Annotated in this window: 52 protein-coding genes and 4 pseudogenes (1 of these 56 running past the window's edge); 26 read left to right on the forward strand and 30 right to left on the reverse strand. The window is 69.9% G+C overall.

Annotated features, from left to right (window positions below):
- Nucleotides 1-99 precede the first annotated feature (99 nt).
- Nucleotides 100-999, forward strand: coding sequence for a bifunctional helix-turn-helix transcriptional regulator/GNAT family N-acetyltransferase (locus ACSHXC_RS36740; RefSeq protein ID WP_438295661.1), 900 nt, complete (start codon nucleotides 100-102; stop codon nucleotides 997-999).
- Nucleotides 1000-1500: 501 nt separating this feature from the next.
- Here ACSHXC_RS36740 and ACSHXC_RS36745 read toward each other — a convergent pair.
- Entirely contained in the window at nucleotides 1501-2190 is a 690-nt protein-coding gene (locus tag ACSHXC_RS36745; RefSeq protein WP_438295662.1) for a FadR/GntR family transcriptional regulator, read from the reverse strand.
- Between the two features lie 182 nt (nucleotides 2191-2372).
- On the opposite strand from ACSHXC_RS36745, the gene leuA reads away from it, so the two are divergent.
- The 3 genes from leuA to ACSHXC_RS36760 all read left to right on the forward strand — a co-directional run bounded on the left by leuA (nucleotide 2373) and on the right by ACSHXC_RS36760 (nucleotide 5975).
- On the forward strand, nucleotides 2373-4175 hold the full coding sequence (leuA, locus tag ACSHXC_RS36750) for a 2-isopropylmalate synthase (protein ID WP_438295663.1): 1803 nt from the start codon (nucleotides 2373-2375) through the stop codon (nucleotides 4173-4175).
- A 2-nt stretch (nucleotides 4176-4177) separates the two neighbouring features.
- Nucleotides 4178-4987, forward strand: a complete 810-nt coding sequence (locus tag ACSHXC_RS36755) for an ABC transporter ATP-binding protein (RefSeq protein ID WP_438295664.1) — start codon at nucleotides 4178-4180, stop codon at nucleotides 4985-4987.
- A 91-nt stretch (nucleotides 4988-5078) separates the two neighbouring features.
- Nucleotides 5079-5975 (forward strand): aminoglycoside phosphotransferase family protein, encoded by an 897-nt coding sequence (locus tag ACSHXC_RS36760; RefSeq protein ID WP_438295665.1) that lies wholly within the window; start codon nucleotides 5079-5081, stop codon nucleotides 5973-5975.
- Nucleotides 5976-6068: 93 nt separating this feature from the next.
- Here ACSHXC_RS36760 and ACSHXC_RS36765 read toward each other — a convergent pair whose 3' ends face one another.
- Together ACSHXC_RS36765 and ACSHXC_RS36770 are read right to left on the reverse strand one after the other, a co-directional pair.
- Complete coding sequence (locus tag ACSHXC_RS36765; protein WP_438295666.1) at nucleotides 6069-7391, reverse strand: aldehyde dehydrogenase family protein; 1323 nt, start codon at nucleotides 7389-7391, stop codon at nucleotides 6069-6071.
- Between the two features lie 177 nt (nucleotides 7392-7568).
- Entirely contained in the window at nucleotides 7569-7919 is a 351-nt protein-coding gene (locus tag ACSHXC_RS36770) for a PRC-barrel domain-containing protein (RefSeq protein WP_438297048.1), read from the reverse strand.
- Between the two features lie 255 nt (nucleotides 7920-8174).
- On the opposite strand from ACSHXC_RS36770, the gene ACSHXC_RS36775 reads away from it, so the two are divergent.
- Nucleotides 8175-8423, forward strand: a complete 249-nt coding sequence (locus ACSHXC_RS36775) for a DUF5133 domain-containing protein (protein WP_438295667.1) — start codon at nucleotides 8175-8177, stop codon at nucleotides 8421-8423.
- A 10-nt stretch (nucleotides 8424-8433) separates the two neighbouring features.
- Here the strand turns inward: ACSHXC_RS36775 and ACSHXC_RS36780 are convergent, their stop codons facing one another.
- Complete coding sequence (locus ACSHXC_RS36780; protein WP_438295669.1) at nucleotides 8434-9219, reverse strand: Lrp/AsnC family transcriptional regulator; 786 nt, start codon at nucleotides 9217-9219, stop codon at nucleotides 8434-8436.
- Nucleotides 9220-9356: 137 nt separating this feature from the next.
- On the opposite strand from ACSHXC_RS36780, the gene ACSHXC_RS36785 reads away from it, so the two are divergent.
- Together ACSHXC_RS36785 and ACSHXC_RS36790 are read left to right on the forward strand one after the other, a co-directional pair.
- Entirely contained in the window at nucleotides 9357-9719 is a 363-nt protein-coding gene (locus ACSHXC_RS36785) for a VOC family protein (protein WP_386157532.1), read from the forward strand.
- Between the two features lie 199 nt (nucleotides 9720-9918).
- Nucleotides 9919-12342: an ATP-binding cassette domain-containing protein gene (locus tag ACSHXC_RS36790; protein WP_438297050.1), complete on the forward strand. Its 2424-nt coding sequence runs from the start codon at nucleotides 9919-9921 to the stop codon at nucleotides 12340-12342.
- Between the two features lie 11 nt (nucleotides 12343-12353).
- On the opposite strand, the gene ACSHXC_RS36795 is transcribed toward ACSHXC_RS36790, so the two are convergent.
- Both ACSHXC_RS36795 and ACSHXC_RS36800 read right to left on the reverse strand, forming a co-directional pair.
- Nucleotides 12354-12518 carry a hypothetical protein gene (locus ACSHXC_RS36795; protein ID WP_189959797.1) on the reverse strand — a complete coding sequence of 55 codons (165 nt, stop codon included), beginning with the start codon at nucleotides 12516-12518 and terminating at the stop codon, nucleotides 12354-12356.
- 24 nt (nucleotides 12519-12542) lie between these two features.
- Nucleotides 12543-13562, reverse strand: coding sequence for an SDR family NAD(P)-dependent oxidoreductase (locus ACSHXC_RS36800; RefSeq protein WP_438295670.1), 1020 nt, complete (start codon nucleotides 13560-13562; stop codon nucleotides 12543-12545).
- Nucleotides 13563-13824: 262 nt separating this feature from the next.
- Between ACSHXC_RS36800 and ACSHXC_RS36805 the strand changes: the two genes are divergently transcribed.
- Nucleotides 13825-15072 (forward strand): serine hydrolase domain-containing protein, encoded by a 1248-nt coding sequence (locus ACSHXC_RS36805; protein WP_438295671.1) that lies wholly within the window; start codon nucleotides 13825-13827, stop codon nucleotides 15070-15072.
- 25 nt (nucleotides 15073-15097) lie between these two features.
- Here the strand turns inward: ACSHXC_RS36805 and ACSHXC_RS36810 are convergent, their stop codons facing one another.
- From ACSHXC_RS36810 to ACSHXC_RS36820, 3 genes are all read right to left on the reverse strand, one after another.
- On the reverse strand, nucleotides 15098-16084 hold the full coding sequence (locus ACSHXC_RS36810) for an SMP-30/gluconolactonase/LRE family protein (protein WP_438295672.1): 987 nt from the start codon (nucleotides 16082-16084) through the stop codon (nucleotides 15098-15100).
- 171 nt (nucleotides 16085-16255) lie between these two features.
- Nucleotides 16256-16525, reverse strand: a complete 270-nt coding sequence (locus ACSHXC_RS36815; protein WP_438295673.1) for a GlsB/YeaQ/YmgE family stress response membrane protein — start codon at nucleotides 16523-16525, stop codon at nucleotides 16256-16258.
- A gap of 265 nt (nucleotides 16526-16790) precedes the next feature.
- The gene (locus tag ACSHXC_RS36820; protein ID WP_438295674.1) at nucleotides 16791-17615 is read right to left on the reverse strand and encodes a polysaccharide lyase family 7 protein; all 825 of its coding nucleotides are present in this window, start codon (nucleotides 17613-17615) and stop codon (nucleotides 16791-16793) included.
- Nucleotides 17616-17819: 204 nt separating this feature from the next.
- Here ACSHXC_RS36820 and ACSHXC_RS36825 point away from each other — a divergent pair, with 204 nt between their 5' ends.
- Complete coding sequence (locus tag ACSHXC_RS36825; protein ID WP_438295675.1) at nucleotides 17820-18419, forward strand: VanZ family protein; 600 nt, start codon at nucleotides 17820-17822, stop codon at nucleotides 18417-18419.
- Between the two features lie 72 nt (nucleotides 18420-18491).
- Here the strand turns inward: ACSHXC_RS36825 and ACSHXC_RS36830 are convergent, their stop codons facing one another.
- The 3 genes and pseudogenes from ACSHXC_RS36830 to ACSHXC_RS36840 form a co-directional block, all read right to left on the reverse strand.
- Entirely contained in the window at nucleotides 18492-18809 is a 318-nt protein-coding gene (locus ACSHXC_RS36830; RefSeq protein WP_438295676.1) for a hypothetical protein, read from the reverse strand.
- A gap of 84 nt (nucleotides 18810-18893) precedes the next feature.
- Complete coding sequence (locus ACSHXC_RS36835) at nucleotides 18894-20981, reverse strand: SpoIIE family protein phosphatase (protein WP_438295677.1); 2088 nt, start codon at nucleotides 20979-20981, stop codon at nucleotides 18894-18896.
- Between the two features lie 166 nt (nucleotides 20982-21147).
- Nucleotides 21148-21530 (reverse strand): annotated as a pseudogene (locus ACSHXC_RS36840) (helix-turn-helix transcriptional regulator).
- Between the two features lie 249 nt (nucleotides 21531-21779).
- Here ACSHXC_RS36840 and ACSHXC_RS36845 point away from each other — a divergent pair.
- A complete protein-coding gene (locus ACSHXC_RS36845; protein WP_438295678.1) occupies nucleotides 21780-22664 on the forward strand; it encodes an RNA polymerase sigma-70 factor in 885 nt (294 codons plus the stop codon).
- Between the two features lie 2 nt (nucleotides 22665-22666).
- Nucleotides 22667-23107 carry an SRPBCC family protein gene (locus ACSHXC_RS36850; protein ID WP_438295679.1) on the forward strand — a complete coding sequence of 147 codons (441 nt, stop codon included), beginning with the start codon at nucleotides 22667-22669 and terminating at the stop codon, nucleotides 23105-23107.
- A gap of 49 nt (nucleotides 23108-23156) precedes the next feature.
- On the opposite strand, the gene ACSHXC_RS36855 is transcribed toward ACSHXC_RS36850, so the two are convergent.
- Nucleotides 23157-23747: a hypothetical protein gene (locus ACSHXC_RS36855; RefSeq protein ID WP_438295680.1), complete on the reverse strand. Its 591-nt coding sequence runs from the start codon at nucleotides 23745-23747 to the stop codon at nucleotides 23157-23159.
- A gap of 31 nt (nucleotides 23748-23778) precedes the next feature.
- Nucleotides 23779-23904, reverse strand: a complete 126-nt coding sequence (locus ACSHXC_RS36860) for a hypothetical protein (RefSeq protein WP_438295681.1) — start codon at nucleotides 23902-23904, stop codon at nucleotides 23779-23781.
- Nucleotides 23905-23927: 23 nt separating this feature from the next.
- On the opposite strand from ACSHXC_RS36860, the gene ACSHXC_RS36865 reads away from it, so the two are divergent.
- Both ACSHXC_RS36865 and ACSHXC_RS36870 read left to right on the forward strand, forming a co-directional pair.
- On the forward strand, nucleotides 23928-24440 hold the full coding sequence (locus tag ACSHXC_RS36865; protein WP_438295682.1) for a MauE/DoxX family redox-associated membrane protein: 513 nt from the start codon (nucleotides 23928-23930) through the stop codon (nucleotides 24438-24440).
- Nucleotides 24441-24566: 126 nt separating this feature from the next.
- Nucleotides 24567-25106: a TlpA family protein disulfide reductase gene (locus ACSHXC_RS36870; RefSeq protein WP_438295683.1), complete on the forward strand. Its 540-nt coding sequence runs from the start codon at nucleotides 24567-24569 to the stop codon at nucleotides 25104-25106.
- A gap of 157 nt (nucleotides 25107-25263) precedes the next feature.
- Here the strand turns inward: ACSHXC_RS36870 and ACSHXC_RS36875 are convergent, their stop codons facing one another.
- Nucleotides 25264-27114 (reverse strand): M1 family aminopeptidase, encoded by a 1851-nt coding sequence (locus ACSHXC_RS36875; RefSeq protein ID WP_438295684.1) that lies wholly within the window; start codon nucleotides 27112-27114, stop codon nucleotides 25264-25266.
- 287 nt (nucleotides 27115-27401) lie between these two features.
- Entirely contained in the window at nucleotides 27402-29084 is a 1683-nt protein-coding gene (locus ACSHXC_RS36880; protein ID WP_438295685.1) for an MFS transporter, read from the reverse strand.
- Nucleotides 29085-29111: 27 nt separating this feature from the next.
- Between ACSHXC_RS36880 and ACSHXC_RS36885 the strand changes: the two genes are divergently transcribed.
- Complete coding sequence (locus ACSHXC_RS36885) at nucleotides 29112-29531, forward strand: winged helix-turn-helix transcriptional regulator (RefSeq protein WP_438295686.1); 420 nt, start codon at nucleotides 29112-29114, stop codon at nucleotides 29529-29531.
- A gap of 46 nt (nucleotides 29532-29577) precedes the next feature.
- On the opposite strand, the gene ACSHXC_RS36890 is transcribed toward ACSHXC_RS36885, so the two are convergent.
- The 5 genes from ACSHXC_RS36890 to ACSHXC_RS36910 form a co-directional block, all read right to left on the reverse strand.
- Nucleotides 29578-30918: an NtaA/DmoA family FMN-dependent monooxygenase gene (locus ACSHXC_RS36890; RefSeq protein WP_438295687.1), complete on the reverse strand. Its 1341-nt coding sequence runs from the start codon at nucleotides 30916-30918 to the stop codon at nucleotides 29578-29580.
- The gene (locus tag ACSHXC_RS36895; protein ID WP_438295688.1) at nucleotides 30915-31757 is read right to left on the reverse strand and encodes a creatininase family protein; all 843 of its coding nucleotides are present in this window, start codon (nucleotides 31755-31757) and stop codon (nucleotides 30915-30917) included. Before ACSHXC_RS36895 ends, ACSHXC_RS36890 begins: the two co-directional genes overlap by 4 nt.
- Nucleotides 31754-32632: a dihydroorotate dehydrogenase gene (locus tag ACSHXC_RS36900; protein ID WP_438295689.1), complete on the reverse strand. Its 879-nt coding sequence runs from the start codon at nucleotides 32630-32632 to the stop codon at nucleotides 31754-31756. Before ACSHXC_RS36900 ends, ACSHXC_RS36895 begins: the two co-directional genes overlap by 4 nt.
- 90 nt (nucleotides 32633-32722) lie before the next feature.
- Nucleotides 32723-33274: a nucleoside 2-deoxyribosyltransferase gene (locus ACSHXC_RS36905; protein WP_438295690.1), complete on the reverse strand. Its 552-nt coding sequence runs from the start codon at nucleotides 33272-33274 to the stop codon at nucleotides 32723-32725.
- A 217-nt stretch (nucleotides 33275-33491) separates the two neighbouring features.
- Entirely contained in the window at nucleotides 33492-34019 is a 528-nt protein-coding gene (locus tag ACSHXC_RS36910; protein ID WP_438295691.1) for a flavin reductase family protein, read from the reverse strand.
- 392 nt (nucleotides 34020-34411) lie between these two features.
- Between ACSHXC_RS36910 and ACSHXC_RS36915 the strand changes: the two genes are divergently transcribed.
- Genes ACSHXC_RS36915 through ACSHXC_RS36925 form a run of 3 tightly spaced genes read left to right on the forward strand, consistent with a single transcriptional unit; the run spans nucleotide 34412 to nucleotide 36780 of the window.
- Nucleotides 34412-35356, forward strand: coding sequence for an ABC transporter ATP-binding protein (locus ACSHXC_RS36915; protein WP_438295693.1), 945 nt, complete (start codon nucleotides 34412-34414; stop codon nucleotides 35354-35356).
- Nucleotides 35353-36339 carry an ABC transporter permease gene (locus ACSHXC_RS36920; protein WP_438295694.1) on the forward strand — a complete coding sequence of 329 codons (987 nt, stop codon included), beginning with the start codon at nucleotides 35353-35355 and terminating at the stop codon, nucleotides 36337-36339. Before ACSHXC_RS36915 ends, ACSHXC_RS36920 begins: the two co-directional genes overlap by 4 nt.
- A 33-nt stretch (nucleotides 36340-36372) precedes the next feature.
- Nucleotides 36373-36780 carry a GntR family transcriptional regulator gene (locus tag ACSHXC_RS36925; RefSeq protein ID WP_438295695.1) on the forward strand — a complete coding sequence of 136 codons (408 nt, stop codon included), beginning with the start codon at nucleotides 36373-36375 and terminating at the stop codon, nucleotides 36778-36780.
- Nucleotides 36781-36905: 125 nt separating this feature from the next.
- Here the strand turns inward: ACSHXC_RS36925 and ACSHXC_RS36930 are convergent.
- Nucleotides 36906-37232 (reverse strand): annotated as a pseudogene (locus ACSHXC_RS36930) (ANTAR domain-containing protein); the annotation flags it as partial.
- Between the two features lie 151 nt (nucleotides 37233-37383).
- On the opposite strand from ACSHXC_RS36930, the gene ACSHXC_RS36935 reads away from it, so the two are divergent.
- Complete coding sequence (locus ACSHXC_RS36935; protein WP_438295696.1) at nucleotides 37384-38730, forward strand: neocarzinostatin apoprotein domain-containing protein; 1347 nt, start codon at nucleotides 37384-37386, stop codon at nucleotides 38728-38730.
- 96 nt (nucleotides 38731-38826) lie between these two features.
- On the opposite strand, the gene ACSHXC_RS36940 is transcribed toward ACSHXC_RS36935, so the two are convergent.
- Genes ACSHXC_RS36940 through ACSHXC_RS36950 form a run of 3 tightly spaced genes read right to left on the reverse strand, consistent with a single transcriptional unit; the run spans nucleotide 38827 to nucleotide 41924 of the window.
- Nucleotides 38827-40392: an MFS transporter gene (locus tag ACSHXC_RS36940; RefSeq protein ID WP_438295697.1), complete on the reverse strand. Its 1566-nt coding sequence runs from the start codon at nucleotides 40390-40392 to the stop codon at nucleotides 38827-38829.
- Nucleotides 40393-40439: 47 nt separating this feature from the next.
- Complete coding sequence (locus ACSHXC_RS36945) at nucleotides 40440-41132, reverse strand: tRNA-dependent cyclodipeptide synthase (RefSeq protein ID WP_438295698.1); 693 nt, start codon at nucleotides 41130-41132, stop codon at nucleotides 40440-40442.
- A gap of 9 nt (nucleotides 41133-41141) precedes the next feature.
- Nucleotides 41142-41924, reverse strand: a complete 783-nt coding sequence (locus ACSHXC_RS36950) for a 2OG-Fe(II)-dependent halogenase WelO5 family protein (RefSeq protein WP_438295699.1) — start codon at nucleotides 41922-41924, stop codon at nucleotides 41142-41144.
- 205 nt (nucleotides 41925-42129) lie between these two features.
- Between ACSHXC_RS36950 and ACSHXC_RS36955 the strand changes: the two genes are divergently transcribed.
- Genes ACSHXC_RS36955 through ACSHXC_RS36965 form a run of 3 tightly spaced genes read left to right on the forward strand, consistent with a single transcriptional unit; the run spans nucleotide 42130 to nucleotide 44278 of the window.
- Nucleotides 42130-42621, forward strand: a complete 492-nt coding sequence (locus tag ACSHXC_RS36955) for a hypothetical protein (protein ID WP_438295700.1) — start codon at nucleotides 42130-42132, stop codon at nucleotides 42619-42621.
- Nucleotides 42622-42642: 21 nt separating this feature from the next.
- Entirely contained in the window at nucleotides 42643-43185 is a 543-nt protein-coding gene (locus ACSHXC_RS36960) for a hypothetical protein (protein ID WP_438295701.1), read from the forward strand.
- Entirely contained in the window at nucleotides 43175-44278 is a 1104-nt protein-coding gene (locus tag ACSHXC_RS36965; RefSeq protein WP_438295702.1) for an MAB_1171c family putative transporter, read from the forward strand. The genes ACSHXC_RS36960 and ACSHXC_RS36965 overlap by 11 nt, the downstream gene beginning before the upstream one ends.
- 27 nt (nucleotides 44279-44305) lie before the next feature.
- Here ACSHXC_RS36965 and ispG read toward each other — a convergent pair whose 3' ends face one another.
- The 3 genes from ispG to ACSHXC_RS36980 form a co-directional block, all read right to left on the reverse strand.
- Nucleotides 44306-45439 carry a flavodoxin-dependent (E)-4-hydroxy-3-methylbut-2-enyl-diphosphate synthase gene (gene ispG / locus ACSHXC_RS36970; RefSeq protein ID WP_438295704.1) on the reverse strand — a complete coding sequence of 378 codons (1134 nt, stop codon included), beginning with the start codon at nucleotides 45437-45439 and terminating at the stop codon, nucleotides 44306-44308.
- Nucleotides 45440-45724: 285 nt separating this feature from the next.
- On the reverse strand, nucleotides 45725-46900 hold the full coding sequence (locus tag ACSHXC_RS36975) for an epoxide hydrolase family protein (protein ID WP_438295705.1): 1176 nt from the start codon (nucleotides 46898-46900) through the stop codon (nucleotides 45725-45727).
- Nucleotides 46901-46986: 86 nt separating this feature from the next.
- Entirely contained in the window at nucleotides 46987-47673 is a 687-nt protein-coding gene (locus ACSHXC_RS36980) for a VC0807 family protein (RefSeq protein ID WP_438295706.1), read from the reverse strand.
- Nucleotides 47674-48231: 558 nt separating this feature from the next.
- On the opposite strand from ACSHXC_RS36980, the gene rph reads away from it, so the two are divergent.
- The 3 genes and pseudogenes from rph to ACSHXC_RS36995 form a co-directional block, all read left to right on the forward strand.
- Entirely contained in the window at nucleotides 48232-50844 is a 2613-nt protein-coding gene (gene rph / locus ACSHXC_RS36985) for a rifamycin-inactivating phosphotransferase (protein WP_438297052.1), read from the forward strand.
- A gap of 572 nt (nucleotides 50845-51416) precedes the next feature.
- Nucleotides 51417-51737, forward strand: coding sequence for an ATP-binding protein (locus ACSHXC_RS36990; protein WP_438295707.1), 321 nt, complete (start codon nucleotides 51417-51419; stop codon nucleotides 51735-51737).
- Nucleotides 51728-51991 (forward strand): annotated as a pseudogene (locus ACSHXC_RS36995) (response regulator); the annotation flags it as partial. The gene ACSHXC_RS36990 and the pseudogene ACSHXC_RS36995, both read left to right, overlap by 10 nt.
- A gap of 16 nt (nucleotides 51992-52007) precedes the next feature.
- On the opposite strand, the gene ACSHXC_RS37000 reads toward ACSHXC_RS36995, so the two are convergent.
- Nucleotides 52008-53705, reverse strand: coding sequence for an ISAzo13 family transposase (locus ACSHXC_RS37000; RefSeq protein WP_438295708.1), 1698 nt, complete (start codon nucleotides 53703-53705; stop codon nucleotides 52008-52010).
- Between the two features lie 55 nt (nucleotides 53706-53760).
- Here ACSHXC_RS37000 and ACSHXC_RS37005 point away from each other — a divergent pair.
- Nucleotides 53761-54138: pseudogene (locus tag ACSHXC_RS37005) on the forward strand (response regulator transcription factor); the annotation flags it as partial.
- 106 nt (nucleotides 54139-54244) lie between these two features.
- On the opposite strand, the gene ACSHXC_RS37010 reads toward ACSHXC_RS37005, so the two are convergent.
- Nucleotides 54245-54637, reverse strand: a complete 393-nt coding sequence (locus ACSHXC_RS37010; RefSeq protein WP_438295709.1) for a MerR family transcriptional regulator — start codon at nucleotides 54635-54637, stop codon at nucleotides 54245-54247.
- Between the two features lie 118 nt (nucleotides 54638-54755).
- Here ACSHXC_RS37010 and ACSHXC_RS37015 point away from each other — a divergent pair, with 118 nt between their 5' ends.
- A protein-coding gene (locus tag ACSHXC_RS37015; protein WP_438295710.1) for a class II aldolase/adducin family protein crosses the window boundary here: on the forward strand, nucleotides 54756-55303 show its 5' portion. The gene runs 127 nt beyond the window's last position; 548 of the gene's 675 nt are visible here — the first part of the coding sequence; it begins with the start codon at nucleotides 54756-54758; the stop codon falls past the right edge of the window.

Consider the following 55303-nt stretch of genomic DNA (forward strand, 5'->3'; position numbering starts at 1 on the left):
TCATCGAGCGGCGGGGGCTTTGTGCTGCGGGTGCCGCGGGTGCCCCTGCTTCGCCGCCCATCGCTGGCACTCCCGCCATTCTCTGACTATGGTCAGAGAATGGACGCAGGGCAGATCGAGCAGGTACGCCGCTTCAACCGCACCGTCACCGAACGCGTGGGGGTGCTCCACGACCGCTACCTCGGCCGCGACCGTCCCATCGGCGAGGCCCGGCTCCTCTGGGAGATCGGCGAGCAGGGTCAGGACGTACGGGGACTGCGTGAGCGCCTCGGGCTCGACTCCGGGTACGTCAGCCGGCTGCTGCGCTCCCTGGAGAGCGACGGCCTGGTGACGGTCGAGCCGCAGCGCCAGGACCGGCGGGTGCGCACCGTCAAGCTCACCGACGCGGGCCGCGCGGAGCGCGCCGTGCTCGACCGGCGCAGCGACGAGCTGGCGGGCTCCCTCCTTGAGCCGCTCAACACCGCTCAGCGCGCCCGACTGGTGGCAGCCATGGCCGAGGTCGACCGGTTGCTGACCGCCGCGACGGTCATGGTGGACGCCGTCGACCCGGACAGCCGCGACGCCAAGGACTGTCTGCGCGCGTACTTCACCGAGTTGCAGGAGCGCTTCGACACGGGCTTCGACCCCGCCCTGAGCCTGCTGCCCGACGCCGGCGAACTCCGGTCTCCGCACGGCCTGTTCCTCGTGGCCCGGATGCACGGCGAGCCGATCGGATGTGCCGGTCTGAAGCTGCCGGCCGGCGCCCCGGCCGAGATCAAGCGCATGTGGGTGGCGCCCGCCGCGCGGGGCCTCGGCCTCGGCCGCCGGTTCCTGGCCGAGCTGGAGGCCCGGGCTGTCGAGTACGGCAGTGACGTACTGCGCCTGGACACGAACAAGGCGCTCAGCGCCGCGATCGGCCTGTACCACTCGTGCGGCTTCGAGGAGGTTCCCGCGTTCAACGACGAGCCCTACGCTCACCATTGGTTCGAGAAGCACATCTCCGGGCCCGCGTCGCGCTGAGGTCGCGTTCTTCGGACAGCCCCTGAACTGCCGCTCCTCCTGGCCGGCGGAGGCCTGCTCTTCCTGCTCGGCCAGCAGGCGGGGGTGCAGGGCCGACGCCGGCGCGCGGCTCCCGTCCGCCCTGCCGAACTGGCGGCGGGGTCGTTCGTCCTCTACGACACGTTTCGCGTCCGGGCCCGCGCGACGATGCCCAGGCGGCCGGATGGGACCCCGTACCTCGAACTCCCCGACTGGCCGCCGGAGCGCACCGGCAAACCCGTCCGGGAGACCGTGTTCAAGGGGGCGATCTGGTACGGGACAGGGGGTGAACCCCACTTCGTGAGACTGGCCGCATCAGGCCGGCGCCCACCCCTGCGATCCCGGGTCCGGGCTCATCTCGAAGGGGGCCTGCGTCCCGTCGTCGACCGCGCTCGCCCTGGTCGGCACCAGTAGCCCGGCTCGCTGTACGTCTGCTTCGACTCTCGGCCGAATGCGGCTGGTTGGGATGATCCACCCAGGCGATCAGGCTGCCTGCAGCTGGGCCAGTGTCTGGCGCAGTTCCTCGCGCAGGGTGCGCCCCGCCGCCTCGTCGTCGCCCTCGGCGATGGCGTCCACCAGGGCGGCATGCCCGGCGTCCGAGTGGTCCGGCTCTTTGGTCCGCAGGTCGAGGAGCTCCACCAGGTCGATCAGGCCCTGACGCAGCGCGGGGACGAATTCGGTGAACAGGGCGGTGAGGACGGGGTTGTGCGCCGAGGCGACCACGGCGGCGTGCAGGGCGATGTCGGCGTCGACGAACTCCGCGTTGCTGCCGCTCACGGCGCTGCGGCGCCCGGCCAGCGCCGATTTCATGGCGGCGAGGTCTTCATCGGTACGGCGCAGGGCGGCCAGCTGGGCCGCCTCGACCTCCATGACCATACGGACCTCGTAGACATCGGCCACGGCCGCCCGGCGGAGCTGGGTGGACCAGTCCTCCTTGGGCTTGGTGGCGATGACGAAGACGCCGGAGCCTTGGCGCGCCTGGACAAGACCCGCCCCGGCCAGTGCGCGCAGTGCTTCGCGCACCGTCGAGCGTCCCACGCCGAGCATCTGCGCGAGGGAGGTCTCGCCCGGGAGCTTCGTCCCGACGGGCCACTCCTCCCCGACGATCTGTTCGCGCAGCCGGTCGGTCGCCTGCTCGACCAAGGGAGTTGGCCGCAGAGCACCCAACGGCATCCGGGGTCACCTTCTTTCAGTTCTCAGGTTGTCTGAGGAGTTCAACTGTGGTTACTGTACCGGCATGTTGCTGCGCGAGCTTCTTCTCGGCTGCCGCTGCGGGGTCTGACACGACCGGCACCCCGCAGCGGGTGTCGGGCTGCGCCGGTCACCGCCTGGCCGACTGAAAGAAGCTCCGTCTCATGACCCCGTCTCATGGCTTCGTCCAGCACGAGGATGTTTCCCGCGCTCCGCGCCCGTCCACCGCCGTACCGCAGGACGCTCCCGCCTGGAATCCGCAGCGCCCGAGCGCGATGCCGCACCACCGGTACCGGCCCGCGCACGAGCGGGTCGCGCTGCCGCTCACCGACCGGACCTGGCCGTCGCGGCAGCTGAAGCAGGCCCCGCTGTGGGTGCCGGTCGACCTGCGCGACGGCAACCAGGCGCTCGCCGAACCCATGGACACCGAGCGCAAGCGCCGGATGTTCGACCTCCTGGTCACCATGGGGTTCAAGGAGATCGAGGTCGGCTACCCCTCGGCGAGCCGGACCGACTTCGACTTCGTACGCCATCTCGCGACGAGCGGCGCCGTGCCCGAGGACGTCACCATCTCCGTCTTCACCCCGGCCCGTCCCGACCTCATCGACCGGACCATCGACTCGATCGAGGGGCTGCCGCACACCCTGGTGCACCTCTACACCGCCACCGCGCCGGTGTGGCGGGATGTGGTTCTGGGGCGCTCCCGGGCCGAGGTGCACCAACTGATCCTGGACGCCGGGACCCATCTGATGCGGCGCGCCGGGCAACTGCGGGGCGCGGACGTCCGGTTCGAGTTCTCTCCCGAGGTCTTCAACCTCACCGAGCCGGACTTCGTCCTGGAGGTCTGCGACAGCATGACCGAGCTGTGGGAGGCGAGCCCGGACCGGCCGGTGGTGCACAATCTGCCGGCCACGGTGGAGATCGCCACCCCCAACGTGTATGCGGACCAGATCGAGTACATGCACCGCCACCTGGCCCGGCGCGACTCGGTCATCCTGTCCGTGCACCCGCACAACGACCGGGGGACCGGCGTCGCCTGCGCCGAACTCGCGGTCCTGGCCGGGGCTCAGCGCGTGGAGGGCTGCCTGTTCGGCAACGGCGAGCGGACGGGGAACGTGGACCTGGTCACGCTGGCCCTGAACCTGTACGCGCAGGGTGTGAACCCGATGCTCGACTTCTCCGACATCGACGCGGTACGCGCGGTGGTGGAGCACTGCAACCGGCTGCCGGTCCACCCGCGCCACCCCTATGCCGGCGACCTCGTCCACACGGCCTTCTCCGGCACGCACCAGGACGCCATCTCCAAGGGCATGGCCCATCACTTGACGCGGGCGGCGGAGCTGGGCGTCCCGGTGGAGCAGGCACCCTGGGAGGTGCCGTACCTGCCCATCGACCCGGGCGACATCGGGCGCACGTATGAGGAAGTCATCCGCATCAACTCCCAGTCCGGCAAGGGCGGTATCGCCCACCTGCTGCACACCCACCACGGCCTGGACCTGCCCAAGGCCATGCGTCCGGACTTCTCCCGCACGGTGCAGCGGGCCACCGACACCAGCGGCCGGGAGCTCTCCCACAAGGACTTGTGGGAACTGTTCCGCACCACCTACATCACACCCGGTGTCGACGGCCACCTCACCCTGGCGTCCTGGGAAACGGGTGAAGTACGCGCGGGCACGCACGGGTTCACATGTGTCCTGCGTACGGAGCGGGAGGAACGCACACTGCACGGAACCGGCAACGGGCCGCTGTCGGCCTTCACCGATGCGCTCGCGACGGCCGGGATCGCGGTCGACATCCTCACCTACAACGAGCACTCCACAGGGACCGGACCGGGCAGCCCCGCCATCACCTACGCCGAATGCCGGGTGGGCGACGACATCTGCTGGGGCGCGGGCTGGGACACCTCCATCCTTTCCGCGTCGGTCCACGCGGTCATGGCCGCTGTCAACCGTGCCGGGCGGGGCTGACCATGGGCGCGACCCCGGTGATCCGGGTGAAGAACGTCGACGTCGTCCGCGACGGCAATCCGATTCTGCGCGACGTGTCGCTGACCGTACGGCCCGGAGAGCACTGGGCGCTGCTCGGCGCCAACGGCGCGGGCAAGAGCACACTGCTCAGCCTGCTGGGGGCGCTCGTGCATCCCACCCGGGGCACGGTCGAGGTCCTGGGGCACGCACTGGGCCGAGTCGACATGCGCCAACTGCGCACGTACATCGGCCATGTCGACCCACGGCATGCGCTGCGCTCTCCTCTCAGGGTCCGTGACGTCGTACTGACCGGGCTGACGAATACGAGCGAGTGGGTGCCGCGCTGGACGCCCACGGCGGAGCAGGCCGCACGGGCCGAGGAACTCATCGCCCTGCTCGGCCTCGGCGAACGCCAGGAAGCGCGGTGGCCGACCCTGTCCCAGGGCGAAAGAGGACGGGCGCTGATCGCCCGGTCTCTCATGCCCAGACCCCGGCTGCTCCTGCTCGACGAACCGGCGACCGGCCTCGACGTCGCCGGACGGGAACAGCTCATCGAGCGCGTCGACGCGCTCCAACTCGCGGACCAGGAGCTGTCGTCGGTCCTGGTCACCCACCACCTGGAGGAACTCCCACCGGGCACGACCCACGTGCTGCTCCTGCGCGAGGGCCGCGCACTGGCCTCCGGCCCGGCGCAGCACGTCCTGACCAGCGACCGGGTGAGCACGTGCTTCGCCCACCCGATCCACCTCACCCGAGCGGACGGCCGCTGGAGCGTACGAGCGGGACGGGCGGCCAGGGAGCGGGTGGGTTGATGGGGCGAGCCGGGGGGTGCAGGGTGGTCGCCCCCCAGCGGTCGCAAAACGGTTTGACCGTCGGCCGCACCCGGCGGTGGGATGGCGGCCCATGAGCGCAGAGCAGATGCACCCCGGTCAGCACCCTCTGGACGACGATCTCGTACGGCGGCTGATCGCCGGGCAGTTGCCGCAGTGGGCCGGGCTTGCGGTGGAGCGGTTTCCGTCCGGCGGGACCGTCAACGCCATGTACCGGCTGGGCGACGACATGGTCGTACGGCTGCCGCTGGTCGAGGGCGGGGCCCCGGACGTATCGCTGGAGCAGGAGTGGCTGCCTCGTCTCGCGCCCCTGCTGCCCACCGCCATTCCCGAGGCGGTCGGCTTCGGGCGGCCCGCCGAGGGGTATCCGTGGCCGTGGTCGGTGTATCGCTGGCTGGGTGGGAGGAACCCCGAGGCCGGAGCGCTCGCCGAGCCCTCGCTCCTTGCCGAGGATCTTGCCGGGTTCGTGACGGCGATGCGGAGCATCGATCTGCCGGGGGCGTCAACCGCCCATCGCGGAGGGCCGCTTGGCTTGCTCGACACCGAGACCCGCGCCGCGATCGAGCAACTGCGCGCCATCCCTCAGGAGGGCATCGACTGCGATGCCGTGACGGCCGTGTGGGAGGACGCCGTGCGGGCCCCGGACTGGGACGGCCCGCCGGTGTGGCTGCACGCCGATCTCATGCCGGGCAATCTCCTGGTGGACGCGGGCAGGCTCACCGGGGTGATCGACTTCGGGTGCCTGGGGACGGGCGACCCGGCGTGCGATCTGTTCCCCGCCTGGAACCTGCTCCCGGCCGGTGCGAGGGACGTCTTCCGTGAGGCCGTCGACGTGGATGACGCGACCTGGAGCCGCGGCCGGGCGCGAACGCTCTCCCAGGCGCTGATCGCGCTGCCCTACTACCGCACGACGAACCCGGCGATGGCCCACAACGCCCGCCATGTGATTCGCGCGGTGATGGGTGGGTGACTGGCAGGGCGAGTAGGGGAATTGAGGGTGCGCGGCCGTGCCCTGGGCGGTCGTCGACCTGTCCAGGGCACGGCACGGCAGGGCACGTGCGGCTCAGGCGAGCGGCTTGTCCAGTACGGACTTGCGGTGGCTGAACGTCTCGATCGAGTAGCGGCCGTGGTAGCTGCCCATGCCGCTCTCGCCGACCCCGCCGAACGGCAGGTCGGAGACGGTCAGATGGGCGAGCGGCAGACCGAACCCGAGGCCTCCCGACGACGTCGCGGCGGCCAGGCGCTCGCGCGTGGTGTCCGAGTCGGTGAAGGCGTACAGGGCCAGCGGCTTGTCGCGGTCGTTGATGAACTCGATGGCCTCGTCGAGGCCCGGCACGGTGACGATCGGCAGGATCGGGCCGAAGATCTCCTCCTGCATGACCGGGGACTTGGGGTCGACGTCGGCCAGAACGGTGGGTGCGATGTACTTGGTGGCCCGGTCGGTGGCGCCGCCGGTCACGGCACGGCCCGAGCCGAGCAGCGAGCGGAGCCGGTCGAAGTGCCGCTCGTTGACGATCCGGCCGTACTCCTCGGAGCTCTGCGGATCGGCGCCGAAGAGTGCCTCGACGGCGCGGGCGAACAGGGGCTCCAGGGCGCGCGCGGTCTCCGGGTCGGTCAGGACGTAGTCGGGCGCGACGCAGGTCTGGCCGGCGTTGAGGAACTTGCCCCGAGCCAGCCGGTCGGCGACCACGGACAGGTCGGCGCCGCGGTCGACGAACGCCGGGGACTTGCCGCCCAGTTCGAGGGTGACCGGGGTGAGGTGTTCGGCGGCGGCCCGCATCACGATGCGTCCGACCGCGCCGTTGCCGGTGTAGAAGATGTGGTCGAAGCGCTCGGCGAGCAGCGCGGTGGTCTCGGGCACGGCGCCTTCGACGACGGCGACCGCGGCGGTGTCGAGATACTGCGGCAGCAGGCGGGCGATGGCCGTGGAGGCGGCGGGGGCGAGCTCGCTGGGCTTGACGACCACCGCGTTGCCGGACGCCAGCGCGCCGAGCATCGGCGTGAGGAGGAGCTGGACCGGATAGTTCCAGGGGGCGATGACGAGGACCACACCCAGCGGGTCGTACTGCGTCCAGGCCGTCGCGTCAGCGCCGAGGTGTGCGGGAACCGGAGCGGACTCCGGCCGCAGCCACTCGGCGAGGTGCTCCAGGGTGTGGTCGATCTCGCGAATGGTGAAGTCGATCTCGGTACGGAAGGCTTCGGTCGAGCTCTTGCCCAGGTCGGCGTGGAGGGCTTCCGCGATATCGGCACCGTGGGTCGTGAGCATCTCGCGCAGTCGGCGCAGCTGGGTGGTGCGCCACTCGACGGGCTTGGTGCGGCCGGAGCGGAAGGTGGCGCGCAGCCGGGCGACGGTCTCGGCGGGCTGTTCGGGGGTGTGGTCGTTCACGGTGCCTCGCTGATCAGTGCCGACCTGACCGCCGGGAGGGTGGCCAGATCGATCCGATTGGTTCGATGCATATGCCAACCATTGAGGTTCGTCAATAAATTCCGGATCGGTGAACATCGGCGGAAAATACTGTGCGTGACTGCCTGGGTGCGGGGCGGCGGCTCGCGCGAGGCGAGGCTACATGTGGGGCTGCCCGTAGTAGCGCGCGAACTGCTCCAGGTGGGAGGGCTCACCGGCGTGTTTGGCCGCGTCGTACTCGGGAGCGCGTTTGATCTGGTCCTTGGTCCGGTTCACATAGACCGTCTCCGTGGTGGCATCGATGCGCTCGATGGTCCCGACCGGCAGGAGTACGTGTTTGCCGAGGATCCACGCTCCGGTGTCCACCACGAGGTGCGCGGCGTCGGCCGCCTCGGAGTGTTTGTCGATCTTTCCGATGTGGCCGTCGGTGGCTTCCACCCGATAGCCGACGAGGTCAACTCCCGCTCGGTACCCAGCAGTTGGCTGAAACTTCCAGATCTCGTCGCTCACCATCGTGCCTCTCCGGTGCAGGTGGACCGGCCGTCGCCGATTGCCGTGAACGTACGTCGGTGGCACGAGTGCTGCATGTCGGCCGCCTCTCGCCCGGTTACTCGGTGTGACGCTCCCGGGTGCGGACCGTGCGGATATGGGGTCACGATGGGAGGCGCTCCAGGGCCGGCCATCGTCCGACGGTGACACCGGCGCCCGGAGGGGCGTCGACGCCGCCACACCTCCCTCGTCCTTCGTCCGATCCCGGAGCAGATGATGCTGTCGCCCCATTGGTACGTCGTCCATGAACTCCTGGCTCTTCTGCGCAGCCGGGAACGCAGGGCCGCCCAGTCTCCGTGGGACGCCCGCGCGCTACAGGCACGGGACGACGCGGCGTACACGCTGTGCGTCCTGATGGGGGAGCGGACCAGGCCCGCCGCCGTGGAAGCAGCCGAGCGCTACCTCGCCCGCAGCCGCGGTGTGGTGCTGCCGAACGTCGCCCTGGCCCCGGACCGGGCACTCTGATGCGGGCGGGCTATGCCCTTGTCGGGAGGTAGGGGCCGGGGCCTTTCAGAGTGCGGTGGATGGGGACGGTCGCCGTGTGGCGCAGGCCGGGCAGGGTGGCCACCGACTCGGTGAGGTAGCGGTAGAAGAGCTGTGCCCCCGCGACATCGATGCTGGCGTACAGGTTGGCCGTGCCGGTCACGGCGGCGGCGAAGGACACCTCCGGGTGCGCGGCGATCGCCGCGCCGGCCTCCGCCAGGCGGGACGGGTCGATCTCCAGCCACAGGGCCGCGCGGAAGTTCTGCTGCAGGACGTCCGGGTGGTACTCGACGTCGAAGTAGAGGACGCCGGCCGTTCTGAGTTCCGCGATGCAGCGGCGCACCGTCGAGAGGGACAGGCCGGTCGCGGCGGCCAGTTCACCGGGCGCCGCACGGCCGTCCCGCGCCAGCAGATCGAGCAGCTGCCGGTCGCTGTCGTCCAGCGTCACCGGAGGTGTTTCGGCCGTGGCCTGCTCCGGGGCGACGGAAGGCGTGAGCTGCGCGACCTGCGCGGCCGTCAGAGGTCCGCTCTTGTTGATGGTGCTGAGGTCCTGACCGAAGAAGACGTGCAACAGGCAGTGCGCCGAGACATCCACCACCTGGGGTGTGCGCGGCAGCTTCTGCAGGAGCGGTGACTCCTCTATTCCGGGACCGCGCGTCCGCACCGAGCAGGAGATCTCGGTGCCGCCCGAGCTGAGGTTGACCCACGTCGTGTCCGTGCGCCGAGCCATCGCCTCGCCGATCGAAGCCGCCGCATCGGGTGTGCACCGTACGCGCACGACCCACAGTGAGTCGCCCCGTCGGGAGGGTGTACCCGAACCGATCAGGAATGGAGAAGCGCGGCCACCGGGCCGCAATTAGCGTGGTCGTCATGAGGCACACCGGGGCGGTGTGACCCACGAATTCAGGAGTGATCATGACCACCACCGGCTCTTCCACCCAGGGAATCAAGACCGTGCTGCACCCCGTCTCCGACCTGGCGGCGGCCAAGGCCGTGTACACCGCTCTGCTCGGTGTCGCGCCGCAGAGCGACGAGCCGTACTACGTCGGCTACGAGGCCGAGGGACAGCAGATCGGGCTGGTCCCGGGCGGCGCGGAGCAGGGCATGACCGGGCCGGTGGCGTACTGGCACGTGCCGGACATCGAGGCGAAGCTCGCCGAGGTGACCGCCGCGGGCGCCAAGGTGAAGGACTCCCCGCGCGATGTGGGCGGCGGCCGCCTGGTGGCCACCTTCACCGACCCCGACGGCAACGTCCTCGGGGTGCTCCAGGACCGATGAGCGCGGACCGCACGCCGGCCGGAGGGGGCACCGCACCGCCCCGGCCGGTACCGCGGATCACGTCGGACCATTGCCGCGGCCGCGGCCACGAAGTAGAACCGTACGTACCGCTCGCAGCTGCTCGCAGCGCCGGGCGGACCGAGTCGGGCGACACCGGCGGGGACCGCGCAGGCGGCCCCTCCCACAGATGGAGAACACGATAAGCATGGCCAAGAGGACGGACCCGCAGTCGCCCGCGCCGCACGCTGCCGACAGCCACGACCTGATCCGCGTGCACGGCGCCCGCGAGAACAACCTCAAGGACGTCAGCATCCAGATCCCGAAGCGCCGCCTCACGGTGTTCACCGGCGTCTCCGGATCGGGCAAGAGCTCGCTGGTGTTCAACACGATCGCCGCCGAGTCGCAGCGGCTGATCAACGAGACGTACAGCGCCTTCGTGCAGGGCTTCATGCCGAGCCTGGCGCGGCCCGAGGTCGACGTCCTCGACGGTCTGACCACCGTGATCACCGTCGACCAGCAGCGGATGGGCGCCGACCCGCGCTCCACCGTCGGCACCGCCACCGACGCCAACGCGATGCTGCGCATCCTCTTCAGCCGCCTCGGCAAGCCGCACATCGGCCCGCCCAGCGCGTACTCCTTCAACACCGCGTCGGTGAGGGCGAGCGGCGCGATCACCGTCGAGCGCGGCAACAAGACCAAGGCGCAGAAGGCCACCTTCAGCCGCACCGGCGGCATGTGCATCCGCTGCGAGGGCCGGGGCGCGGTCTCCGACATCGACCTCACCCAGCTGTACGACGACTCGAAGTCGCTCTCCGAGGGCGCGTTCACCATCCCCGGCTGGAAGTCGGACAGCCAGTGGACCGTGCAGGTCTACGCCCAGTCCGGCTTCGTCGACCCCGACAAGCCGATCCGCGAGTACACCAAGAAGGAGCTGCGGGACTTCCTCTACGGGGAGCCGGTCAAGGTGAAGGTCAACGGGGTGAACCTCACCTACGAAGGCCTCATCCACAAGATCCAGAAGTCGTTCCTGGCCAAGGACAAGGAGGCGATGCAGCCGCACATCCGGGCCTTCGTGGAGCGCGCCGTCACGTTCACCACCTGCCCCGAGTGCGACGGCACCCGGCTCAGCGAGGGCGCCCGGTCGTCGAAGATCGAGCGGATCAGCATCGCGGACGCCTGCGCGATGGAGATCCGCGACCTGGCGGAGTGGGTACGCGGTCTCAGGGAGCCTTCCCCAAGTTCTTCGAGCAGGGGATACCCCATGGTCGCGCCGCTGCTCACCGCGCTCCAACAGACCCTCGACTCGTTCGTCGAGATCGGCCTCGGCTACCTAGCGCTCGACCGGCCCGCGGGCACCCTGTCCGGCGGTGAGGCGCAGCGCGTCAAGATGATCCGCCACCTCGGGTCCTCGCTCACCGATGTCACCTACGTCTTCGACGAGCCCACCGCGGGCCTGCACCCGCACGACATCCAGCGGATGAACGAGCTGCTGCTCCGCCTGCGGGACAAGGGCAACACGGTCCTCGTCGTGGAGCACAAGCCCGAGATGATCGCCATCGCCGACCATGTCGTGGATCTCGGGCCCGGCGCCGGTGCGGCGGGCGGCGCGGTCTGCTTCGAGGGCACCGTGGAGGCGTTGCGGGCCGGTGACACCATCACCGGACGGCACCTGGACGACCGGACCACCGTCAAGGGGACGGTGCGCGAGTCCGGTCACGCGCTGAAGATCCGCGGCGCGACGGCGAACAACCTGCGCGACGTCGACATCGACATTCCGCTCGGTGTGCTGACGGTCGTCACCGGTGTCGCCGGCTCCGGCAAGAGCTCGCTCGTGCACGGTTCGATCCCGGCAGGTGAGGGTGTGATCTCGGTCGACCAGAGCCCGATCAAGGGCTCGCGGCGCAGCAACCCGGCGACATACACTGGACTGCTCGACCCGATCCGCAAGGCGTTCGCGAAGGTCAACGGCGTGAAGCCGGCGCTGTTCAGCGCCAACTCCGAGGGCGCCTGTCCCACCTGCAACGGCGCCGGCGTCATCTACACCGACCTCGGCATGATGGCGGGCACCGCCACCACCTGCGAGGACTGCGAGGGCAAGCGGTTCGACGCCTCCGTGCTCGACTACCACCTCGGCGGCCGCGACATCAGCGAGGTCCTCGGGATGTCGGTGACCGAGGCCGAGGAGTTCTTCGGCGCGGGTGAGGCACACACCCCGGCCGCACACCGCATCCTCGAACGGCTCGTGGACGTCGGGCTCGGCTACCTCACCATCGGCCAGCCGCTGACCACCCTGTCCGGTGGCGAGCGGCAGCGGCTCAAGCTGGCGACCCACATGGGCGACAAGGGCGGTGTGTACGTCCTGGACGAGCCGACCACGGGCCTGCACCTCGCCGACGTCGAGCAACTCCTCGGCCTGCTCGACCGGTTGGTGGACTCCGGAAAGTCCGTCATCGTCGTCGAGCACCATCAGGCGGTCATGGCCCACGCCGACTGGATCATCGACCTCGGCCCCGGCGCGGGCCACGACGGCGGCCGGATCGTCTTCGAAGGCACCCCGGCCGACCTGGTCGCCGCCCGCTCGACCCTGACGGGGGAGCATCTGGCGGCGTATGTGGGTGGGTGAGCCGAAGCCGGTTACGCCGCTTCGTCCTGGTGGTGCTCGACCACCAGGAAGGTGTCACTGTCGAGGTCCATCACGACCGTGGCCGCGCGGCCGTGCCTCCTGAGCTGAGCCGCATACTCCTCGGCCGGCCATGAACCGCGCGGACCACCGGCAGGAAAACGCCCAAGCACCGACATCCGGGCAACCTCCCCTTCGCACCCTCACCAGTAGGAAGCGCCTGCCCCCGAATCGTCGGAGCATGCCTCCTGTGCCCCTGATGCTTCCTGTGCGACGAGGCCCAGGTCCGGGTCGACGTCCGCCAACTCGCAACTGGTGTCCCATAGTTGGGCTGCGACGGCCGTGTCGGCGAGGTGGCTCCACAGTCGTTCGCATCGCGGTGTGCCGCGCAGGGCGAAGACTCGCGGCCCCCATAGTTGGCCGCCGGCAATCCGCGGATCGAGTACGGCTCTCACTGCGGGCCACGCCCCGGCGTGCTTGCCCTGGAGGATGAGGCCGGCGGGCAGCCCACGCAGTCGCCCGCCGGCGGTTCGCACATGCAGGGGTGGCCGCGAAGGGGTGAGTGAGTCCAGGGCGCCGCCGGGGTGGACCACCACACTGGTCACCGGACTGCCGGACGCACGCAGACGGCGGTCGAGTTCGAGGCCGAAGTGCATCTGGGCCAGCTTCGACCGTCCATAGGTGCGCTTGGGCCGGTAGTCCTGGGTGGATTGCAGGTCGTCCGGATCGAGCCGCTCGGACTTCGCCGCGAAGCTGCCCACCGTCACGATGCGGGCGGCCGGGGCGGCCGACAGCAGGGGTGCGAGCCATCGGGTCAGCGCGAGGTGCCCGAGGTGGTTGGTGGCGAACATCAGCTCGTGGCCGTCCCGGGTCTCGCGCCGCGGCGGATCGTCGAGCGCCACCCCCGCGTTGTGGACCACCGCGTCGAGACGGTCCAGCTCCAGCGCCTCCACGGAGGATCGCAGGGACGTCAACTCGGCCAGATCCAGGCGTACTTGACGGATCCGCGCACCAGGAACGCGGGATCGGATCGAGACCGCCGCGGCCTCGGCCTTCGCCGGGTTGCGGCTGCCGAGCACGACGGTGGCCCCGGTTCCGGCGAGCTGCTCCGCGACGAAGTATCCGATCCCCGCGTTTCCTCCTGTCACCAGGAAGTTCTTGCCCTCGGCGCGCGGCGGTCGACGCACGTCCCACGGTCGGGACTGGGATGCGGTGGGCCTCATGGACGCTCCTTGAGCCTGGATGGTCGGACGCGGGTGCTTCCCCGCAGCCGCAGGCCCCCAGCCTCACGTTCCCGGCCGACATCTCACCGACAGCTCGCCTATACGCAGCGACGTCCCGGGTGCGCCGAAACGCCGGACGGCCCGCGCTCGTAGGGGAGAAACCCGGCATACCTATACGATCTCGGCCGCACAGGGTGTCGCGAGTCCGGGCCCCTCCACGAGCCGCCGCGATGCAGCGGGATGCGGAAGGAACGCTCCAGTGATGAGAACAAGGCTCGCCCGTTCCATGACCACGCTCGTGGCCGCTGTCGCGGTGGTGGCCGGGAGCGCGGTCGGCGCGTCCGGCGAGCAGACGCGGACCGAGCCGGACATGGCCGGGGTGCGTGCCGCGCTGCTACGCGTGACGGAGGCCGGGGCGCCGGGCGCGTTCGCCGTGATCCGGGACCACCGGGCCCCAGGATCCGACCGGTCACTGACCGTCGGCGAGGCCGACCTGGACGGCACACCCATGAGCGCCGACGCACGCTTCCGGGTCGGCAGCAACACCAAGATGTTCACCTCGGTCATCGTGATGCGCCTCGCCGAACAGGGCCGCATCGACCTCGACAAGCCGCTGCGCGACTACCTGCCGTCCGGGACGCTGCCGGAGAACTGGCAGATCACCGCACGCCAGGTCCTGGAACACCGCGCCGGAGTGTACGACCACATCAACGATCTCCTTGAGCAGAGCGGCGAGGAAACCACCGCCGCTTTCGAGCAGCGCATCCGCAACACGGTGTACGAGCCCCGGGATCTCGTCGCCCTCTCGGTGCGGCACGGGCTGCAGTACCCGCCGGGGACGGCCTACGCGTACTCGAACACAGGCTTCGTCCTGCTGGCGCTGGCCGCCGAACACCTCACCGGGCGCGCCTACGCCGAATTGCTGCACCAGCAGATCTTCGAGCCGCTCGGGCTGCGCACCACGTCATTCACCGTGCCCGGCAAGCGCATCGCGGGGCGGCACATCACGGGCTACCTGACCCGTGACGACCGCCGAGAGCCGCTCCTCGATTCGACCGAGCAGACCGCGTCCTGGATCTGGAGCGCGGGAGGCATCGTCTCCTCCGCCCGCGACCTCGACCGCTTCCTGACCGCTCTGCTCGCCGGGAGCGCCGGAGGCCTTGTGTCCGACGACTCGCTGCGGCAGATGACCAGGGTGCTGCCCACGGGCACGCCGACGATCGCCTACGGGCTCGGGATCCGGCAGATCTCCCTGTCCTGCGGCAAGGTGCTGGGACACGGCGGCATCGTCCAGGGTTACCAGTCGCAGGCGTTCGCCATGCCGGGCGGGGAGCGCACGGTCGTCGTCTTCGCCAACGCCTCCAACAACGGTGCCGTGACGGAGGGGTTGATGAGCCTGCTGGAACCCGCGTTCTGCGGCAAGCCGCCGGCTGCTGCCCCGCGCCACTCGCAGGTCGGTGACGCGGGCCGCGCCCACGCGATCCCGGCTGTCGAGGACGCGCGTATCTGAGACACGTATCCGGGAGAGGACGCACCTACCCGCGAGGCGCGCCCACCTTGTCCGTCTGTCGGGCTCCCGGCTCGGCTCCCGCAGGGACCTCGTAGATCTTTCCGTCGACGCCGGACCGGTAGAGCTTGCCCGCGGAGAAGCCGCTGTCACCGTGTCCGTACGTGATCTGGGTGGACAGGTACAGGCCCGACTGCACGGAGCACAGCGTTCCCTGTTCGGCCCGCCAGATCTGGCCGGCCGCATGGGTGGCGATCAGCGGGCGGCCCCGGCTGTCGAGAGTGAGGCCGTCGGGGAGGCCGAGGGTGTCGGACAGGCCGGCGGGGATCCAGCGTTCGGGGTGCGCCGGGTCGTCGGCGGGGATGCGGTACAGCGCCGGGGCGGGGGTCGTCTGGATGACGTACACCTCGTTGCCCTGGGGGGAGACGGCGATGCCGTTCGGCATCAGGACGTGGGCCCATGCCGGGTCGACCCGGCCGTTGGGGGTGACGCGGCCGATGTTCCGGCCGCCCACGGTGGTGGTGTAGACGGTGCCGTCGGGCGCGAGGGCGACACCGTCGATGCCGCCGAGTCCTGAGGCGTATGTGCTGACCTTGCCGGAGTCCGGGTCCACCAGGAGGAGCTTCGAGACCGGGAAGAGGTCACCGGTGAGCGAATGACCGAGGTCGTTCCCCGTGCCGACGAGGAGCTGGCCGTCGTCGCGGACGACGATGCCGCCGTTGGCGCCGATGTTCCCGGTGAGGGCCACGGGGGTGCTGCCCGGCGCGTCGATGCGGTAGACGCGGCCCGTGAAGTAGGCGGTGGCGAACATGCGGCCCCGCTTGTCGACGATGATCGACTCGGCCCAGTCGGGCACTTGGGCGACCTGGACCGGTGGCGCGGCCGCGGTGGCCTCGCACGCGGGAGCCGCATGGGCGGGGGCCGGTGACAGCAGAGCCGCGGCGGCGGCCAGCGCGACCGCGAGCAGGGCGCGCGGCCCTCGTACCGCGGTGCGGGGCATGTTCGTCGACCTCATCAAGTCCCTTTCCTGCGCGGGCTGTTGGGCAACACTTCGGCTCCGGGATCTTCCGGCACTGTAAGAGTGTGCGTCAACAGGGGGGGCAGGGCGGGGGGAGTTCTGATGATTGGTTCGAGGGGCTGGTGATGTGTGGCTGGGGCGTGCTGTTCCGGGATGGGCGGGGAGACCTCAGTGGCGGCTTCGGTTGCCGATGAGGAGGCGGTAGAGGATGAGCACGATGACGGAGCCGACGATGGCGGCGATCCACGTCGAGAGGTGGAAGAAGCCGTTGATGGAGTGGACGTGGAAGACGACCTTCCCGAGCCACCCCCCGAGGAGCCCGCCCACGATGCCGATGAGCATGGTGACGAGGCAGCCGCCCGGGTCCCTGCCGGGCATGATGGCCTTGGCGATGGCGCCGGCGAGAAGGCCGATGAGGATCCAGGCAATGATGCTCATGGTGAGTTCCATCCCAAGGTCGGGGTGACCGCGCCGACGCGGGCGCGGTGCGAGAGGCGGGCTGTTCCGGGTGGCCGGGGGCCCTGTCTGGAAGAGTGCCCCGGTCAGGAATCGCCATGCCCGGCGTATCGGCCATTGGGGGACCGTCGGGAGTGCGTGAGGAGCGGTCGCGCCCGCTGAGCGGCGCTGCTCCGGCCGGTGCGCCCGCCCCGACGCCCGTGTGCGCACTGCTCACGTTCACATGGATGGACCGGTGCCCGCCTGCTCAGCTGTGCGCGACGGTGAGCTTGTAGAAGGCGACGCGGGCGCCCTTGGTCGTGCTGCTGGAGGACGACTGGTTGTACGAGCCCGCCTTGAAGTACTGCTGGTAGCTGTTGAAGGAGGACGGGATCGCGTAGTGGGTGGTGCTTCCGTCGACCGTCAGGTCGATGGTGTGGCCCCCGGAAACACCGATCGTGTAACTCCACGTCTTGCCCACCGGAACATGGCCCACGGCGTGTGTCGTCTGCCCGCCCGAAGGCGAGTTCTCCGTGCCCAGGACGATGTCACCGTCGGCGCGGTAGTAGAGCTCCACCAGCGGCTTCGTGGACGGTCCGCCCGTGCCGAGGTGGATCTGGCCGACACAGACGTTGGACGTCACCGACACCACGCGCAGTGTCGCGTTCAGTCGGTGGGTTCCGTCGAGCGACCAGTTCGCGGCGCTGCCGTCGCGGTTCGTCTCGCGCAGTTCGGAGCGGGCGTAATGGGAGTTCGGTGTGGTGACACCCTTTTCCGGTGCCCAGAACGTCATCGCGCCGTCGTGCGCGTCGCTGTAGAAGTACGCGTCCTGGAAGCCGTTGGCACCCTGGAGCCGGGACGACGGGATCGTGGTCGGCGACCCGGGCGAGCCGACTGGCTCCTGGAGTTCCCACACCGACAGGTCGAAGGTGCCGCCGGGCGCGACCGACGCATTGGTGACACTGCTGCCGCTCCGGGCCGCAACCCCCTTGATGTCAGGGGGAGTTGATGATGCGGGGGTCACGAAGGCCAGGGTGCCGAGGGCGGCGGCAGCTGTGGCGAAGGGGAGGAGCAGCAGGGGGCGTATGCGCATCAGGGGACCTTCTCGTGGGGGTGTTGGTGACTCGACGGCCGGTGGGTGCGCGGACCTCTCCGTCTCGCGTTCTGTATGGTGAACATCATGCTCGGATATGAACGGAGAAACCGTAGGGCCCTGGCGTGGGCGCGTCAATAGAGGCGCGTCAATCGACCCGAGGGCCGCTGTCCGGTGAACGGCGGAGGGGGTACTCGGGGTGACATGGCATCAGGACCCCGGCTCCAGCGGTGTACCTGGCGAGCGGCGGTGGCCCGTGCGGCCGTGCCGATCGCGGGGTTCATCTGCATGGTGGCCTTCGCGGTGGTACTGGCCCGGGCCACCCTCGTCCCGTCCCCCGCGTCCGTCCGGCTGACGCACACCAACCTGCACCCGGGCGACTCGATACGCGCCTATCTCGCACAGCCCGACTGGCGGGACGCGGTGAAGCAGGTCGGCGGCAACGTCCTGCCCGGCATGCCTTTCGGGGTGCTGCTGCCGGTGCTGTTTCCCCGGACGCGCGGTCTCGTACGCGTGGTCCTGGCGACCGCCTTCGTGATGTTCACCGTCGAGACTGCCCAGGGTCTGCTGGTCACGGGCCGCGCCTTCGACATCGACGACGTCATCCTCAACTCGCTCGATTCCTTTGCCGGTTACCTGCTCCTGGGCCGCCGGCTCGGCCGCGCCCTGCACCCCCGGCGCCACCATTGGTGGCAACGCCGACCGGCCGGCTCCGAGGCCTCCGCCGAGAGCCCTCCCGGCCCGGGCGGGTCGAAGCCGCGCCTGCCCGGGATTCTGCGGGCGGTGCGGAGGCCGGCCCGGTGAGCGCGGACCGGCCGCGGGGCTGTACGGGCTTCCGGGTGCCCCCCATGGGCAGGCGTACTCACTGCGTACCGCTCACTCCGTGGTGATCCCGGTGATGACCGCGTCGCCCAGCGGGGCCTCGTCCTGCGCGTAGCCCGCCGTGCGCAGTGCGGCGGCGACTGTCCGGCGGGCCTCCCGCTCGGCGGCCTCGGTGTCGTCGGCCTCGACTTCGAGGCGGATGCTGAAGGCTGACGATCCGCTGTAGAAGGTGAGCATCTCCAGATGTTCCGCCTGTCCGGCGCGGGTGCCGCGCGGGTCGGCGGGGCGCAGCGCGCGTTCGAGGGTCTCGGTGGTCGCCTCGGTGCGCTCCGCGAGAAGGGTTCCGGGGATCGTTACGACATAGGTGGTCATAGAGCTACGGGGTGCTCAGCGGGCTCCCTTCGTACACCCCGGCGTACAGCGAACGGGGTGCGGCACTGCGTGAGCGGGCCGCCCTCAGGCCGGGCGGCGGGACGGGGTGACCTGGGCGATGAGCAGGGCGATGTCGTCGTGGCCCTGCGGCGGGGGCAGCGCGGCGAGGAGGCGGTCGCAGGTCGCCTCCAGGGGCAGGCGGTGGTGGGTGAGCGCGTCGAGCAGGGCGCGCAGCCGGTCGTCGATGGGCTGGTCGCGGGTTTCGACGAGGCCGTCGGTGTACAGGACGAGCCGGTCGCCGGGCGCGCAGTCCACCGTGGTGGCCTGGAAGGGGACGCCGCCGACGCCGAGCGGCGCACCGGTGGGGAGTTGCAGAAAGCGGGGGGCCCGGCCCGGGCGGTCCCAGATGGGTGGCAGGTGGCCCGCGAGGGCGATGCGGCAGTGCGTGCGGTGCGGGTCGTAGACGGCGTAGACGCAGGTGGCGGTCGTCTCGTCCAGCTCGGCGGTGATGCGGTCGAGGTGGCGCAGGACATCGGCGGGGTCGAGGTCGAGGCCGGCCAGAGTACGGGTGGCGGTGCGCAACTGGCCCATCGTGGCAGCCGCGTTGATGCCGTGGCCCATCACGTCACCGACGACGAGCGCGGTCTTGTCGCCTGCCACCGGGATGGCGTCGAACCAGTCGCCGCCGGCCTCGCCGAGGGCCGCCGCGGGCTGGTAGCGGTAGGCGACGTCGAGCCCCGTGGGCTGGGGCGGCTGGCGTGGCAGGAGGTGGCGCTGGAGCGAGAGGGCGGCGTGACGCTGCTGTTGGTACCAGCGTGCGTTGTCGATGGAGACGGCGGCCCGGGTGGCGAGTTCGAGAGCCAGGACGGCGTCGTCGTGGGTGAAGGGCTGCGGGTTGCGGGCCCGTTTGAGGTCGAGGGCGCCGAGGACCTCACCGCGCGCGATCAGCGGGACCGCCAGGTAGGAGTGCAGGCCCGCGCGGTCGAGGAGGGCGGCGGCCTCGTCGTCACGGGCGATGTTCGCCAGATCCCCCGGGCCGACATGGCTGACCAGCACGGGCCGGGCCGTGGTGACACACCGGGTGACCAGGCGTTCCGCGTTGTACTTCGCGATGTTGCCCGGCGGATCGGCGGCCCGCAGGGCGTCGGTGGGATAGGCGGCCGCGACGGCCAGGGCGCGGATGGACACGCGTCCCGTCGAAGGATCCTTGGCGGCGCCGTGGCCTTCCAGGACGGAGTCGAGGAGGTCGACGGCCGCGATGTCGGCGAAGTCGGCCACCACGAGGTCGGCCAGCTCGTGGGCGGTGCGGTTCAGGTCGAGGGTGGTGCCCACGCGCACCGACGCGCGCGCGATGAGGTCGAGGCGCCTGCGGGCCTCGGCGGCCTCGTTCGCCGCGTGGTACTGCTCGCTGACATCCACGACCGACGCCGCGACGCCGAGGACCCGGCCGGCCGGGTCCTCCAGGCGGTAGTACGACACGTTCCAGGCGTGCTCGGCCGCATCGCCGAGGGTCCGGCCGATGGCCGTCTGGTCGAGCAGCGGCACGCCCGTCTCCAGGACCCGGCGCATCGCGGACTCGATGTGCGCGGTGTCCAGGAACGGCAGGGCGTCATGGACCGTACGCCCCATGTGGTCGGCGGACGCGACCCCGTTGATCCGTGCCAGCGCCGGGTTGACCAGGACGTAGCGCAGCTCGGTGTCCAGCACCGCCAGGCCGATCGGCGACTGCGACACGAGGCGCACCGAAAGGGCCAGGTCGCGCTCGACGGAGCGCAGCGTCGGCTCGTCGGTGGCGATCCCCAGCGCGTACAGGCCGCCGTGCTCGTCCTGGAGCCGCATGTTGCGGAACTCCACCATCCGCGTGCGGCCGTCCTTGTGCCGGATCGGGAAGACGCCCGCCCATGCCCCGCCGCCGCTCATCACCCGGGCGAACAGGTCGAGGACCTGCGGTCGGTGCTCCTCGGAGACCAGGAGCTTCGCCGCGGAATGGCCGAGGGCCTCCTGTGCGTCCCAGCCGAACAGCTCGTGGGCCTGCGGGCTCCACAGGGCGATCCGGCCGGTCTCGTCCAGGACGATGGCGGCAACCCCCAGCACGTCGAGAAGGCCGCCCGGCTCGGAGGCGGCGACGCGCAGGGGACCGAGCCGCTCCCCGAATACCTCGGATGCGTTCATCGTCGGCCCTTCGTCCGCCCGCCCGGCGCGTCACACCTGTCTCAGCGCCTTCACCATCTTCCCCCGGCGCACGGAGATCGGCAGAGCAGATACCGGAAGAGGACCAGGTCGCACACGCTGAGTGACCTCGGGCGCCGGGGTGGGGCTGCCTGAGGCGGGCGGACGGTCAGCGCGACCGTTCGGCCCGCGTCTCCCGATCCTGTGGAGGCGCCGTCCGCAGCTCCTGTGGCCGGGGCTGTCCGCGCTGCTCGTCGTGCTGGGCCAGGATCGCGAGGAGGGTGGCCACGGTCAGCCCGGCCTCGGCGGGGTGCCTCAGCGGCGTGCCCGGTTCGATGCGGTACGTGTTGGAGCGCCCGTGCCGGGTGTGCGAGAGGTATCCGGCCGCTTCCAGCTCGGCGATGATCCGCTGGACGGCGCGCTCGGTGAGCCGGCAGTGCGCGGCGATGTCGCGTATGCGCGTCGAGGGGTCGTCGGCGATCGCGGCCAACACGCGGGCGCGTGATTGGTGAGGAACGTCCAGCCTGTATGTGGTTCAGGTACGGCACCCATCGCTTCAGCGTAGGACGAGGCATTCGCGCAAACAATCAGGCGAAACACATGTCATGAATCTTCTGTCGTGTCTCGGTCGGCAGCGGCGGGACTCGTCATTGTGAAGCGAATCACATCGGCGCGGTGTCACGTTTCGCCGGGGCGGAGTGTCTCGATGGGCATGCGTGGACAGATGGGCAGGCATGAGCAGTCGAGAGAGGTCTGGTGGGATGCCGGGGTATGCATGCGTGTCGGCGGAGGAGGCGGGCCGTGACTGAGGACGCCTTCAGCGAGCACCGCCCGCTGCTGTTCACCATCGCCTACGAGATGCTGGGCAGCGCCGCGGATGCCGAGGACGTGCTCCAGGAGAGCTATCTGCGGTGGAGCGCGGTGGATCCGGCCGAGATCGAGCACCCGCGCGCCTACCTGGTGCGCGTCGTGACCCGGCAGTCCCTCAACCATCTGCGTGCGGTCAAGGCGCGGCGCGAGGAGTACATCGGCACCTGGCTGCCCGAGCCGATCCGTACCGGACCCGCGGTGAGCGAGGACGCGATCCTGGCCGAGTCGGTGTCGATGGCCCTGATGCTCGTCCTGGAGACCCTGAACCCGACCGAGCGTGCGGTGTTCGTGCTGCACGACGTGTTCGGCTACAGCCACGGCGAGATCGCCGCCTCGGTGGGCAAAACCGAGGTGACGGTCCGTCAAATCGCCCACCGTGCACGGAAGCACGTCCACGCGCGCCGCCGCCGCTTCGAGCCCGACTCCGCAGCCACCCGCGAGATCGTCCAGCGGTTCCTGCTCGCGACGTCGACCGGTGAGATCCAGGCGCTGATGGATCTCATGGCGCCCGACGTCGTCCAGATCGCCGACGGCGGCGGGAAGGTGACCGCCGCACGCCGCCCGATCACCGGCAGCGAGGAGGTCGCCCGGTTCGTCCTCGGCGTGGCCCGCACCAGCATCACGCCCGACACCCGGATCGAGCCCGCCACGTACAACGGCATGCCCGCGGCACGGTTCCTCACCGACGGCGAACTCGACTGGCTGGTCGCCTTCGAGATCCACGACGGACGGATCACCGGCCTCTACGCCATGCGCAACCCCGACAAGCTGCACCGTGACGACGCGGTGCGCCTACTCGACAGAGGAGTGCACTGACGGTGGAAACCATGACGGTCGAGCGCGTCATCGACGCCCCCATCGACGATGTCTTCGCGTGGCTCACCACGACCACCAACTACGAGCGCTCGCCCCTGGTGCTGCGCTGCCGGCTGACCCGGCGGGGCGAGTCCACGCCCTACGGCGTGGGCGCGGTGCGCAGCCACCTCTGGGCGATCGGCTGGCTCAGGGAGCGCATCACCCGCTACGAGGCGCCGTACACCACCGAGTACGTCGTCGAGCGGAGTGTGCCGCCGTCGCGGCACGAGTTCGGCAGCATGACGTTCAGCGAGGTCGACGGCGGCACCCGGGTCGTGTGGACCACCCGCGCCGAGATGAAGCTGCCGGTGCTCGGCCCCGTGCTGACCCGGGTCTTCGCACGGCCGATGGTCACCCGTTCCTTCGCCAGCATCCTGGACGCGGCCGACGCCGCACTGACCTGACAGCCGTATGCGAAGCGGAACATGACGAGGCGTCAGCGGCCCACGTAAATCAGCGCGCCGGATCGAGATGCGGCCGAACGGGCCCGCGCTTGCGGGCGGCCGGTCGAGTGACCACCACACCGAGCAGGGCCGACCGGGGTACGTAGCCGAAGTGACGGGAGTCCTGGGTGCGGGCCGCGTCGCCCCGGACGACCAGCGACCCGGGCGGCACCAGTGAGCCGTCCGGGGCCCCGACGACGGCGCGGACCTCGGGCGGCACGGGGTCACCGGGCACCGCCGAGACCCGCTCGACCTCGACGACGAGCCGTCGGTGTACCAACTCGTCCAGATACGCGGCCAGTTGGAGCAGGACGGCGGAAAGCGCGCCGAGCGAGGCCGTGGCGACGGCGAGCACGACGGCATGCCGCACATCGGCGTGCGCACCGCGGCCCAGCTCGTCGAAGAGCAGCTTGGCGAGCCAGGCGGTGGCGGCCGGTGTCACCCCGACTGCCACGGTCACGGCGAACAGCAGCGAGGCGCCGACCGGCGCGCCCCGGAACTGGAGGGCGACCGCCGTCCACGCGGCGCGGGCCCGCAGCCGGTTCCCCGGCGAAGCCGCCTCCGGGGAACCGGCCGGTGGGCCGGAGTGCGTCATCAGCACGCGTCGAGTGCGGGACGCGAGTGGGGCGAGCTCAGCACCTGCCGTCCTTCACACAAGGGCCGTTGCAGCTGTAGACGTGGCGGACATGGTTGGAGCACTTGCAGAAGCTGCCGTGCTCGGGGACGCAGGCACCGGCCCGGTCCTCCTTCAGCAGCATCCCGAGAAGTCCTCGTCGGCATCGTGTTCGTGGCCTCCGCCGTCGGAAAGGCGCGCGGCGCCGAGGCCTTCCGCGGCTTCGAGGACTCCGCCCGGTCCATGGGCGTTCCGGCCCGCCTGAGCCGCTCCGTGGCAGTGGCCGTGATCGCCGGGGAGTGCGCCGCGGTGGTCCTGCTCGCCCTGTCGCCCGTGCCCGGCTTCGTCCTGACCCTGCTCCTGCTCGCCGCGTTCACCACCGGAATCGTCCGTACGCCGCGCAGCGGAACCAAGGCCTCCTGTGCCTGCTTCGGCGCCTCGACCACCCCGATCGGCCGCCGCCACCTGGTCCGGAACACCGCACTGCTCGCCCTCGCCGCGCTCGGCCTGGCGGCGGGTCTCGCCGGGACACCGACCCCGGCCGAGGCGGCGGGCATCCTCATCGCGGCGTTCGGCGCGCTGGTGGGCGCGCTGCTCGTGATCTTCACGGACGAGCTGGGCGTGCTGTTCGACGACGGTACGACGCGCACCTCGGGGCGGGTCCGCAGATCCACGCCCTGACGTCAACAGCCTTGACTCGCGCCGTAGTTGGGCTGCCCTGGGCACACATCCCAGTCGGCCCCGCACCCTTCCCACTGAAGGCGGAGACCCCGCCGCACGCTGACACGAGACCCCGGAGAGTCACCCATGCCCTTCCGCGTCGCCGCCGTCGCCCTCATCGCCGTCGCCTGTCTGCTGAACCTGCTGCTCACCTTCGGCGTCATCCGCAGACTCCGCGCCCAGGCCGAGCAGAAGGCGGACTCGGTGGCGGAAGGCCTGATCATCCTGGCGGGCTCCGTGGCCCCGCCCTTCTCGGTGGTCACCACCGCGGGCGAAAGGGTCACGCGGGAGAGCCTCGGCGAGACCATGCTCGGCTTCTTCTCGCCCGACTGCCGGGCTTGCAAGGAGCGGCCGCCGCTCTTCGTCGAGCAGGCCCGCACGACCGCACGCGAGACCGGCCGCAGCGTCCTCGCCGTGGTGCACGGCACCGAGGAGGAGGCCCGCGAGCAGGTGGCGGCCCTGTCCGAGGTCGCACACGTCGTGGTCGAGCCCGGCGACGGGCCGCTCGGCGAAGCCTTCGCCATCACCGGATACCCGGTCTTCGGCCTGATCACCAGGGATGGCACGCTCGCCGCGACCGCCTTCGACCCGGCCCGCCTTCCGGCGCCCTCGAAGACGGCGGTCTGACCAGGGGGGAGGGCAGCATGCGGACCGCCACACAACTCCGGCCCGTCTCGCAGCCGTTGCTCGACATATTCGCGGCTTTCGACCCGGCCTGAAAGCAGCTTCGCCGCGGACGACGGGTGGTGCAGGACGTCCTCCGCGGCGAACCGGCGCCTGTGTGTCAGCCGTCGATGCGGTGCTGGGTCCAGAACGACGTCAGGTCCGTGGAGGTGGCTGCCTGGGCCGCCGCCTTGAACTCGGCCGTCGTCGAGACGCCGTACCAGTGTGAAGTGGCGTAATCCTTCAGCAACTTGGCCATCACGCTGTCACCGAGGACGCGTCGCAGGTCGTGCAGTGCGCACTTCCCGTAGCCGTAGACGACGGTCGAGTACCGGGAGGAGTGGGCGTCCCAGTACGCCATCGAGTTGGTGATCTTCTCGGCGGACGAGGCCCATGAGACGCTGTTCCAGCAGTTGGTGCCGGTCTTGTTCTGGGCGAGGTCGGTGGAGTAGTCGGCGAACGCCTCGTCGAGCCAGGGGCTGTTGTACTCGTCGTCGCCGACGATGCCGTACCACCACTGGTGCCCGATCTCGTGGGTGAGCGCCGTGGTGGAGACCAGGTCGAGGACGAAGCCGGGGTACTCCATGCCGCCGAACCAGTAGTTGTTGTCGATCACCGCGTCCAGCTCGCCGTACGGGTAGGCCCCGAACCGGGCCGCGTGCGTGTCCACGGCGGACTTGGCGGTGGCCAGCATCGACTGGGCGTCGGAGGAGCTGATGCCCGAGACCGAGTAGATGTTGATGGCGGTGCCGGCGGGCGAGGTGCCGGAGATCTTGCTGAACGGGCCGGCCGCCCAGGCGAAGTCGCGGACCTTGGTGGCGGTGGCCGTGGTGACGGTGCGTCCGCTGGAGCCGGGTGTGTCGACCGAGGTGCCGGTGGCCGGGACCAGCAGGCCGGTGGGGTGGTCGAGGGTCACCTTGAAGTCGGCGGCCAGCGAGTAGAACGACTCGCCGTTGTTGGTGTACGGGTCCAGGTGCCAGCCCGCCGCGTCGCGGATGGCCAGGACAGGCAGGGCGTTGCCTATGTTGTTGAACGCCCCGTCGGCGCCGAACCGGTCGGCGCCGTCGGGCACGCTGATGCCCAGGTCGAAGCCGATCGTGGCGCTCTGCCCCTGGGGCAGCGGCGTCGGAAGGTCGACCTTGAGTGCCGTGCAGTCGACCGAGAGGTCGCCCGCTGTGCCGCCGGTGACGTTGCTGACCGTGATCGGCATCGCCGAGCAGGTGCCGTGGTAGTTGTCCCACAGCCTCAGATACACCTCGCTGAGCGCGGTGGGCGAGGCGTTGGTGAAGGTCGCACTCTCGTGCCCGGTCCAGCCGTTGCCGCTCGCGTTGCTGGTCAGACTGACGTTGTACGAGGGTGCGGCAGGCGTACGGGTGGAGTCGGCGGGCGGGGTCGAGCCGCCGGAGGTGTCGAGGGCGATGTCGTCGATGACGAAGCTCGTCTGGAGGCTGTAGTCCTCCGTGCCGGTGAAGGCGACGTTGACGGTCTGCCCCGCGAAGCCCGACACGTCGAACGACTTCCGCACGTACCCCGTGTTCTTGTCGAGGTTCGAGTACGTGGCCAGCGTCGTTCCGCCGATCTTCGCCGTCAGCTTGTCGTACGCGGTCGACGTGGTCGTCTCGGCGGTGTCGATGTGCAGCCAGAACGAGAGGGTGGCGGTGCTGCATCCCGAGGGGATCGTGACGCTCTGGGAGAGTGTGTCGGTGTGTGTGCTGCCCACACCGTTCAGCCAGGCGAAGTGGGTGCCGCCGTGGGCGCTCTCACCGGTGCGATTGGTGATCACACTTGTCGACGACTGGGTCCAGGGTGAAGTACCGCTCTCGAACCCGCCGTTGGCGACCACCTGGGCCGGTGTGCAGGCGTCGGCGCGCGGGGCCTGGGCCGACGCCGGGGTGGCGGGAAGGGATACGGCAGCCAGCGCGGCGGCGGCACATGCGGCCGCCGCGAGGGACTTGTGGGGGGTGGGTCTCACACGGAACTCCTTTGAGGCGGCCGGGATTACGGCCTGCTCGGTGGCCGCCCGGCCCGGCCTGGGTGCGCCGGAGGACGACCGCGGACGGTGCGCGGCACGTGCACGATCACTGAGGTGGGACGTGTGCTGCCGTCTTCCTGGGGTCAGGGCGATGGCTGGGGGAAGCTTGGCAGGTCTGATCGGAGCATGCCAAGAGAAGTGCTGGACGTGTTTGTGGCAGAAGAGGAAGGGCGCGTACCGGCTCCGATTCCCGGGCCGGCACGCGTCCTTCAATCCAGTGGCACCCCCTACGGCGCCGTGTGCACCTCCTTCTCCGAGTCCTCCTCGGCCACCTCCGTCGCGCGCGGCCGCAGCATCGTCGCCGCCAGCACGGCCGTGGCCACCAGCACGGCCGCGGCCACCCCTGCGACCGTGGTGAAGCCCTGGTCGTAGGCGCGGCGGGCCGCTGTGGTGAGGTGCGTGGCGGTGGTGGCGGGGAGCTGCTTCAGGACGTCCTCCGCCGAGGCGAACGACTCCTGGGCGGTGCTCTGTTGTCCCGGGCTCAGCCCGGGGACCTCGGACAGCGAGGTGCGGTAGGTCGCCGCCAGGGCGGTGCCGAGGACGGCGACGCCGAGCCCGGCGCCGAGCTCGAAGGACGTCTCCTGGATCGCGGCGGCCTCGCCGGAGCGCTCGGGGTCGGCCGCGGCCATGATGGAGTCCGCGCCCAGCGTCATCACGACCCCCGCGCCGAGCCCGGCGGCGATGAGCGGCAGTACGAGCCCGGTGTAGTGCGAGGTGTCCCCGGTCAGCGCCAGGGCCAGCGCCGCCGCCGCGAACAGGCCGAGCGAACCGGTCAGCGCCCAGCGGTTGCCCCAGCGGGCCGAGGCCCAGGGCGCGGTCGTGGCACCCACCGCGTTCGCGGCGGCCAGCGGCATGAGGGCGAGCCCCGCCCGCACCGGTGAGAACCCGCCGACCTGCTGGAACCACTGGGTGAGGAAGAACAGCAGCGCCACATAGCTTCCGAAGCAGCCGATCACGCAGAGCGTCGCGGTGGAGAAGCGGCGATCGGCGAAGAGCGAGAAGTCCAACAGCGGTTCCGCAAGCCGCCGTTGACGGCGTACGAAGAGAAAGAGCAGCAGCGCTCCGCCGGCCGCGGCGGCCAGGATGAGCGGGTCGACGCCCACGCGCTCTCCGGCCTGCTTCAGCGCGTACACGACCCCCGCGAGCCCGGTGATCGACAGGGCGACGCTCGCCATGTCCCAGTGGCGCGGGGAGGGGTTGCGGGATTCGGGCACCACACGGGCGCCCACGAGGAGGATGACGAGCACGATCGGCACGTTGACCAGGAAGACCGCGCCCCAGCCCCAGCGTTCGGTGATCAGGCCGCCGAGCAGCGGGCCGAGGGTCGCCCCGACGCTGTGGGCCGAGGTCCAGATGCCGATCGCGATGGCGCGTTCCCGGTCGTCGGTGAACACGACGCGGATGATGGCCACGGTCGACGCCATGATCATCGCGGCCCCGATGCCCAAGGCGACACGGGCGGCGATCAGTTGGGGCGTGGAGTGGGAGAACGCGGCGGCCGCCGACGCGAGCCCGAACACGGCGAAGCCGCTGAGCACCATGCGTTTGCGCCCGATGCGGTCGCCGAGGGTGCCGCAGGTGACGAGCAGCGAGGCGAGGGTGAGCGAGTAGATGTCGACGATCCACAGGAGTTGGACGCCGCTGGGATGCAGGTCGAGGGACATGCTCGGCACAGCCGCGTGCAGCACGGTCAGGTCGATCCCGCACAGCAGCAGGCTGGTGGAGACCACCGCGAGGACCAGCCATTTGCGGCGCTGCGCGGCGGCATCCGGTTCGCCCGGAATCTTTGCGGGGGCATCGCTATTCGTCATGTTCGCACTATCGTGGGATACAAATGCAGGGCACAAGTACGCACTTGAATGTGACGTAGTATCAAGATGTATACCAAGTTTCAGGATGTATACCGTCAAGGTGTATACCGTGGTGGAGGTGGAGTCGTGCGCGACGGTTCGGAACGTACGGAAAGTACGCCGGAATATTGCGCGATCGAGAGTGCCATGGAGGTCCTGGGCGGCCGGTGGAAACTGGCCATTCTGAAGGAGCTCCTGGCCGGGACCAGGCGGTTCAGCGAGCTCAAGCGTGCCCTGCCCCGGATCACCCAGCGGATGCTGACCCGCCAGCTGCGCGAAATGGAGACCGACGGTCTGGTCATAAGGACCGTTTACCGGGAGGTACCGCCGAAGGTCGAGTATTCGCTCACCGAGATCGGCCGCAGCCTGGACGAAATCGCGGAACAACTCGACACCTGGGGGCGCTGGTACCGGACGGTGCGGGCCGTCGAAACGGACGCGGACCGCGAATTCCCGGTGGCCGATTCTGGTGATGCGGACGCAGAACTCCCCGTCGTACGGGCCTAGCCACCCCGCACGGCCGATGAGTCATGCGGGGTGCCCGTACCACCGCTCAGAACTCCAGCAGGTTCTGCCGGAGCGTGTTGCCCGGTGTGTACGCGGAGCGGGTCAGACCGCGTCGTTGCAGCGCCGGGACGAGACCGTCCGTGACTTCGGCGATGTAGCGGCGGTTCAGGCGGAGCAGCGGTGTCGTGATCATGAACCCGTCGCCGCCGACCTCCTCCATCACCTCACCCATCCGCTCGGCCACCTGATCGGGCGTACCGACCAGGTCGACGGAGGAGACGAGCCCGCCCGCCGCGTCGATGACCAGCTCGCGCAGGGTCTTCCCGCTGCCCCACTGCTGGAGCTGGTCGAGCGACCCCTGCTCGCCGTTGGTCTCAAGGCGGCGCGGCAGTGGCTCGTCCAGATCGAACTGCGCGAAGTCGATCTCGGTGAGCGCCGACGTCTGGGCCAGGATGTCCTGGATGAATTGCGGTGAGGACACCATCCGGGCCTGCTTGTCCCGGGCGTCCTGTTCCGTCTCGCCCAGGACGGGAGTGACACAGAACAGCGTCTTGATGGTGTCCGGATCGCGCCCCTGGTCCTTGGCGTGGGCCCGCACGTCCTCGCGGAACTGCTTCATGCCCTCCACACCGTTGGCGATGGCGATGATCGAGTCCGCGTTGCGGGCCGCGAAGGCCCGGCCCCGGGGAGAGGCACCCGCCTGCACAAAGGCCGGCCTGTGCTGCGGCGAGGGCACCGTGTTCAAGGGGCCGCGCACCTGGAAGTACTTGCCCTTGAAGTGGATGGGCCGCACCTTGGTGTGATCCGCGTACACACCCTTCCCGCGGTCGAGGACGACGGCGTCCGCGTCCCAGGACGCGAAGAGCTGCTTGACGACGTCGACGTACTCATCCGCCATCTCGTACCGGACATCGCGCGCCGGCAGCTTGTCGAGACCGAAGTTCTGCGCGGCCAGGTCTTCCGCGCTGGTGACGATGTTCCAGCCGAAGCGGCCGCCCAGCATGCTGTCCAGGGTCGAGGAGAGCCGGGCCGTCATGAACGGCGGGTACGCGAGCGTGGAAAGGGTGGCCACGATGCCCAGTTGAGAGGTCGCCACCCCCATGGCCACCGCCAGCGGAACGGGGTCGTGCTTGGGCACCACCATCGCCTGCTTGAGAGCCGCCTCGGCGGAGCCGCCGTACGACTCCGGAACCATCAGCTTGTCCTCGACGATGACGTAGTCGAAGCAGGCGCGCTCCAGCGCCTGGGCCACCTCGGTGTGGAACTTCCCGTCCCACGGCGACCCACCCGTCCCGAACGGGCCCTGCCAGTCGTCGGGGGTGAAGTTGAAGATGAAGGCGAGATGGAACTTGCCCGCCGACCGGTCCTCAGGTGTGGTGCTGGTCATGCGCGTCGTCCCTTCGGTGCGGGTGAGGCCGGGGCGGTCGCGTCGGACGGCGTACGGCCGCGTCGGTCCGGGCGGGTGCGGGCGAGCAGCAGGCCCTCGCCCTGCCGGACCATGGCGAGCGCCTCGTCGGTCACCTGCCGGAAGAGCTTCTCGCCGAGCTCCGCGCTGGAGCCCGAGGTGGACGACAGGATCCCGTTGTTGGAGATCTGCTCCACGTCGATGGGGTGCAGATACACCCCGCTGCGCGGTGGGCTGTCGTGCTCGGGCCGCTCCTCGGTCACCAGCTCCGGGCGCAGGTGCAGCATCAGGCTGGTCTCGGTCACGCCCGCGTGCTCCGCGTGCCAGCCGGGGAAGCCGGGCACCTCGGCGGCGGTCCACGATTCCTGGACGAGGCTCCACCAGCTGAAGGCGTACACCTCGCGGCCGTCCAGGAGCCCGCGAGCACGCACTTGGTCGAGCGCCTCGAAGAGGAAGGGCTCGTTCTCGAAGTGGCCGTTCACGATGATCAGCCGCTCGAAGGGCAGCGCGACCAGCGATTCCAGTACGTCCCGTACGTAGTGGATGAGGGTGTCGCCACCCACGTACAGCGTGCCGGGGAAGGAGAGCCCGCCGCCGCTCTGCGGGAGCGAGCGGGCCGCGATCTGGTGAAGGGGCAGGGTGAGTCCGTCGAGCCCGGCGGCGATCTCGGCCGCGAACGCCTCGGCGAGGTCCGAGTCGACGCTGAGCGGGAGGTGCGGGCCATGCTGTTCGGTGGCGCCGATCGGCCAGACCAGGGTCCTGCCCTGGACGGATCGGTTCACTTCGGCGCTGGTCAGGGCGGAGTACGCGGCGTGGGTCACCGGACCGCTCCCGCCGCCGCGCCGGCCGGGCGCCCGAGGGTGGCACCGGTCTCGGTCACGATCCGGTCGAGCGTCTCGTACATGTCGGTGTGCAGTGCCGTGTAGACCTGGGCCACGTCCGCGCCCACGCTCAGATAGTCGGCGACGTCCCGGCCGGAGCTCACGCCGCCGCAGCCGAGGACGGGCAGATCGAAGCCGCGCCGGCGCAGTTGCCAGATGGCGGCGAGGACCAAGGGTTTGATGGCGGGGCCCGAGTAGCCGAAGACGCCGCCGAGTTCGAGGTCGCCGGTCTCGGAGGACACGGCGGCGCCGGAGATGGTGTCGCTGACCGTGACGGCGTCCGCGCCACCCGCGACGGCCGCGTGCACCCGGTCCACCAGGCCCTCACCGATGGCGAGTTTGACCGAGATCGGCAGCGTGGTGCGGGCCCGGGTGGCCGCGGTGTACGCGTGGACCCGGTCGGGGGTGTCCTCCTCGCCGCCGGGTTCCTCGTTGATGCAGGAGATGCCGAGCTCAAGGGCCGGGCAGCCGGTGGCCGCCACGCGGGCGGCGAGCTCACCGAGCTCGGCCGGGGTGTCGGCGTGCACGGAGGCGATGACGGGCAACCGCTCGTCCGCGAACGACGTGAGGACCGCCAGCCAGTGCTCGACCGACCTCTTGGAGTACGTGGTGCTGTTCAGCATGCCCGAAGGCAACCGTAAGATCCGCTCGTCGAGGCCCTGGGGCGGACTGGGGTGGATCGTCTTGGTGACGACGGCCCCCGCGCCGGTCGCGAGGAGCTTGCGGATGTTGCGTTCCTGGTCGGTGAGCAGGCCGGAGCCGACCACGACCGGATTCTTGAGCGTGAGTCCCAATATGCGTACGCCGTCGGACAATTGATGTCTCCGTGGTGAGGCGGTGCGGGATGCGCGGCCGACCGGGCACGGGCCGGGTGACGGCCGGGCAGGGGAGTGCGAGGAGTGTCGTCAGACGCCCGCGGCGACGGCCGAACCGAGGGCCTCGCGCTGGACTTCGGTCGCGGCGAGAACGGCGTCGACAAGGAGCCCGGGCTTCTCGTTGAACTCGTCGAAGTCGATGACCTGCACCGAGCCCACCCGGTGCAGCCCCTTGAGCAGATGGCTGGCCGAGTCCACGAACGGCTGCTTGGTCACCAGGACGATGGGACGGCCGAGCGCCGTGGCCCACCCCAGCTCCACGTGCGTCCCGTCGGTGCGGCGCAGGGTGAGGTCGGGAAGGACCGGAAGCACGGGGACGAACACGTCGCACTTGCGCATCCACCGGAAGTCGCGCACCGAGACCTGCTCGGGGGTGAACTGCGCGGTGTCCTCGCCGAACTTCTCTGCCACATGGGCGGAGAACACGTTGCCGCCGTTCTCGCGGACGGTGCCGATGGCCGTGGTGATCGCGGACTGGAGGTCGCCCGCGAAGCCGTTCGCCAGGATGGCGTGCTGGATCGGGCCGCCCACGAACACGTCGAGGCCGGTGAGCAGGCCCGACCGATCAGAGGTGATTGCCATGTGAATTCTCCTGACAGAAAATTAACGTCGAATTGATAGAGGAGTGGCATCGCCGGGAGTCGGCACGTCATCGAGTACGTGCCGACAGAAGGAAAATGCCTGAGTGGGATCGGGCCCTTTTGGGTGGCTGAATTCGGGAGCTCTGGCGAGAAAGCGATGGTGCGCTTCCGGGGTGCGGATCGCTTCACCCGCCCGAATGTGAGCAGGCTCTCCGGGGTTATGCCGGGCCGGGCACGCTCTCGCCGAGCGATGCATACCGGCCACGGTGATACAGCAGTGGCTTCCGGCTCTCGTCCGTGTCCAGGGCGAGTACGCGGGCGGCGACAACAAAATGGTCGCCCGCGTCGAACTCCGCGTCGATGGCGCACTCGAACCAGGAGCACGCGCCGTCGAGCCTGGGGGACCCGCCGGGTGGGCAACTCCAGCCCACGCTCGCGTACTTGTCGCCGCCGCGACGGGCAAAACGCCTGCTCAGAGAGGTCTGATCCGCCGCGAGGACGTTGACGCAGAAGCGGCCCGCGGCCTTGATGTGCGGCCATGTCGTGGACGTACGGCCGACGGAGACGAGAACCCGTGGTGGGTCGAGGGAGAGGGAGGAGAAGGCCTGGCAGGTGAATCCGACGGGGCCCTTCGGGCCCATGGCGCTGATGACGGTCAGGCCGGTACAGAAGCTGCCGACCGCGGACCGGAACGAATCGGTGGTGACGTGGTCCTGAACTGCGATGGATGTGCTGTCGCCATGCAAGGGAAGTTCCTCACGGTAGAGCGGCGGATCCGATCGGCCCGTTGTTCCGTGAGCTTTCTCGGAGATAAAAGTCTGCACTACATGGCGAGTTGGGACAAGGGACCTTTGAATCGTGAACGGGATGTTGCAATGGTCTGGGTAATTTGAATGATTCGGACGCGTTTGCGGCGCGCACTCCGTCGCGTTGTGGCCGCGTCGCAGGTCTGTCCGCGGCGTCGGTCGTCGGCGAAATCGTGGGGAGTGCGGGGCCCGGCTCGCGTCGGCGGGGTCCTGCCGCCCGGCCCCGCGCGGCTCCGCCCGGCTGTGCCCTGGTCGGAGCAAATTGACAGGCTCGCGCCACGAAGACCATGATTCCACTAGTTGACTAGTGGAATCGAGTGGGAGGGGGGAGCATGAGCGGCACGGCCACTTCAGGTGGGGATGACGGTCGGTGGGCCCTGGAAGCACGCGGGCTCGGCAAGAAGTACCGCCGGGGGTGGGCGCTGCGGGAGGAGTCCTTCAGGGTCCCGGCCGGGCGCGTCTGCGGTCTGGTGGGGCCCAACGGGGCCGGAAAGAGCACCCTGTTGGGGGTCGCGGCCCGGCTCATCGAGCCGACGCGGGGCGAACTGCGGATCTTCGGGCAGCCGGTCGGCGACCCGTCCGTGATGCCCCGGTTCGCCTACCTCGGTCAGGACAAGCCGCTGTTCAAGCGGTTCACCGTGGCCGAGTGCCTGCGGATGGGCCAGGAGCTCAACCCCGGCTGGGACCAGGCGGCGGCCGAGCGGATCGTGCGCGAGGGAAACCTGGCGCCGAGCGCCAGGATGGGCAGCCTCTCGGGCGGCCAGCGCACCCGGGTGGCGTTCGCGCTCGCCTTCGGGAAGCGGCCCGAGCTGCTGCTCCTGGACGAGCCGATGTCCGACCTCGACCCGCTCGCCCGCGACGAGATCGGCTCGCTGCTCATGTCGGAGGTGGCCGAACGAGGCACCACCGTACTGATGTCGTCCCACATGCTCTCCGAGGTCGAGCACATGTGTGACTACCTTCTGGTGATGGCCGGCGGCCGGGTCCGGATGGCCGGTGACGCCGACGAGCTGGTGCCGCTGCACACGGTCGTCACCGGGGTCACCACGGACGGCCGCCTGCCCGACGCGCTTGCCTCGCACACCGTGATCGATGTCCGCACCGCAGGGCGGCAGTTCACCGCCCTCGTCCGGCACGAGGCCCCGCTCGACCCGGCGTGGCAGCTCGCCGAACCCAGCCTGGAGGAGGTGCTGCTCGGTTACCTCCGCCACCCGGAGGCGCCCGCGCTGCTCTCCCCGACCGCCGTCCCCGGCCACCGAGAGGAGCGCGCGGCATGAGCGCCGTCACCCGCACCCCCGTACAGCAGGAAACCTCGTTCGCCGGGCGCCGGCGGCTCCGCGGCCTGGCATGGCTGATGGTGCGTCAGCATCGGGCCGCCCTCATCGCCTGCACGGCGGCGACCGTCGTCGGAGCGGCCTGGATCATCCACGAGCGCGGCACCATGCTGGACTCCCTGCACGCGGCAGGGTGGCCCGCGAAGCCCGTCGACAGCCTCGACGGCGCCATGGTGGAGCGCCTCGACAGGTCCTTCAGCAATGTCGCCCGGTACCTCGGGTATCTGCCGCTGCTGTTCGGCGTGTTCATCGGCGCACCGCTCATCTCCGCAGACCACGAGCACGGGACCGCCCGTCTCGTCTCGACCCAGTCGGTGCCCCGACTGCGCTGGCTGCTCTGGAAGCTGGGCTTCGCGCTGGGCCTGGTCCTGATGACCACCGGGGTTCTGGGCGCGTTGTTCGGCTGGTGGTGGCGGGCCGTCCGACCCGCGGTGTCCAGTACGTGGCTCGACGGCACGGTCTTCGACAACAGCTTTCCGGTGCTGACCGCGCTGGTCCTGTTCACCACCACCCTCGGCATCCTCGTCGGAGCGCTCGTGCGCCGCGCGGTCGCCGCCATGACCGTCACGTTCCTCGTAACGGCGGCCTCGCTCCTGGTGGCCGACTACTTCAGGAACCGACTGGCCACACCGCGCCGGGTCGCTTTCCCCCTCGATGGCGCGCACCCGGCCGTGCTCACCGACGCGGTCCAGGTCGACCAGTGGGTCGGCACCGCCTCCGGCAAGGTCTACGGCTGGGGTACGTGTGTGAACGACGCCGCCCCCGAGGCCTGTCGCGCCAGACTGGGGATCGTCAACTCGGTGTGGGACTACTTCGGTTACGACCAGATGGCCACGCTCCAGTGGACCGCGGCGGGTCTGCTGTTGGGCGCGAGCGCGATCTTCGTGGCGCTCGCAGTGTTGCGCACACGGCGCACGGCCCTGTAGCCGTACCAAGAGGATGGGAAGGAGGCGGGTGCGATGGTCGTGTTCCGCATAGAGCGACGCAGCGGAGTGCCCGCGTACCTCCAAATCGTGCAGCAGGTGCAGCAGGCGCTGCGCATGGGGGCGCTGGGCGAGGGCGACCGGCTGCCCACCGCGGCACAGGTCGCCGCCGACACGAAGGTCAACCCGAACACCACACTCAAGGCCTACCGCGAGCTGGAGCGGTCCGGCCTCGTCGAGGTGCGCCAGGGCGCGGGCACCTTCATCACCCGCTCCCTGGCCGCCCCGCAGAGCGACCCCGAGTCACCACTGCGGGCCCAACTCGCCGACTGGATGCGGGAGGCCGTGGCCATGGGGCTGACGGAGCAGGAGGTGGGCGCCCTGTTCGACGCGGTCCGCGCGCAGACGTACGCCGCGCAGCCCATCAGGGTGACCTCGCCCTGAGACTCAGCCCGCGGGACGCCGAGGCGCCTCGGGTCCCGGGGCGCGGCCTCGGCGACCGCGGCGGACAGGTGTTTGCGTACGGGCTCGGGCAGCGGCGTCCCTCGTGCGGAGTCCACCACCTGCTCGGCCAGGCGGCGCAGTTTGGTGTTGGTGTGCTGGGAGGTGGCGACCAGCACCTTCCAGGCGTCCTCGGGAGTGAGGGCGAAGGCGGCCATATGGCGCGCATGAGCCAACTCGCCCTGCCTCCGGACCACTTGACCGAAGCCGGGCCGGGTGGACGTGCTGCGGCTTGTTCTCACACGTGACGCTGGCCGATTGCGAGCTGGTCGTGGGCGTCGTGCGCCGAGAGGATTCTCCCCTGCCGGGTGGGGCGACCGAGAGGGGTGGGAGTACATGAGGTTACGACGAAGAACGTCGCGGGACGGGAGAGCCGGGGCGCTGGTGCGGGGCATGGTCGCGGTGGCGATCGCCTGCGCTGGACCGGCCGGGGTGCCCGCAGTGGCGCAGGCGGCACCCGCTGCGTCCACGACCACCTCCGCATGCAATACGGACCCCGGAGCCAAGGGGCTGGCGAGCTCGCCGGCCTCCGACAGCCTGGTCTCCGTGGATCGCGCGGACGGCCGGATCGCACAGTTCCAGCTCTTCTACGACAGCACGGCGACGAAGGGCCTGCCCTTCGTGTGGCACCGCGAACAGGACACGCCGGGCGGCGCGTACGGCGCCTGGCAGCGTGTGAGCGCTGCGACCGTGGGCCCCAAGAGCTACTCCATCACGGCGATGGAGAACTCGGCGGGCGACCTGGAGCTGCTGTTCTCCACGTACGGCACGTTCTGCCACGCCGTGGAGGACGACAGTGCGGGCGGCTGGAGCACCCCGGACGCGTTCGGGCTCGCCCCGACCCCGTACCACGGGGGAGTCGTACTGTTCAAAGAGCGCGACGGCAGCATCGACGCCTTCGCCTCCGGGTCGAGGACCGGCAGCACGATGGAGGTGCGGCACCAGCGGAACGCGGACGCGGGCTGGGGCCCGGTGCTGCCCATGGGGCAGGTCCCCGACCCGAACGTGGGACTGAGCCAGCCGAGCACGGTGGAGCAACTCCAGGACGGCAGGCTCCACTTGACGGTGCGTGAGTGGAACCGGGACCGCATGTGGGAGATCTACCAGTCGTTTCCCGGTGGTGGCTGGGGCCCGTGGCAGCTGACGTCCCCGACAGCGGCAGCGGCACCGGCCGCGCTCACCGCCACCCCCGGCCCGCAGCTGAAGGTGAACCGCACCACCGGCCTCCGGGACGGCGACATCGTCAAGTTCACCATCGCGGGCGGGCCGCCCAAGGACTACGTCTGGGTCAAGGAGTGCGGCCCCTCGGCGTCCACGACCACCTGCGACGACGACACGGGCCGCCAGTTCCGGGTGTACCCGGACGGCACGTACCAGCTCTCCCCGAAGAAGCTGTACGCCCAACTGGGCACCACGGCAGGGAAGTTCGACTGCCGTACGGTGTCGTCGAGCAACCCGTGCTCGCTCGCCCTCACCGACAACACCGGGGCGCTGCTCACCACCGTGCCGCTGCGCTTCGCCCCGCACGGGGCGCTGGAAGCGCCGCCCACTTTGCAGGTCGACCCCGACGCGGGTCTGGTGGACGGCCAGGCGGTCCGGGCCACGGGCAAGGGCTACGAACCGCAGTACCACGTGCTGGTCATGGAGTGCGCCACCGGCTCGACCGACACGTTCGGCTGCCGCCCCCGCTCCAGGCCGCCGGCCACCAGTGACACGGGTCGGATGGACGAGACGGTCACCCTGTCGGCGACGTTCACCGCCATCGACGGCCGCACGATCGACTGCCGTGCCGCGGCCGCGTGCGAGCTGGTGGTCTTCGGCACGCGGGTCCGAGGCCCGGAAACGGTGCGCCATCCGCTCGGCTTCGTACCGGTGGCTGAGTCGGGAGGGTGAGCACCGGCCAGGAGCATCGCGCCTCCTGGTGACAGGGCGGGGGCCGACCCGGGTGGGTCGGCCCCCGCCCTCGACGTAGTGACCGTCAAGGACGGCTCACCGCTGCTCGCTGTGCAGGGGCTGTGCCTCTGCCGCAGCGGGGCCGGGAACCGACGCCTTTGTGCGCCGCAGGCCCAGCGCGCCGATCACGCACAGTGCCACCGCGGACGTGGCGAAGAGCAGCCACATCGCGGCCTGGTTGCCCTGAGTGAAGAGCGACTCGTAGACCTGGGAGACCTGCTGGGCTCCGAGGTCGGTGTGGTCGTGGAGCAGTTGGATGCCGTCCTCGGGGTTCCTGACGACCTCGCGGGTCCAGTCGCCGCCCGGAATGTGGTTCCTGGCCAAGCTGTCGGTGAGCGAGTCCTCCGCCGACCAGCGGTAGACCGCCATGCCGGCCGCGAGCCCGATGGCACCTCCGAGATTGTGGAAGGTCCACGACGACCCGACGGCCGTGCCTGCAAGGCGCTCGGGTACCGACGACAGGGCGGCGACCGTGGCAGGGCCGAGCACGAAGGCCCAGCCGAAGCCCATGAGGACGAAGGAGAAGGCGACGTACGCGATGCCGGTGTCCTCGCCGAACCGGGACTGGAACAGCGCCGACAGCGCGAACGCCGTGAATCCGACGCACAGCAGCTTGCGCGGCCCGAACCGGTCGACGAGCCGTCCTACGACGGGGGAGAGGACGGCCACGACGGCGGTGCACGGCAGCAGCATCAGGCCGGTCTTGTAGCCCTCGTAGTGCAGGACCGAGTGGAGGTAGAGCGGCATGAGGAAGAACGCCAGGCAGTAGAAGAACGCCAGTGAGAAGTCGGCGGTGATCGCGCTGATGAACGTCCGGTTGGCGAAGAGGTGGAACTGGATGATGGGGGAGGCGACCCGGCGCTCGACCAGGTAGAAGGCGACGAGCGCCACGACGCCGACGGCGAACGCGCCCACGATCCGTCCGGAGGCCCAGCCCCAGGTGTCGCCGAGGGTGAAGCCGAGGACGAGGGCGGGCAGACCGATCGTGATCAGGACGAGCCCCAGCCAGTCGACGCGCGCCCCCAGATCGTCACTGCGGGACTCGGTGACACTGACCGAACAGATCAGCAGGGCGACGACCACCAGAGGGACGTTCAGCCAGAACACCCAGTGCCAGTTCAGCCAGCTGACGATGACCCCGCCCAGCATGGGTCCGATCGCCAGGCCGATGCCGTTGACGCCGTACAGCGCGCCGATCGCCTTGCCGCGCTGCTCCTCGGGGAAGGCGTTGGCGACGATCGCGCTGGTACTGGTGTAGAGGACGGCGCACGCGGCGCCCTGGACGAAGCGGCACGCGATGAGCCAGCGGACGTCGGTGGTGAAACCCGCCGCCAAGGAGGCCAGGCCGAAGACCGCGGTACCGGTGTAGAGGACGCGCCGTCGCCCATGGGTGTCGGCGAGCCGCCCCATCGTCACCATGAACATGGAGAGGGCGACGATGAAGATGTTGACGATCAGCTGAAGGTCGGTGACCGTCGCGTGGAGATCGCTCTGGATGTCCGGTGCTGCTGTGTTGACGATGGTGAGGTCGATACAGCCGAGGAAGCTGATGATGCTGACCCCGGTGAATGCCCACCATTTTCTGTTCGCTTCAGTGATCACTGCTACTCATCTCTCGGGCGCCGGTACCGGGTCCTTGGCGGCGGGAGCTACGCCGTGGCTTCCGTGGCCTGCGCGCGCTTCTTGAACTTCAGGGACAGCCAGTTGCCCTTGCCGGGGTGGAACGGCCTGACGAAGATCTCGTGCGTCATGGCCATGGCAGAGGTCATGGGCTGGGGGTAGATGACGGTGTCGTAGCCCTGTGCCGCCCAGAGCGGCATGATGATCGGGCACTCCTCGATGAGGTAGGTCAGGCAGCCGTTGAAGGCCGCTTCGAGGTCGGCACCCTCGTCGCGCTTGGTGAGCCGCTCCATGAACTTCCCGATCGTGGAGTTGACCGCTCCCCGGTACACCGGGTTGGTGTGGTACTCGTCCTCGACCAGCTTCTTCAGCCCGGCGTAGTCCTCGTGCGCGAGCGCCTCGTCCCAGCGCAGGACTTCGTGCTCGACCTGTAAGCCGTTGAGGATCTCGGCGTTACGGGTCAGCCACTCGTCCCCGGCGCGCAGGGAATGCGCGTACGCCTCGTCCTCGGACATGTCGAGGTAGTTGTTGCGCTGGAGGGTGTCGGCCACGGCTATCGTGCACAGGCCGAACCCGGACCGGTTGATGAGGTCGACGGTGGCTCGGAGCTTGTCGGCCTCGTGATAACGCTGGCCGACGCTGACGAGCAGGATGGTGCGGGCGCCGTTGAGATCGAGCCCCTCCGCCTGTTTCCCGAACGATGCCTTGGTGCGGTTGTCCATGGTGGTGGCTCAGCTCCAGAAGACGAGGGGGCGGTCACTGCCCATGAATCCCAGGAAGTGGCCGAGGGTGACCCGGGAACTGTCCTGCGACGGGCGTACGGCGTGGATCACGCGAGGGTTGAGCAGCATGAGGTCACCGGCGGCCGGCTTGACGACCGCGGCCGGGGCGGGGAGCTTGTCCCGCTCGATGCCGTAGGCGCGATCGCCCATCAGCCCCTGGTAGTCGCCTTCGCTGGGCTCGATGTCCCACAGCTCCAGCTCGCCGCCCTGCTCCGGGATGTTGACGTAGATGTTGACGGAGAGCTGTGCCTGGAGATGTCCCTGGTAATGGGCCGGAAGGTTGCGCTCCAGGGCGTCGGTGTGCGGGTTGAGATCGACGTTGCGGTCCTGGTAGCGACAGATGCCGATGAAGCACTTCTTGCCGTCCACCTCCATCAGGTGGGCGCCCGCGGGCCACAACTCGTCGAGAAGCAGGCGCAGTTCATCGGTGGGCGATGGGTAAGGGGCGAATACCTCGCGCAGCTTGGCTATGTTCGGCAGGGCCTGCTCGTGGTAGGTCCGGCGCGACTCCTCGTCGCTGATCTCCGAGTAGGCGAAGCCGATCCGGCCGAATTCGTGGGCCTGGCTCAGTACGCCCCGGTCCTGGTGGTCGAGCAGCTCCCGGCGGGCGTTCGCCAGTGACTCGTCCCGGCAGAACCCCTTGATGTGGATCGCCAGGATCTCCTTCTTGACGAGTGAGAGGACGTCGTCGTGGGACAGGTCCGTCCTGGTTGTTTCTCGTACTCGGTCCATTGCCGGCTCCCGGTTCGTAGTGGCTCCGTACATGACGTGTCGATCCGCCTGTCCGCTATAGCGGATGGCCGATTCCGGGAGCATACGCTGATCATGAACTCGCCTGTCAACACTGGCTGATAGGTGGCCTCCACGGGCGGTATGCTCGGTCCACAACAGCGGACAGTGGGGCTCTCGCAGGGTCCTTCAGGTGAAGGACGGGCTCATGACTGGTCACGAAAGTTCCTCCGTGCCACCCGGCCGACCCCTGCTGCGCAAGCTCGACCAGCGCCTCAATGAGCTGATCGCGGCCCTCTACCCCGACGAGCGCAAGCGCCCGGGGTACGCGAAGCTCGCCGCGGAGATCCGGCAGGCGACCGGCGGGGCCATCTCCGGCACCTACCTGTGGGAGCTCGCCACCGGCAAGAAGCGCAACGTCACGCTGGAACAGCTCGACGTGCTGGCCGAGTTCTTCGGTGTCCCGCCGGAGTACTTCCTCAACGAAGAGGTCGCCGACCGGGTCAACGCCCAGCTCAAGCTGGCCACCGCGCTCCGCGACGCCCGTGTGCGCAACCTGGCGCTGCGCGCCGACGGGCTCTCCACCGAGAGCCTCGACGCGCTGCTCGCGATGGTCGGCGAGGCCCGCAAGCTGCAGCAGTTGTCACCCGTGGTGGATGAGAACGTGGTGGACGAGAAGCCGGACAACGACGAGCGCTGACTTCTGGGGGAAGAGACAGGGATGTTATACGGGCGCAAGGAACTGACCCGTCATTGCCAAGAGGTGCTCGACCGGCTCACGCTGCCCCGGCCGTTCTCCCTCGATGCCTTCTGCCGGCAACTGTCGCAGTCGCGCGGCCGCCCCCTGCACCTGCACGCGCTGCCCGGCCGGGCAGCCGCCGCCGGGGCCTGCGGGCTGTGGCTCGCCACCGACACCGACGACCACATCTTCTACGAGCCGCGGACCACGAAGCCGCACCAGGAACACATCATCCTGCACGAGCTGGCCCACCTGCTGTTCAACCACCACACACTCGGCGGCGCCGACGGCTCGGCCACCGCGGGCCTGCTGCCCGACCTGGACCCGAGCCTGATCCGGCGGATGTTCGCCCGCACCGGCTACTCCACCGTCCAGGAGCAGGAGGCCGAGATGCTGGCGAGTCTGCTCAACGCGAGCGCTCTGCGCGGCCGTGGCACGCGGCCCGGCGGTGTGCTCGGTGAGCTGCAGGCGGGACTGGGTGTGGGTGAACCGTACGAGGGTGAGGCGAACCGGCGTGGGGAGTGAGGTGGCGAACTTCGGCAAGACGGTCGAAGCCGTAAGTGTCTTCTGCATGTGGCCCGTTGTCATGCTGCGCGCCCGAGCGGCCCTGCGCTGCACGCGGCAGCGCGGCATATGGCTGGCCGTCGCCACGGCGGCGGCCGCCACCACACTCAATCTGCCACCGGTCAGCCGCCTCGTGGCACACCTCACCGGCCCTACACACCTCACCGCCCTCGCCATAAACCTCTGCGGAGTTCTCTCCGCGGCCGCCGTACTAGACTTCATCACCACCGCCACCGGCGGCCGCCACAGACCCCAACTGCACGCCGCCCTGGGCCTCGTGCTGGTGACGCTCGTCGTGCTCGACGTGATGGCGCCCCACCATGTGCAGCACACCTCGCTCGGCGCCGGGCCGGCCACGCCGTCGACGGCGTACTGGCTCGTCATCATCGCCACCCACCTCACCGCGAACCTCGTCTGCGCACGGGTCTGCCTGCGCTACAGCGGGTGCGGCTCCAACCGTGCGCTGCGCACCAGCCTCGGGCTGTTCGGCCTGGGCACGGCGTGTGCCGGAGTGTTCTGGTGCGCCTACCTGGCCGACCTCCTGCTGAGCCCGGCGTGGGTGCCCCCGCTTCTGCCGTACCTGATGGGCCTGCACGGGCTGCTCCGGGCCGCCGCGCTCGGCGTCCCGGCCGCTGTGCTGCTCCGCGGAGCAGGAGCCGAACTGCTCACCTTCCACCGACTGTGGCCCCTGTGGCGCGACCTCGTCGAAGCGGTGCCGACCGTCACACTGGCCGAACGGCGGCCCTGGCTCATGGAGTTGTTGCGGCCGCGCGGCCCCCGGCACTTCGCGGTCTACCGCACCATCGTCGAGATCCGGGACGCGATTCTCGTGCTGCGTGACTATGTACAGCCCGAGCGGCCCGTGACCGATCCCGCCGCGATGGCCCGGCTGCTGCGGGACGCCCGCCGCAACAAGCTGGAGGGACAGCACCCCCGCACCCCGGACGTGAACGTCGCGGAGGCGGGCGGCGAGGACATCGCCGCCGAAACCGCCTATCTGGTCCAGGTCGCCCGCGCCTACCGCGCACTGCCGACGGGATCACTGTCGCGCTGACAGCGCTGTCGGGCTCGGCCGGGGCGGCTACTCCTTCGTGTCGGCCAACCGGAGTGCCTCGTCCAGGAGTGCCTCGACGATCCTCGACTCCGGTACGGTGCGCACGACTTGGCCCCGTACGAAGATCTGTCCCTTCCCGTTGCCGCACGACACTCCGAGGTCGGCTTCGCGGGATTCGCCGGGGCCGTTGACGACGCAGCCCATGACGGCGACGCGCAGCGGATGCGGGAAGCCCTCGAAGGCGGCTGCCACCCGTCGCGCGAGCGTGTGGAGGTCGACCTGGAGTCGCCCGCACCCCGGGCAGGAGACGATCTCCAGGCTGCGCGGCCGCAGGCCCAGGCAGGCCAGGATCTGGATGCCGGCCTTGACCTGCTCCACCGGGTCGTCGCTGATGGAGACGCGAATGGTGTCCCCGATCCCGTCGCTCAGCAGAATCGCGAAGGCGACGGCCGACTTGATCGAGCCCTGCACCGCCGGGCCCGCCTCGGTGACGCCGAGGTGGAGGGGGTAGTCGCAGCGCGCGGACAGCAGCCGGTTGGCGGCGACGACGACCAGCGGGTCGTGATGCTTGACCGCGATCTTCAGATCCCGGAAGCCGTGCTCCTCGAACAGCGAGCACTCCCACAGGGCCGATTCCACCAGCGCCTCGGGCGTGGCACCGCCGTACTTGGCGAGCATCCGCCCGTCCAGGCTCCCGGCGTTCACCCCGATCCGGATCGGCACCCCGGCCGCCGCCGCGGCGCGTGCGATCTCGCCCACCCGGTCGTCGAACCGCCGGATGTTCCCAGGGTTCACCCGCACCCCGGCACACCCCGCGTCGAGGGCGGCGAACACGTACCGGGGCTGGAAGTGGATGTCGGCGATCACCGGGATGCGGGACTTCGCCACGACGGCAGGGAGGGCGTCGGCGTCGTCCTGGGACGGCACGGCCACCCGCACGATGTCGCAGCCGGCCGCGGTGACGGCGGCGATCTGCCGCAACGTGGCGTCCACATCGGCGGTGTTGGTGGTGGTCATCGTCTGCACGCTGACCGGTGCGCCACCTCCCACGAGCACATCGCCGACCCTGACCTGCCGCGTTCGGCGACGCACCGGAACCTTCTGGCCCTCGCAAGGGCGGGCGGACAGCGGGGAGGACGCGGAGGGAGTGGCCGGGGACATGACGCACCTCGTCTCTCCTGTGCCGTGCCCGACTTGGAGGCGCCTTGCGCGCGCAGGGTTGGTTCGGCGATCCAGTCAACCCGCCCCCGGCCCGCGCGACAACGCGCCCAGGGCGGCGCACGGGGTCGGCCCGATGCGAGCCCGCCCGGCGGCGCGCGACAGCCCCCGGTCGTGCGCACAACAGCGCTGCGACTACCTGTGTGCCGGGCGCACGGAGCCGCTGGGCCCGCAGTGCCGAGGGCGAGCGCGTGGTGCCTTGCCTCTCCGGCGGGCCTGGAAGGTCCCTCAGCCCAGTGCCGCTTCCCGGTACGGCCGGAAGAAGGCGCGCAGTTCCTCGGCGTACAGCTCGGGCTCCTCGAACGGGGCGAAGTGCCCGCCCCGGGCCGGCTCGGTCACGTACGCCACGTTCGCCGTACGTTCGAGCCACGCCCGCGGCGGGCGGACGACGTCGCCGCGGAACAGCGAGAAGCCGGACGGCACTTCGACCCGGCGGGCATGCTGGGCGGGTGGGATCGCGGCGTTCGCGTGGTACGTGCGCATCGACGAGCCGATGGTCTCCGTGAGCCAGTAGAGCGTGACGTTCGTGAGGATCTCGTCCTTCGTGAAGCTCCGCTCGACGTCGCCGCCGCAGTCGCTCCACCCCCGGAGTTTCTCGACGATCCACGCGGCGAGCCCGGCCGGCGAGTCGGTGAGTCCGAAGGCGGCGGTCTGCGGCTTCGTACGGTGCATGGCGGCGTACGCGCCCTCGGTTCCGCCCCAGGCCACGGCTTCCTCCAGCCAGGCGCGCTCCTGTGGCGCGAGTTCTGCCGGGTCGCCGTGGAAGACGGGCAGGCCCGCGTCGGTGCGGTGGACGGCCACGACCCGGTCGGGGTGGTCGAGAGCGAGGTAGCGGCTGACGTGACTGCCCATGTCCCCGCCCGCCGCGCCGAACCGTTCGTAGCCCAGGACGCTCATGAGCTTGGCCCACAGTCCGGCGACGGCGATGGTGTCCAGGGGCGGGCCGGTGGGACGGTCGGAGTGTCCGAAGCCCGGCATGTCCGGCACGACCACGTCGAACGCGTCGGCCGGATCACCTCCGTGCGCACCGGGGTCGGTGAGGAGCGGGACGACCTTCGAGTAGCGCCAGTACGAGTCCGGCCAGCCGTGGCTGAGGACCAGCGGCAGCACGGGCCCGGTCGGCGCGACGGCCCGGGCATGCACGAAGTGGACCCCGAGCCCGCCGAGCGGCACGCGGAAGTGCGGGAGCCGGGCGAGCGCGGCCTCCTGGGCCGGCCAGTCGAACCCGTCCGCCCAGTACGCGACGAGCTCGCGCAGATAGCCGAGATCGGTCCCGAGCGTCCACCCGGCATCCTCGGGTGCATCCGGCCAGCGCGTCGCACGCAGCCGCGCTCGGAGGTCCGCGAGCGCGGCTGGGGAGGTCCGCGGGATGAACGGCTCGGGGTGAGACAGTGCGTCGGGCATGGGGCGAGCCTATCGACCGGCCGGCGCTGCTTCGCGGACCCGCTGAGGGGGACCCCGCGTTCGGTTCGGCGGTGGGCCGGGGCTCACTACCGCGTCCTGTCCCGGGCGGCAGCCTGGGTCTTCCTCGCCGAGTGGACGGTCCACAGGGCCAGCGGGCCGTAGACCGCGAGCATGAGGAACTGCGAGACATCGGCCGCGGGTCCGATCGGCAGCAGATACACGGCCGCGATCCGGAGCCCGGCGTCGGCGATGAGCGAGATTCCCCAGACCAGGGAGACACGGAACCAGCGGGCCCGCATGGCGGTGGTGTCCGCCGTGCTCCGGAACTCGTCGTGCTGCGCGGAACCGGCCGAGCGGGCGAAGCGCAGCGCCGCGTAGTAGGCGAGCGGACGCCCGATGACACAGCTGCCGACGAGGACGAGCCCCGCCGTGAAGGACCCTGCCGCGTCCTTGGCGAGGACGAACCGGGCGTCACCGGTGGTGAAGCTGAGTGCGAGCCCCACGCCGAACAGGGTGAGTAAGAACAGCGCGAACGGGTCGAGCCTGCGGTGGCGCAGGGCCACCCAGAGTGTGCGCACCCCGGCGACGACGGTGGCCAGCAGCAGGGCGAGGTAGTTGCTCGCACCGAACAGCCCGGCGGTGAAGTAGGTGATCACCGAGAGGCCGACGTCGTAGAAGAGGGTGAAGGCCATCGCCCGCATGGCCGGGTCGAGCCGCTTGCGGGGCGGTGTGGCGGTGGACCGGGTGGCGGGATCGGACGAGGTCGGTTGCATGTCGACTCCACTTGGCCGAGCAGGGGAAACGGTTCGAGCGCATTCCCGGATTCGGGCACGCATGCATGAATTGCTTCGGCGATGCCTTCAGGAGAGGGCGCGGAGTGCATTCCATGAATTGCGAGAATGCTTTTCTCTCGATCGCAACCGACGTTAACTTTCCTCAGCCGTAGGCGTCTTGGAGCCCTCGGTGGACATTCGGAGGGACGTCTGCACCGTTGGGTGGAGAGCGGGTGGAGCCGGACGAAGAGGCGCTCGCCGCAGGGCAACCCCCGGGGGACGGCGGCGCGGCCCGCCACCGCTTCGCGACAAGCCTGTCCGTCCTTGGACGGCAAAAACAAAGGCAAGGAGAGTGCTCTCTCCTTGCCACTCTCAACATATAGCGCGTTGGGGGGCTTGCCGCAAGGCCCGGGTCATGACGCAGAATCACGACTCGTCAGAGGGAAGGCAAGCAGGGATGAGGACGTGCTCGACAAGAGGTTCGGCAGAGTGGGAGACACCGGCGATGCGATCGGCCGGCGCAGGGAAATGGAACACGGGCGCCTCGGAGGTATCGCCATGACGGAGCAGTACGTGCTGGATCTTCACGAGGTCGACGAGACGCAGGTCGCGGTCGTCGGCGGCAAGGGGGCGCACCTGGGCGGTCTTTCGCGGATCGAAGGCATCCGCGTGCCGGACGGCTTCTGCGTGACGACGGACGCCTTCCGGCGGATCATGGCGCAAGCGCCGTCGATCGACGATCTGCTCGATCAGCTGTCGCGCCTGACTCGCGTGGATGGCGAGGGGGACGACCGGGAGGCGATCCGCACGCTCAGCGCACAGATCCGCCGGACCATCGAAGGGGTCGCGATCCCGGCCGATCTCGCGGCGGCGATCACCGGCGCGCTCACCCGGCACGGCGAGCAAGCCGCCTACGCCGTCCGATCCAGCGCGACGGCCGAGGACCTGCCGACGGCCTCCTTCGCCGGCCAGCAGGACACGTACCTGAACATCGTGGGGCCGAAGGCGATCCTCCAGCACGTCAGCCGGTGCTGGGCCTCGCTCTTCACCGAGCGGGCCGTGACCTACCGTCAGCGCGGCGGCATCGACCACCGTGCGGTCGACATGGCCGTGGTCGTGCAGCAGATGGCCTTCTCGCATGCGGCCGGAATCCTGTTCACCGCCGACCCCGTCACGGGCAACCGGACGGTCGCCACCGTGGACGCCGGCTTCGGCCTCGGCGAGGCCCTGGTGTCCGGCCTGGTGAACCCGGACGTCTTCAAGGTGCGACACGGCGAAGTCGTCGCCAAGGCGATCGCCGCCAAGCAGCGTGCCGTTCAGGCACTGCCGACCGGTGGTACGCGGGAGGTGGCGATCGACTCACAGCGGCAGGAGCAGCCGGCCCTGACGGATGCTCAGGCGGTGCGGCTCGTGCAGCTCGGGCGGCGGATCGAAGCGCACTTCGGCCGGCCGCAGGACATCGAGTGGTGCCTGGTCGACGACGACTTCCAGATCGTTCAGAGCCGGCCGATCACGACGCTGTTCCCCGTCCCCGAGGCCGACGACCAGGAGAACCACGTCTACGTCTCCGTCGGCCATCAGCAGATGATGACCGACGCCATGAAGCCGCTGGGGCTCTCCATGTGGCAGCTGACGGCCATGGTGACGATGCACGAGGCCGGCGGCAGGCTGTTCGTCGACGTCACCCGGCGACTGGCCTCGCCCGCGAGCCGGGCCGGCCTACTCGACCTCATGGGGAGGGGAGATCCGCTGGTCAGGGACGCGCTGGAGACCGTACTCGACCGCGACGATTTCGTCCCCTCGCTCCCCGACGCGGCTCCTGGGGGGCCGCCGGCAGGCGGCGCGTCCGCCCCGGTCGAACCCGATCCGGCCATCGTCACCCAGCTGATCGAACGCAGCCAGGAGTCCATCGCCGCCCTGGAGCGCGACATCCGGACGAAGACGGGACCGGCGCTGTTCGACTTCCTCCCCGAAGCCTTCGAGGAGCACAGGCGGATCCTCAGTGATCCGCTGAACTTTCAGGCGATCATGGCGGGGATGGAGGCCACGTGGTGGCTCAACGACAAGCTGCAGGAATGGCTGGGCGAGAAGAACGCGGCTGACACGCTGACGCTGTCCGCCCCCGACAACATCACGTCGGAGATGGGACTGGCGCTGCTCGATGTCGCGGACGTGATCCGCCCGCATCCGGAGGTGGTGGCGTTCCTGGAAGGCGCCGAGGACGAGGGCTTCCTGGACGAGCTGGCGAAGCTCGCGGGCGGGACCGAAGCGCGTGACGCCATGGAGGCCTACCTCGACCGGTACGGCATGCGCTGCGTCGGCGAGATCGACATTTCGCGGCCACGTTGGCGCGAGCGGCCCACCTCGCTCGTGCCCGTGATCCTCGACAACGTCAGGAACTTCGAACCGGGCGCCGCCGGGCGGCGCTTCGAGCAAGGGCGGCAGAAGGCGCGGGAAAAGGAACAGGACGTGCTGTCACGTCTTGGGGACCTGCCGGACGGGGACCGGAAGGCGGACGAGACGAAGCGGATGATCGACCAGGTCAGAGCCTTCGTCGGATACCGGGAGTACCCGAAGTACGACATCGTCAGCCGCTACTTCGTCTACAAGCAGGCCCTGATGGCGGAGGCCGAGCGCCTCGCGCACGCCGGTGTACTGCAGGCGAAGGAGGACGTCTTCTACCTCACGTTCCAGGAACTGCACGACGTCGTGCGCTCGCAGCGGGTGGACAACCGGCTCATCCAGCAGCGCAGGGACGCGTTCCGGTCGTACCAGGCGCTCACACCGCCCCGGGTGCTCACCTCGGACGGCGAGGCCGTCACCGGGGCGTACCGGCGCGACGACGTGCCGGCCGGCGCGCTGATCGGTCTTCCGGTCTCCGCCGGGACCATCGAGGGAAGGGCCCGCGTCATCCTTGACATCGCGGACGCCGATCTCCAAGCGGGCGACATCCTGGTCACGACCTTCACCGACCCCAGCTGGTCGCCGCTGTTCGTCGCGGTCGCGGGCCTGGTGACGGAGGTGGGCGGACTGATGACCCATGGCGCGGTGATCGCCCGGGAGTACGGTCTGCCGGCCGTCGTGGGAGTGGAGCAGGCCACCCGGCGCATCCGGGACGGACAGCGGATCCGCGTGCACGGAACCGACGGGTACATCGAGATCCTGTCCTGACCGACCACCACCGAGAAGTCCCGTCCGCAGCGCCGGACAGGGGTCCTGGGGCTCACCCGCCGGCGGTCCGCCCCGGGACCGTCGGCAGCCGCGTGGCGACGTCCTTGCTGCCGAGAAGGCTCTTCGAGCTGTCGCGGGCGGACAAGGGGGTGGGACGTGTGAGGTGCGGTTTTCCGCAGTACGGTTCGACGGCTGACCGCATGGTCCCCGACGGCCCCGACTCCTAGCGTTGCGGCCATGATTGCAGCGAGCAGTGGAGCGGAGCCGGCCGGTGGGATCGCCGGATGGGCCGTTCACATCATGGAGTCCCTGGGGGCGCCGGGCGCCGGCCTGACCAACGCCGTGGACACGGTGTTCCCCTTCGTTCCGAGCGAAGTGATCCTCCCGGTGGCGGGGTTCACGGCGGGGCAGGGCCGGATGAGTTTGTTGGCCGTCATCGTGTGGACCACCATCGGGTCGGTGGTCGGCTCCCTGGTGGTCTACTTCGTCGGCGCCGCGATGGGCCGCGACCGTACCCGGCGGATCGCGGAGAGAATCCCTCTCGTCAAGGCGCACGAGATCGACAGGGCCGAATGCGGATCCGGTGTGCCCTCGCCGCACGCCCGGCACCCCGGATCGAGACCGCCGCCTACTTCACGGTCCGTGAGGCCGTCACCAACGCCGCCAAGTATGCCGGGGCCACCCGCATAGACGTCCAAGTGGCAGTCGTGGAGGCGCAATCCGGCCCGGTGCTCAGCGTGCGCATCACCGACGACGGAGTGGGCGGCGCCGATGCCAGCGGCGGCGGGCTTGCCGGGCTTGCCCGTCGGGCAGCCGCGCTCGACGGTCGTTTCACGGTGCTGAGCCCGCCCGGCGGCCCGACCCTCGTGGAGGCGGAGCTGCCGTGCGCGTGACACTCGCGGAGGACTCCACCTTGCTGCGCGAAGGACTGGTCCGGCTCCTCACGGAGGAGGGCCACGACGTGGTGGCCACCGGGGACGCGTCCGCACTCCTTGCGGCGGTGTCCGCCGCGCCGCCGGACGTCGTCGTGGTCGACGTACGGATGCCGCCGACCCACACCGACGAGGGCCTGCGAGCCGCGCTGACCATCAGGCACGACCATCCAGGGGTGGGGGTCCTGGTCCTGTCGCAGTACGTCGAGAAGCGTTAGGGCTCGCAGAGAATCAACGTGCGGGTTTGATCTTTGCCTGGACGCTGTCGGCGGCGAGGAAGGCCATGACGTCCGAGGGAGTGCGGAAGCGGGCCGTTGAAGCGGGGATGTGGTGGCCGTGCCGCTGGAGGAGCGGGCCGGCTTCGCGGACCGCGTGGGTGATGGTGGTTCTGCCCACCTTGAACAGCTGGCCGAGAAGCTCTTGGGTTCCGATCTTCCGCAGGTAGAGGACCGTGGCCAGGATTCGTTCGGCTGGCGGGAGGCTGTCCTTGCGGCCGGCTCCCCGGGCACGGAGGCGGGCACCACCGCGGTGTTTGTGTCGGGAGTGTTCGCGCTGTTCATCCAGCGCGGGGGTCAGCTCGCGGACCAGGCTTTCGAGCTGCGTGACCGTCAGGCCCGTCAGCTCGGGGGCCTGGAGGCAGACGGCGTCGAGGCGGCTCACCGGCTGGACCAGGACGGTGTGTGCCTGGCCGCGGCTCGTGCGCGTGCTCCGGACGGCGTTGTCGGTGTGCAGGGTGTAGTTCCAGTCGCCATGGAAACGGTGCCGGCTCATCGCCAGGGCGTCGATCTCGGCGTCGGTGACCTTCAGCCCGGTGTCGTAGGTGCGGGTGTCGAGTTCGGCCTCGACTGTCAGCCCAGTGCGGGTAGTGGTTGCCGCGATGCTGTTCACGATGACTTCGTGGCTGGTCAGCGGCCTGCCACGCCAGTTCATGGAGATGTGGGAGAACAACCGGTGCTCCACTTTGTTCCACTTCGACGTCCCCGGCGGCAGGTGACAGACGGTAATGTCCAGGCCCATCTCAGCAGCCAGAGCAGCGAGTTCACTCTTCCAGGCGCGGGTGCGGTATCCGTTGGAGCCGCCCGCGTCGGCGGTGATCAGCAGCCGGGTGGCTTGCGGGTAGTCGGCCTGACCGCGGGCCTGCCACCAGCGGCGGATGGAGGCGACGGCGAACGCCGCAGTGTCGTGATCGGTGCCGACGCTGACCCAGCCGGTGTTCGCCGCAACGTCGTAGATCCCGTACGGGATTGCCTTGCCCGGCCCCTGTCGGTCCAGGAAGTCGTGCGTCTTGACCAGCACCGGCTCACCCGTCGGGCGCCACTGCCGTCCCGCGTTCTTGTAGTCGCCGACCAGCTCCTTCTTCTTCGTGTCCACGCTGATCACCGGATCCCCGGCACCGATGTGGCCCTTGGCCTGGTCGTTGATATAGCGGAACTGGGCGTCACGGTCCGGGTGCTGTGTGCCCTCGACGGTCTTCGCGTTGGCCTGCAAGCTGAAGCCCTCCTCCCGCAGCAGGTCCCCGACCGTGTCCGCGCTGACCCGGTGCCCCTGGCGGGTGAGTTCGCCGGCGAGCTTCCTGGTCGACTTGGTCGTCCAGCGCAGCGGCGACATCGGATCCCCTCGTATGTCCGGCTCAACCAGCGCCAGTAGGGCCGGCCGCAGCCCTGGGTCCACCTCGGCGGCCTTCTTGCGCCCGCCGCCCGGCCGACGCACCCGCCCCAGCGGCCCCTCGCCCGCGTCCAGCTCGTCCGCCCCCTTACGGACCGTCGCTTCACTCACCTCAGCCGCTCGCGCAACCGCACGGATGCCGCCATGCCCCAGAATCCGGGCTTCCGCCCCCATCAGCAGTCGCCGCTGGCGCTCGTCCAGGTGCGGGAACAACACCCCGAACTTCACGGCCAGTTGATCACGCGCCTCTTCCGGGATGCTCATACCACAACAACGATCCTCAACGCGGGAAGCAACACGTTGATTCTCTGCGAGCCCTTACGCCACGGAACTGCTGTCCACGGACACCCAGGGCGTCGGCTACCTGCTCAAGGACCGGGTGGCGCGGGTGGAGGAGTTCCTGGACGCGTTGGAGCGCGTACGGTCGGGAGGCGCGGCGTTCGACCCCGAGGTGGTACGCCAACTCCTCGCCCGTACAAGTCACTTCGACTCGTTGGAACGCCTCACCGCCCGCGAGCGCGCCGTCCTCGCCCATATGGCACAGGGCCACACCAACGCCTCGATCGCCGATCGGCTTCATGTGTCGCAGAGTGCCGTCGAAAAGCACAGCAACGCGATCTTCGACAAGTTGGAGCTGCCGCAGGCGGCCGGCTACAGCCGCCGTGTGCTCGCGGTGTTGCGTTATCTGAAGTCGTGAGGTGGGTGGGGGCTCTACTCGCGTACCCCCGCAACCTCGATCGCCAAGGAACTCGTGGTGAGCGATGCGGCGGTGAGCAAGCACGCCTCCATGAGAGGCCGGGTGTTCACCGCTGCGGGTTCGTCGTCTCCCAAGTGGCCATCTGTGCCCGGAACTTGGGGCATGTGACGATGTCCTCCTCGCTGCACTGAAGGGCATGGGTCAGGAGCTGGTGGGCGTGATCCAGGTCGAGCATGCGTTGCTCGATCTCGATGACCTTGGCCCGCATCATCGCCTGCCGGCGCGGCTGGTCCTGTTGGAGTTCACCGATCTCGACCAGGGTCAGCCCGGCCTGCTGGCACGTGCGCAGCACCTTGATCCGCTCCGCGTCCTCCGGTACGTAGCGCCGCTGACCGCCCTGCCGTTCGGGGGTGGGCAGCAGGCCGTGGCGTTCCCAGTACCGGATCGCCGAGGCCGGAACGCCGGTCATTTCGGAGAGTTGGCCGATCGTCATCCGCATGTCGCGCTCCTCGTCCCGGCCGCATTTGACTTAAACCTTAGTTCAAGTTGAAGAGTGGTGCGCACGTGGACAGCGGCGAACCATCAGCGGCCGCCGCGACAGATCTGGGAGATGGCTCATGGCTACTACTGACGCAGACACGGTGAAGAAAGAGCGGGCCCGGCAGCTGGTCGACGCTGCCGAGAGTCTTTTCGCGGCGGGGGTGATGTCCCACTCGGGGCACGCCAATCTGAGCGCCCGGCTCGACGGGGAGCGGCTGCTGCTGACGCCGGGGTTCGTCCGAGGGCTGCGGCCCGAACAACTCGCGGTCGTCGGCTTCGACGGACAGGTTCTGGAGGGCGAGCTGCAGTCCGTCAGCGCCGAGATCATCGCCATGCACAGCACCGTCTACAGGGCCCGCCCGCACGTGGGCGCGGTCATCCACACCCACTCGCCCTCCGCGACCGCCTTCGCCGTGGCCAACCGGCCGTTGCCGTGCCGGACCGAGCCGATGCTGCGTTTCGGGCAGGCCGAGGACGTCCCGGTGGTTCCCTGGGGGCCGCGCGGGTCGGACGTATCGGTGCGGGGCATGGCCGAGGTCCTGGAGCGGCGTCCGACGACGGCTTCCGTCCTGCTGGCCAATCACGGCCTCCTGGTGTTCGGCCCGGATTCGGCCGCCACCGCCCA

The organism is Streptomyces sp. HUAS TT7, assembly GCF_051550175.1.
In the GTDB taxonomy this organism is placed as follows: Bacteria; Actinomycetota; Actinomycetes; order Streptomycetales; family Streptomycetaceae; genus Streptomyces.

Excerpts from the sequence above, each read along its gene's own strand:
- ACSHXC_RS36740 (WP_438295661.1), top strand. The coding sequence starts at position 100 with ATGGACGCAGGGCAGATCGAGCAGGTACGCCGCTTCAACCGCACCGTC.
- ACSHXC_RS36745 (WP_438295662.1), bottom strand. The coding sequence starts at position 2,190 with ATGCCGTTGGGTGCTCTGCGGCCAACTCCCTTGGTCGAGCAGGCGACC.
- leuA (WP_438295663.1), top strand. The coding sequence starts at position 2,373 with ATGACCCCGTCTCATGGCTTCGTCCAGCACGAGGATGTTTCCCGCGCT.
- ACSHXC_RS36755 (WP_438295664.1), top strand. The coding sequence starts at position 4,178 with ATGGGCGCGACCCCGGTGATCCGGGTGAAGAACGTCGACGTCGTCCGC.
- ACSHXC_RS36760 (WP_438295665.1), top strand. The coding sequence starts at position 5,079 with ATGAGCGCAGAGCAGATGCACCCCGGTCAGCACCCTCTGGACGACGAT.
- ACSHXC_RS36775 (WP_438295667.1), top strand. The coding sequence starts at position 8,175 with ATGCTGTCGCCCCATTGGTACGTCGTCCATGAACTCCTGGCTCTTCTG.
- ACSHXC_RS36785 (WP_386157532.1), top strand. The coding sequence starts at position 9,357 with ATGACCACCACCGGCTCTTCCACCCAGGGAATCAAGACCGTGCTGCAC.
- ACSHXC_RS36795 (WP_189959797.1), bottom strand. The coding sequence starts at position 12,518 with ATGTCGGTGCTTGGGCGTTTTCCTGCCGGTGGTCCGCGCGGTTCATGG.
- ACSHXC_RS36800 (WP_438295670.1), bottom strand. The coding sequence starts at position 13,562 with ATGAGGCCCACCGCATCCCAGTCCCGACCGTGGGACGTGCGTCGACCG.
- ACSHXC_RS36805 (WP_438295671.1), top strand. The coding sequence starts at position 13,825 with ATGAGAACAAGGCTCGCCCGTTCCATGACCACGCTCGTGGCCGCTGTC.
- ACSHXC_RS36810 (WP_438295672.1), bottom strand. The coding sequence starts at position 16,084 with ATGAGGTCGACGAACATGCCCCGCACCGCGGTACGAGGGCCGCGCGCC.
- ACSHXC_RS36815 (WP_438295673.1), bottom strand. The coding sequence starts at position 16,525 with ATGAGCATCATTGCCTGGATCCTCATCGGCCTTCTCGCCGGCGCCATC.
- ACSHXC_RS36820 (WP_438295674.1), bottom strand. The coding sequence starts at position 17,615 with ATGCGCATACGCCCCCTGCTGCTCCTCCCCTTCGCCACAGCTGCCGCC.
- ACSHXC_RS36825 (WP_438295675.1), top strand. The coding sequence starts at position 17,820 with ATGGCATCAGGACCCCGGCTCCAGCGGTGTACCTGGCGAGCGGCGGTG.
- ACSHXC_RS36830 (WP_438295676.1), bottom strand. The coding sequence starts at position 18,809 with ATGACCACCTATGTCGTAACGATCCCCGGAACCCTTCTCGCGGAGCGC.
- ACSHXC_RS36835 (WP_438295677.1), bottom strand. The coding sequence starts at position 20,981 with ATGAACGCATCCGAGGTATTCGGGGAGCGGCTCGGTCCCCTGCGCGTC.
- ACSHXC_RS36860 (WP_438295681.1), bottom strand. The coding sequence starts at position 23,904 with ATGCTGCTGAAGGAGGACCGGGCCGGTGCCTGCGTCCCCGAGCACGGC.
- ACSHXC_RS36870 (WP_438295683.1), top strand. The coding sequence starts at position 24,567 with ATGCCCTTCCGCGTCGCCGCCGTCGCCCTCATCGCCGTCGCCTGTCTG.
- ACSHXC_RS36890 (WP_438295687.1), bottom strand. The coding sequence starts at position 30,918 with ATGACCAGCACCACACCTGAGGACCGGTCGGCGGGCAAGTTCCATCTC.
- ACSHXC_RS36905 (WP_438295690.1), bottom strand. The coding sequence starts at position 33,274 with ATGGCAATCACCTCTGATCGGTCGGGCCTGCTCACCGGCCTCGACGTG.
- ACSHXC_RS36915 (WP_438295693.1), top strand. The coding sequence starts at position 34,412 with ATGAGCGGCACGGCCACTTCAGGTGGGGATGACGGTCGGTGGGCCCTG.
- ACSHXC_RS36920 (WP_438295694.1), top strand. The coding sequence starts at position 35,353 with ATGAGCGCCGTCACCCGCACCCCCGTACAGCAGGAAACCTCGTTCGCC.
- ACSHXC_RS36925 (WP_438295695.1), top strand. The coding sequence starts at position 36,373 with ATGGTCGTGTTCCGCATAGAGCGACGCAGCGGAGTGCCCGCGTACCTC.
- ACSHXC_RS36945 (WP_438295698.1), bottom strand. The coding sequence starts at position 41,132 with ATGGACAACCGCACCAAGGCATCGTTCGGGAAACAGGCGGAGGGGCTC.
- ACSHXC_RS36950 (WP_438295699.1), bottom strand. The coding sequence starts at position 41,924 with ATGGACCGAGTACGAGAAACAACCAGGACGGACCTGTCCCACGACGAC.
- ACSHXC_RS36955 (WP_438295700.1), top strand. The coding sequence starts at position 42,130 with ATGACTGGTCACGAAAGTTCCTCCGTGCCACCCGGCCGACCCCTGCTG.
- ACSHXC_RS36960 (WP_438295701.1), top strand. The coding sequence starts at position 42,643 with ATGTTATACGGGCGCAAGGAACTGACCCGTCATTGCCAAGAGGTGCTC.
- ispG (WP_438295704.1), bottom strand. The coding sequence starts at position 45,439 with ATGTCCCCGGCCACTCCCTCCGCGTCCTCCCCGCTGTCCGCCCGCCCT.
- ACSHXC_RS36975 (WP_438295705.1), bottom strand. The coding sequence starts at position 46,900 with ATGCCCGACGCACTGTCTCACCCCGAGCCGTTCATCCCGCGGACCTCC.
- ACSHXC_RS36980 (WP_438295706.1), bottom strand. The coding sequence starts at position 47,673 with ATGCAACCGACCTCGTCCGATCCCGCCACCCGGTCCACCGCCACACCG.
- rph (WP_438297052.1), top strand. The coding sequence starts at position 48,232 with ATGACGGAGCAGTACGTGCTGGATCTTCACGAGGTCGACGAGACGCAG.
- ACSHXC_RS36990 (WP_438295707.1), top strand. The coding sequence starts at position 51,417 with ATGCGGATCCGGTGTGCCCTCGCCGCACGCCCGGCACCCCGGATCGAG.
- ACSHXC_RS37000 (WP_438295708.1), bottom strand. The coding sequence starts at position 53,705 with ATGAGCATCCCGGAAGAGGCGCGTGATCAACTGGCCGTGAAGTTCGGG.
- ACSHXC_RS37010 (WP_438295709.1), bottom strand. The coding sequence starts at position 54,637 with ATGCGGATGACGATCGGCCAACTCTCCGAAATGACCGGCGTTCCGGCC.